The sequence below is a fragment of the Clostridium celatum genome (assembly GCF_021412605.1).
GTDB classification, from domain to species: Bacteria; Bacillota; Clostridia; order Clostridiales; family Clostridiaceae; genus Clostridium; species Clostridium celatum.
The window spans coordinates 1-57,671 of record NZ_JAJKGM010000011.1 but is presented as its reverse complement, the minus strand read 5'-3'; the positions used below and the strand labels follow the sequence as shown (position 1 = coordinate 57,671).

The window sequence follows — 57,671 nt, the reverse complement described above, 5'->3', positions numbered from 1 at the left end:
TATAGCGACATTTGGAGTATTAGGAGCTATTTGTGGTGCTTTTTTGGCTAACTATTTATCTTCAGAAATATTAAAAAAGGCTTTTGGTGGTTTCTTATTTTTAGTTGGGTGTTTTGAAATAAAAAAAGGGTTTTCTGAAAACAAAACTAAAAAATCATCTAAATTAAAAGAGTGATACTTAAAAGATATAACAAAGAATTATAGTTTTAAATATAGTAATATTATTAATTGGAATTCAAGTTATATTATTGAGTAACTATTATAATAGTTACTCAATAATAAACTCCATAGATTATCATTGATATTTATATAAATACTAATTTATGAAATTACTTTTATTATTAGTTTTTTCTAAATGAATAAAATAAAAAATAATAAATTGTTTCAAAATAGCCAAGGTATTATTAATGCCTTTTGGCAAAGAAATAAGATAAGTTATATTAAGAGTTTAAATATATACTGTATTTTAAAATAGTAAGATTTACTGTATTTAAAGAATATAAGAATATATTTTTGATAAAACTAAAGAAGAAATAACATTTAACAAAGGACGGGATATTTTTATGGCGATATTAAATAGTATCCTAGGAATAGTATTTATATTTCTAGTAGCTTTCTTGTTTTCAAATAACAAGAAGAAAATAAACTGGAGAACTATAATAATTGGATTTGTTATTCAATTTGCATTTGCATTTGCTGTATTAAAGTGGAGTGTAGGTAAATATGTACTAAGCAAGATAGCATTAGGAGTACAATCAGTAATTAGTTATGCAAATGAAGGAATAAAATTTTTATTTGGATCATTAACTAATGATGGAAGTATATTTGCTGTTAATGTTTTAGGAGTAATTATATTTATATCAGCAGTAGTATCGGTTTTGTATTACTTAGGTATTATGCAATTTATAATTAAAATAATAGGTGGAGCATTATCTAAACTTTTAGGAACATCTAAATTAGAAACTATATCAGCTTCAGCCAATATATTTTTAGGGCAAACAGAAGCACCACTTTTAATTAAGCCATATGTAGAAAAACTTACAGAATCAGAATTATTTACAGTTATGGTCGGTGGACTTGCTTCAGTTTCAGGTTCAATTTTAGTTGGATATTCACTATTAGGAATTCCAATAGAATATTTAGTATCTGCAAGTTTTATGTCAGCACCAGCAGGACTTATAATGTCTAAAATAATAATACCTGAAGTAAAACAAGCAAAAGTAAATGAAGAAATAGAAATGGTAAAAGATGATTCAGCTAACGTAGTTGATGCAGCGGCTAAAGGGGCTGTTGACGGTTTAGGATTAGTTTTAAATATAGCAGCGATTCTTTTAGCATTTGTAGCATTAATAGCACTTATTAATGGTATTATAGGATGGATTGGAGTTATATTTGGAATATCTAATTTAAGCTTACAATCTCTTTTGGGGTATATATTTGCACCAGTAGCAACAATTATTGGAGTTCCAATGAAAGAATCAGTTACAGTTGGATCATTAATAGGGCAAAAGCTTGTTTTAAATGAATTTGTTGCATTTACAAGTTTATCTCCAATTATGGGGACATTATCAGCTAAGGCTACAGCAATAGCAACATTTTCATTATGTGGTTTTGCTAATATTTCATCTATAGCAATTCTTATAGGTGGAATTGGTGGTATGGCACCAAGTAGAAAGAAGGATATTGCAAGATTAGGATGGAAGGCAATTATGGCTGGAACATTAGCAAATCTTTTAAGTGCAACAATTGCAGGATTATTATTAACAATATAAAATTTAAATAGTATTTTTATTTAGAGATAGCGGTTGTATCAAAGTAAGTTTATACTTAGTTTTGATACAACCTTTATTTTATTTAAAATCAATATGTAGTTAGCAAAAGGTTTCTTTTAAAAATATTTTATGTTTAAGAAATTTGTAATAAATATGTTAAAAGATTTGTAAGACTTTAACTTTATTATATTAAGTGTAAGGTATAGTTAGAATATAAATGAGTGAAACATTAACTGTCATGATATAATGAATAAATGATGAAAGGAGTGTCTTAAAAGATGATAAAAAATAACGTATTAGTAGTAGATGATGATAAAGAAATAGTTGATGCAATAGATATATATTTAAGAAATGAAGGGATTAATGTTATAAAAGCTTATGATGGGATAGAGGCAATAGAAGCTTTAATGGAAAAGGAAATTCATCTTATATTAATGGATGTAATGATGCCTAAGATGGACGGTCTTAGAACCACAATGAAAATAAGAGAAGAAAAGAATATTCCTATAATATTAATATCTGCTAAATCGGAAGATAGTGATAAGATATTAGGTCTTAATATGGGAGCGGATGATTATATAACTAAACCATTTAATCCATTGGAGCTAATTGCAAGAGTTAAATCACAACTTAGAAGATATACTATTTTTGGAGAGTACAATAAGAAGAAAGAAGAGGAAAGTAATAATGTAATAATTAATGGTGGATTATCTTTAAATAGTGAAACTAAAGAGGTATTGGTTGATGGACAGAGCATAAAGCTTACAGCTACAGAGTTAGGGATACTGGAGTTATTATTAAAAAATTCAGGTAGGGTATTTTCTATAGATGAAATTTATGAAAGAGTATGGAATGAGCCAAGTTATAATGCAGAAAATACGGTAGCTGTTCATATAAGAAGGATTAGAGAAAAAATTGAAATTAATCCTAAGGAACCAAAGTATTTAAAGGTGGTGTGGGGAATTGGATATAAAATTGAAAAATATCAAAATTAAAAGTTATGTTATTTATTTATTAATATTAATATTGTCTTCTACAATAATATTATCTTTTTTAGAAGTAAAAAATAATTTAATATATTTAATTCCAAGTTCTATTTATAGTAAAACAGAATTAAGTGGTACAATCTATGATTATATAAATTTAGCTATGGATTACTCCTTATATTATAAATCGGAAGAGTATGTTAAGAATAAAGATAATATAACTACAAATGATATAGAAATTTGTAAAGCTGAAATAAGAGATCAAATAGATCAGGAATATGAAGAATTCAGATACTCAAAATACAATAATGATACTAGCTTTAATAATTTATCCTATGAAGAGCAGGAAAAAATATTAAATGAAGAACGAGATAAAATAGAAGAGAAGTATACTTTAAGTGATGATAAATTAAATGACTATATCTTAGAAAGAAAAATAAATAGCTTTAATATATTAAGCAATAAATTGAAATCATATTTAAATTTACAATTTTCTGCCTATGACAAGTTAAATAATATGTGGATTGGTGAAGAACAGAGGGATATAACAAGTCTAAAAAAAAGTTCTAGATATCTAAGAGAAATAAATATAGATTTTAACGGCAACGTAATAGAAAAGATATTTATTAATGGTAAAGAAGTTAATGAAAATAGCTCAATTAATAAATATATAAATGGGAAATATAATTATTATGACCATGTTTATGCAGTTACTGAAAGTATTGGATATGAAAATTATAACATGGACAATCACAATATAATATTATATACATGGATGCCAGAGGATATTATACCAGGTGATATAGTATATGAAAGTTTACAAAGTGTACAAGAAAATGTAAATAAAATAGCTGTAAGTGCTAGCATTATGGCTATATCAATAATATTAGTAATAGTATTGATAAAAGCAATTAAAGATAAAAAGGAATTAAGAATTGATGAGGATAGATTAATTAATAAATTAAAAGATTATCCAATTGAATTTAAAATAGCACCATTAATAATACTTTATATTTTTTGGAGAATTAATATTTATAATGTGTATTATATTGGATATATGAAAGTGTTAAAAGTTAACTCAGTTATATGTCTTTCAATAATATTAGCTATTATGTATTTATTAATAAAAATATTAATTATTAATTATAAGGAAGGAACACTATTTAGTAATAATATTACTATTGGAATATATAAGGGGCTAAGTAAAATAGCAACTAAGGGATCTATAATAAACAGTATATTTATTATAATTATGTCATATATAGTGGTTGGAGGATTACTACTTGCAATAGCAATAGCAATACCAGAAATTTTTATAATATGTTTATTAATAGGACTTATAATTACAGCAATGTTAATTATATTAGTTGTTAGAAAGTTACTTTATTTAGATAAAATTATGATTGGTGCAAAGGATGGAGCTAGAGGACAATTAAACTATAAAATTGATGTAAAAGGTGAAGGCCATTTAGGAGAGCTTGCTAATAATATCAATAATATTAAAGAAGGTTTAAGAAAGTCTGTTGAAAATGAGATGAAGAGTGAAAATATGAAAACAGAACTTATAACTAATGTTTCTCATGATTTAAAAACACCGCTAACATCAATAATTAATTATATTGATTTATTAAAGAGAGAAAATATAGAACCTGAAAGTGCTAGAGATTATGTAAATATACTAGATAAAAAATCTCAAAGACTTAAGGTTTTAATAGAAGATTTATTTGAGGCATCTAAGGCTGCAAGTGGAGCAATGGAGCTTAATATTAGTAAGCTAGATATTGGTCAATTATTAAGACAGGCTTTAGGTGAAAATGATGAAAGATTTAATGAAAAGCAGTTAGAAGTTAAATTAAATATTCCAGATGAAAAAATATTTATAAATGGTGATGGAAAGAGATTATATAGAGTATTTGAAAATCTTATTTCTAATGCAGTAAAGTATTCTTTAAGTAATACAAGGGTATATATTGATATGAGTAAGAACGAAGAAAATGAAGTTACTATAGTTATGAAGAATATTTCAGCCTATGAGTTAAATTTTGATGTAAATGAAATAACTAATAGATTTAAACGTGGTGATTCATCTAGAAGTACAGATGGTTCTGGATTAGGACTTGCAATAGCAAAAAGTATAGTAGAGCTTCATGGTGGTAAATTTAATATAGAAATAGACGGAGATTTATTTAAATCAATAATAGTTTTAAAGTAATATTCTAATTTTGGTATAGAGGTAGGAAAATATTATGAAGAATAAGTTTTTAAATATAATTATATTTATTTTAAGTAGTATTTCTTTAATAATAACACTTAAATTATTTTATAATATTGGGATTTATGTTGATGAGTATAATACAACTCCAAGTTTAATATATGGAGGAGAGTTTTGGTTATATATGGACTGGCTAAGATTAGGTATTTCCATACTTATATGTGTTTTATCAGCAGTAGGTATATGTAAAAAAGAAAAAAAGAATTAAGGTATAAAAATATCTAGCACTAAATATAAGTAGTGCTAGATATTTTTTTGAGAATGAATATTGTTAGTCTGTTATTAAATAATAATTATTATTTAATAATTAGATAAAAAGAATTAAAGTAAGCCTTTATTATTTTATCAAATGATAATCAATATCTAATTGAATATTGAAGAGATTAGTTATATCAGTAATTGATATATATTATCAATTACGAAGAAAATAAAAAAAATTTTAAAAAATTTTCAAAAAAAGCTTGTAATTAATAATAATTATTATATAATAATAAATGTAAGGTGATTCAAAAGAAGCACTTAAATAAGACAAAATATTGAAATGACTTTAAGATAATTGAATATAAAGAATGTAATAGTTAAAATTTGGGAGGAATAAAATTATGAAGAAATTTGTATGTACAGTATGTGGGTATATTCATGAAGGAGAAACTGCACCAGCAGAATGTCCAGTATGTCACGTTGGAGCTGATAAATTTAAAGAACAAACAGAAGAAAAAGTTTGGGCAACTGAACATGAAATAGGAATAGCTCAAGGAGTATCAGAAGATATAATAGCTGATTTAAGAGCAAACTTTGAAGGAGAATGTTGTGAAGTAGGTATGTACTTAGCTATGGCTAGAGTAGCACATAGAGAGGGATATCCAGAAATTGGATTATACTGGGAAAAAGCAGCTTACGAAGAAGCAGAACATGCAGCTAAATTCGCTGAATTATTAGGAGAAGTAGTTACAAACTCAACTAAGAAGAACTTAGAATTAAGAGTTGCAGCAGAAAATGGAGCAACTGAAGGAAAGTTCGATTTAGCTAAGAGAGCTAAGGCTGCAAACTTAGATGCTATCCATGATACAGTTCATGAAATGGCTAAAGATGAAGCTAGACACGGAAAAGCATTTGAAGGATTATTAAACAGATACTTTGGATAAAATTAATTATTTTAAGTAAGAAATTTTAAATTTATGTAAAAATACTACAAAAGGGTGGGACAAAATCCTTTTATAGTATATAATGGAAAAGTAAAATTTAAATAATATAAATAAATTGGAGGAATAAAATTATGAAGAAATTTGTATGTACAGTATGTGGATATATTCATGAAGGAGAAACTGCACCAGCAGAATGTCCAGTATGTCACGTTGGAGCTGATAAATTTAAAGAACAAACAGAAGAAAAAGTTTGGGCAACTGAACATGAAATAGGAGTAGCTCAAGGAGTATCAGAAGATATAATAGCTGATTTAAGAGCAAACTTTGAAGGAGAATGTTGTGAAGTAGGTATGTACTTAGCTATGGCTAGAGTAGCACATAGAGAAGGATATCCAGAAATCGGATTATACTGGGAAAAAGCAGCTTACGAAGAAGCAGAACATGCAGCTAAATTCGCTGAATTATTAGGAGAAGTAGTTACAAACTCAACTAAGAAGAACTTAGAATTAAGAGTTGCAGCAGAAAATGGAGCAACTGAAGGAAAGTTCGATTTAGCTAAGAGAGCTAAAGCTGCAAACTTAGATGCTATCCATGATACAGTTCATGAAATGGCTAAAGATGAGGCTAGACACGGAAAAGCTTTCGAAGGATTATTAAACAGATACTTTGGTTAAGATATAGTTTAACTTAGAAAAGAACTGATGCAAATCAGTTCTTTTTTGCATCTTGTAATTAAATTACGGGCTAAATTTAATAAAAAAATTCATATAATATTTTTAAATTGATATAATTAATTAATAAGTTATATGCTTAATGAAGCTATAATAACATCTAAAGATAACATCATGAAAATTTCCACATCATGATTATTAGCAATATAATTCTATAGTGTTAATAATGAAGGATGTGATGTATAATAATATTAATAATTAGGATAACAAGGAGTTATAATTAAATGGCATATTTTATATTAGTTTTAATGATACTATTATTAAATATATTGTCAGCAGTATCTTTAATCTTTATAGAAAGAAAAGAACCTACGACAACATGGGCATGGCTTATAATACTTCTTATATTACCAGGCGTTGGTTTTATACTATATTTATTACTTGGACAAAATTTGAGCCGTCAAAAAATATTTAGAGAAAAAAAGATTACGGATAAAATTAAAGGTTATAAATTAAGAGCTAACTGTGAAACCTGTAGTGATTATAGTGGTATAAATGAAAATTATGAGGATTTAATATTAATGAATTATAATCATTCAGGGGCAACGTATACTACTGGAAACGATATAAAGACATATATAAATGGAGAAGATAAATTTAGAGACTTATTTAATGATATAAGAAGTGCAAAAAGCTTTATACATATAGAATACTATATATTTAGATTTGATGATTTAGGAAAGGCACTTATAAAAGAACTTGCAGAAAAGGCTAAAGATGGTGTTGAGGTAAGGTTATTAATAGATGGAATGGGCTCTAAAAGAATAGGGAAAAAAATAATTAGATATATAGAGTCACTAGGAATAAAGGTTTCGGTATTTTTCCCAGGAATATTACCACATATAAATACACGTATTAATTATAGAAATCATAGAAAGATAGTTGTAATAGACGGTAAAGTTGGATATGTTGGTGGATTTAATGTTGGTAATGAATATGTGAATAAAGGAAAGCAATTTAAATTTTGGAGAGATACTCATATAAGAATTAAGGGTGAAGCTGTTCAAGAGTTAAATAAAAGATTTATTCTAGATTGGGATTATGCATCTGATGAAAATATCGGAAATATGTCAATGTATTTCCCAGTTCCAAAGTGTGAAGGGGATATTGGAATTCAGATAGTATCTTCTGGTCCTGATCATATGGAGGAGTATATAAAAAATGGATATATGAAAATTATAAATAATGCTAAAAGCTATGTTTATATTCAAACTCCATATTTAGTTCCAGATAGTCCAATGCTTGAAGCGTTAAAAATATCAGCTTTATCAGGAGTAGATGTAAGACTTATAGTTCCAGGTGAACCGGATCATTTCTTCATGGAATGGATGCTAAGTGCTAATATAGGTATACTTATTGATTACGGAATAAAAATATATAGATATGGAAATGGATTTATTCACTCAAAGACTATTGTTGCTGATGGTGAAGTTTGTAGCATAGGAACTGCCAATTTAGATATAAGAAGTTTTAAATTAAATTTTGAAGTTAATGCATTCATCTATAATGAAAAATTTGCTAAGGAGCAAGAGAAAATTTTTTATGAGGATCAAAAAAAATCTAAATTGGTCATAAAAGAGGAGTATGAAAAGAGATCTAAAGCTTTAAAAGTTAAAGAATCTTTAATAAGATTATTATCACCAATATTATAAAGTGAATGATATTTTAAAAGTTAAAAATGTGAAAATAAAATAAATAATGTAAAAACATTGACAAATTAGAAAAAAATGGTTTAGAATTAAGAGAGAAATTTAACTATCAATTTTAAGTAGACAGAGAGGTAATTATTATGAAGGGATTAGAGAAGAATTTAATAGCAAAATTTAATAGATTTTTTTATTTTATATTCTGGGGCTTTTATTTTAGCGCTGGCTATTTCTTTTGCAAAAATAAAAATAATTCTTTTTTAATGAGTATTAATTAATCCTTTTATATGTTTTAATAGTGAAAGTATATTTAAAGAATGATTATATAATTGAGAACTCATTAAGGGTTCTCTTTTTTTTATATTCTAAAATTTTAAATAGTAAATAATATTAATCTATATATGTTATTTAAAAATAAATAAAAGACAGTTAAGAGCAAAAAAATTAAAGTATCTTAGCTGAAATTAAGGGGGCAAAAAATATGGTAGTAATTTTAAAACCAAAAACAAACAGTAACGAAATAGCAAAGTTAACACAAGAATTAGAAAGCTTAGGTGTTATAGTAAATCCAGTAATAGGAGCAGAACTTAGTATATTAGGATTAGTTGGAGATACAACAAAAATAGATCCATCATATATTGAAGCAAATCCTAATGTTGAGAGAGTAATGCATGTACAAGAACCTTTTAAGAAAGCAAATAGATTATTCCATCCAGAAGATACTGTAATAGATATTAATGGATATAAAATAGGTGGAAATAAGATTGCTATGATAGCAGGACCTTGTTCTGTTGAAAGTAAAGAACAAATAACTTTAGTTGCAGAAGAAGTTAAAAAATATGGGGCTACTTTCTTAAGAGGTGGAGCATTTAAACCAAGAACATCACCATATAGTTTCCAAGGGTTAAAATATGAAGGATTAGATCTTTTAAACATTGCGAAAGAAAAAACTGGACTTCCTATAGTTACAGAATTAATGTCACCATATGATATTGAAACTTTTGTAGAAAAAGCTGATATAATTCAAGTTGGGGCAAGAAATATGCAAAACTTCGATTTATTAAAGGAATTAGGAAAAATAGATAAACCAATACTATTAAAAAGAGGTTTATCTGCTACTATAGAAGAATTATTGATGAGTGCAGAATATATCATGGCTGGAGGAAATGAGAAAGTAATTCTTTGTGAAAGAGGAATAAGAACTTTTGAAACATATACAAGAAATACTTTAGACTTAAGTGCAGTACCAGCAATTAAAAAATTAAGTCACTTACCAGTAGTTGTAGACCCAAGTCATGCTACAGGAAAGTGGTGGATGGTAGAACCTCTTGCAAAGGCAGCAATTGCAGTAGGTGCAGATGGACTTATATTAGAAGTTCACAATGATCCACAAAAAGCATTATGCGATGGACAACAATCAATTAAGCCAGAAGTATTTGCGAAGTTAATGAAAGAGTTACAAGTTATTGCAAATGCAATTGGTCGTGAGATATAGTTATTATACGATTTTATAAAGTTTCACTTGGTGAAATTTAGAAAGGTGTTAGTATGGAGTTAATAGTTGATTTAAAGGAAAGAAGTTATCCTATAATAATTGAAAAAGGATTAATAGATAAAATTTCAGAGAAAGTAAAAAATGTTTATAAGGGAAAAAAGATATTTATACTTACTGATGAAAATGTAAATAAATATTATGGTAAAAAAGTTGTTTCTGCATTAAGTGAATATTTTGATGTTAAATTAGTATCACTTAAAGCTGGAGAGGAAACTAAGAATTTTAATACATTACCTATGGTTTATAATGAACTTCTAGACTTTAATTTAACTAGGAGTGATTTAATAATTACTTTAGGGGGAGGAGTTATTGGAGATCTTGGAGGATTTGTAGCTTCAAGTTATTTAAGAGGAATAGATTTTATTCAAGTTCCAACTTCACTTCTTGCACAAGTAGATAGTAGTGTTGGAGGAAAGGTTGCTGTAGATTTAGAAAGAGGAAAAAATCTTGTTGGTAGCTTTTATCATCCTAAAGCAGTATTAATAGATCCAGAAGTATTAAACACTTTAGATAATAGATTTTTTATTGATGGAATGGCAGAAGTTATTAAGTATGGTTGTATAAAAGATAAAATGTTCTTTGAATTTTTATATGAAATGGAAAATAATTCGGATGTCATAGATAATATGGAAAGAGTTATCCATAAATGTTGTGATATTAAAAGAATTGTTGTGGAAAGTGATGAAAAGGATAAAGGTGAAAGAATGCTTTTAAATTTTGGACACACTTTAGGTCATGCTATAGAGCAGTATTATAACTATACTAAATATACTCATGGGGAAGCTGTCGCTATTGGTATGTATGAAATAACTAAGATAAGTGAAGCCAAAGGATTAACAGTTAAAGGTACTGCGGAAAGAATTAAAGAAATTTTAATTAAATATAACCTTCCATATAAAATGGATGTAAATATAGAAGAGATTTTAGATACAATTAATTTAGATAAAAAGAAATTAGGGAAAAGTTTAAATCTCATAATTTTAAAAGAAATAGGAAATTCAGAAATTTATAAAACTACAACAGAGTTTTTTATATAATACCTCAGGGGTAAAACCAAATAATGTAAAGAGAGATTCTTTTTAGAAGAATAGCTATTTGCAACTGATTGTAAAATATTAGGTTTACCCCTGGGGCAGAATGGAGGAAGTATGGCAGATTTAAAAGTATATCCATCAATATTAGAGGGAGAGGTTAAAATACCTCCTTCAAAAAGTATGGCTCATAGGGCAATTATTTGTGCAGCTTTAAGTGATGGATTTTGCAAAATAGAAAATATAGATTATTCAGATGATATTATAGCAACTATCGATGCTATGAACTCTTTAGGAGCTAAAATAGTTAAATATAAGGATTATATTGAAGTAACAGGTGCATATGGGAACTCTGCTGATATAGAAGATATTAGAGTAATTGACTGTAATGAATCAGGATCAACTTTAAGATTCTTAGTTCCTATTTCATTATTATTTAAAGGTAAGAATAAATTTATAGGAAGAGGTAATTTAGGAAAAAGGCCATTGACTACTTATTATAATATTTTTGAAAAACAAGATATTACATATTCTTATGAAGAAGGTAAGCTTAATTTAATAGTAAGTGGTGAGCTGAAACCAGGGATTTTCGAAATAGAAGGAAATGTAAGTTCTCAATTTATAACTGGTATTTTATTTACTTTACCATTATTAAATGATGATTCTAAAATTATTATTACTACTGAAATGGAATCAAAGGGATATATTGATTTAACTTTAAGAGCAATGAGTGATTTTGGAATAGAGGTAATTAATAATGATTATAAAGAGTTTATAATCAAGGGAAATCAACGATATAAGGCTAGAAATTATAGAGTTGAGGGAGATTATTCTCAAGCAGCATTTTTCCTTTGTGCTGATAGATTAGGGAATAATGTTTTATGTAAGGATTTAGATTTAAATTCTCTTCAAGGTGATAAAGAAGTAATAGATATTTTAGAGAGAATGAATGTTATATTTAATGCAAGTGCTATAGGAGTAAAGGGTACTACTAGTGGCCAATTAGTTAGTACAATAATTGATGGAAGTCAATGTCCAGATATTATACCAGTGCTTACAGCTGTAGCTGCTTTAACTAAAGGAAAAACAGAAATAATAAATGCAGGAAGACTTAGAATAAAAGAATGTGACAGACTTGCTGCAGTAACATCTGAACTTAATAAGTTAGGTGCTAAGATAGTAGAACAAGAAGATGGATTAATAGTTACTGGTGTAGAAATTTTAAAAGGTAACGTAGAGGTTTGGAGTCATAAGGATCATAGAATTGCAATGACTTTAGCTATAGCTTCAACTAAGTGCGAAGAGCCAATAGTAATAAAGGATTATGAGTGTATAGCAAAATCTTATCCAAATTTCTTTGATGACTTTGTTAGCTTAGGTGGAAAAATAGAAAGGTTGGAGGAAAAGTAGATGAGTGGAATGTGGGGAAAGAATATAAGAATATCTATATTTGGAGAATCACATGGAAATGCAATAGGTATTAATATTGATGGATTACCTTCTGGATTTAATATTGATATGGATAAAGTAATGCTTGAAATGTCAAGAAGAGCACCAGGAAAAAGTCCATTATCAACTACTAGAAAAGAAGGAGATATTCCTGAAATATTAAGTGGATATTTTGAAGGAAAAACTACAGGCACTCCGCTTTGTGCAATAATACGTAACTCTAATACTAAATCTAAAGATTATTCTAAGTTGAAAGATGTAATGAGACCAGGTCATGCAGATTATACTGGAAATATCAGATATAATGGGTTTAACGACTATAGAGGTGGAGGTCATTTTTCAGGACGAATAACTGCACCACTTGTATTTGCAGGAGCTATTTGTAAGCAAATATTAGAGACTAAAGGGATAATTATTGCAGCTCATATAAATTCTATAGGAAATATTAAAGATAAGAGTTTTTTAGATGATGAAATAACATTAGATTTAATTAACTCATTTAAAGGTAAAGAATTACCATTAATAAATAAAGAATTAGAAGAAATTATGAGAAATGAAATAATAAGTGCAAGAAATAATTTAGATTCTATTGGTGGAACTATAGAGTGTGCAGTGTTTGGAATAAAACCAGGCATTGGTAATCCATTTTTTGATTCTGTGGAATCAACATTAGCTCATTTAATGTTTAGTGTTCCAGCCGTTAAAGGAGTTGAATTTGGAAAAGGCTTTGAAATTTCTAAAATGAAAGGTTCAGAGGCTAATGATGAATATTATTTAGATGGAAAAGATATTAAAACAAGTACTAATAATAATGGTGGAATTTTAGGTGGAATAACTAATGGAATGCCAATAGTATTTAATGTGGCAATAAAGCCAACAGCATCTATATTTAAAGAGCAAAAAACAGTAAACATAGCAACTATGGAAGAAACTATTTTAAGTATAGAAGGAAGACATGATCCATGCATAGTACAAAGAGCGCTTCCAGTTATAGAGGCAGTTACTGCAATAGGAATTTTAGAGTTATTAGGTTAGTAAATAATTATATTATATGGTGAAGTAAATTTAGAAGAGAGGTGAGATTATGAATCTTTCAGAATGTAGAAAAGAAATTGATAATATAGATAAAGAGTTAGTTGAACTATTTGAGAGAAGAATGAATGTTGCAATAAAGGTAGCAGAATATAAAATGAAAAATAATATTCCAATTCTTAATACTACTAGAGAAGCTGAAGTTATTGAAAAGAATGTTAATAGACTTAGCAATAAAGAGTATTCAGAATTGACAGAGAAGTTCTTTGTTAACTTAATGGAGCTTAGTAGAAGCCTTCAAGCTAAACTAATCAATAGTAATGAAGCTACTAATGGAGTATTAGCAGAGTATAAAATAAATAGTGAAGATAAAAAAAAACTAGATAATATTAAGATTGGATATCAAGGGGTTAAGGGTTCTTTTAGTGAAGAGGCCATGATTAAATATTTTGGTGAAAACCATATAACTAGTGATTATGAAGAGTTTGAAGATGTATTTTTAGCTTTAAAAAATAATAAAATTGATTATGGAATATTACCTATTGAAAACTCATGTACTGGAGCTATAACTACTGTTTATGACTTATTAGTTAAGTATGGACTTAATATTGTAGGTGAGGAATGTATAAAGATAGACCAAAATTTAATTGGGGTAAAAGGGACAAAGTTAGAGGATATAAAAGAAATATATTCACATCCACAAGGGTTTGAACAAAGTAGAAAGTTTTTAGATGAATTTAGTAATTTAAAGCTTATACCATTTCATAATACTGCAATTAGTGCAAAATATGTTTCAGAGATTAATGATAAATCAAAGGCTGCTATTGCAAGCTTAAGAGCAGCTGAACTTTATGGCTTAGATGTAATTAAAGAAGAAATAAATGATAAAAATGATAATCATACTAAGTTTATTATAATTGGAAAAGAGTTAGAGTGTAATGAAGAATGTAATAAGGTAACAGTAGTATTTTCATTAGATAATAAAGCTGGTACATTATATAAATTGCTAAGGCACTTTGCTGAAAATAATATTAATATGCTAAAAATAGAATCAAGACCAAGTAAGAATGAGCCGTGGCAATATCTTTTATATGTAGATTTTGAAGGAAATATTAAGAATGATGATGTTAAAAAGGCAATAAATTTAATTGATGATCAAAGTGAGTATTTTAAATTACTTGGATGTTATAAAAAGATAGAAGATTGAGGGAATGGTGTAATGGATTTTTACGGATTATTAGGTGAGAAGCTAAGCCATAGCCTATCTCCAACAATTAATAAAATGATATTTGAAAAGAATCATATTGATGGTGCATATAAGATATTTGAAGTTCAAAAAAGTAGGCTTGAAGATTTTGTAGAGGCCATTAAGTTATTAAAAGTAAAAGGATTTAATGTTACTATTCCATATAAAGAAAGTATAATGCAGCATTTAGATTATATATCAGACGAAGCAAAGAGAATAGGTGCAGTAAATACTGTAATGCTAAAAGAAGATAAACTTTATGGGTATAATACTGATTATTTTGGAATTAAAGTAATGCTTAATAGTAGAAATATAGATGTTAAGAATAAAACTGCAATTATTTTAGGATCAGGGGGAGCATGTAAGGCTGTTATTACTTATTTATTAGACAATGAAGTTAAAAATATTTATATTGTAAGTAGAAACCCTGAAGGGATTAATCTAAGAATTTTAGATAAGCGCGTATCAGTAATAAATTATGATGAATTATTAGATATAAAGGGAGAGTTAATAATTAACACAACGCCTCTTGGAATGTATCCTAATATTGACAGTTGTGCAGTTAATAGAGAAATAGTAAAAAAATTCGATATAGCTGTTGATCTAGTATATAATCCTACAGAAACTAAGTTTTTAAAAATGGCAAAAGAGGAAAGTAAAATTGCCATTGGAGGATTACATATGTTAGTGGGGCAAGCGGTTAAGAGTCAAGCTATATTTAATAATATGGAAATAAAGAAGGATTTAATAGATTATATATATAAAGAGTTGTCTAAAACATTTAATTAGGGGGTGAATTTATGAATGAAAAAAGTATAACCTTAATAGGATTACCTGGCTGTGGAAAAAGTACTATTGGAGATTTGCTTTCCAAAAAATTGAATTATGCATTCATAGATATGGATAATTATATTGAAGAAGAGCAAGGTAAAACTATCATCGAAATATTTAAAAATGGTGAAGATTATTTTAGAACCATAGAAACTGAAACTTGTAAGGTATTGGGGCAAAAAAGTAAGACTATTATATCTTCAGGTGGTGGAGTTATCAAAAAGGCAATAAATATAGATTTATTAAAAGAAAATTCAATTGTAGTTTTTATTGATAGACCAGTAGAAAATATTTTAAGTGATATTGAAGTTGAAAAGAGACCTTTACTAGCAAATGGTAAAGAAGTATTATATAAATTATATGATGAACGATATGAGTTATATAAAAAATATTGTGATTATAAAATTCCTAATGTAGGAACTTTAGATGATGTTGTAGATACTATAATATCAACTGTAATGTAAAAATTTTATATTTAATATAAAGAACTAAAGAGGAAATTTGAAATGTATAATAAATTTAAAATCAGTAGTATGGAGGTATGGTAGATATGGTTATTGTAATGAATCCTAAAAGTAGTGAAAAAGAAGTATCAGAAGTAAAAAATGAATTAAGTAGGTTAGGGCTAGGAATACATCTATCACAAGGAGAAACATTCTGTATAATAGGTGTAGTAGGTGAAACGAGAGCTTTAGATCCAAACAAACTTTTGACTTTCGATGGAGTAGACAAAATATTAAAAGTTGAAGAACCGTTTAAGAAAGCAAATAGGTTATTTAAACCAGATGATACTATAGTTAATGTTAATGGAACTTTAGTTGGAGGAAATAATCTTGGAATTATGGCAGGACCATGTTCTGTTGAGAGTGAAGAACAAATAATAAAGATTGCAAAATCTGTTAAAGCATCAGGAGCAAACTTTTTAAGAGGGGGAGCTTTTAAGCCAAGAACTTCACCTTATAGCTTCCAAGGATTAGAGCTTGAAGGATTAAAATTACTGAAAGCAGCAAAGGAAGCAACAGGATTATCAATAGTTACTGAAATAATGTCAACTGATTATATAGATGAATTTGTTAGAGATGTAGATGTAATTCAAGTTGGTGCAAGAAACATGCAAAACTTTGATTTATTGAAACAATTAGGTAAAACTAATAAGCCAATTTTATTAAAGAGAGGTTTATCAGCTACAATAGAAGAATGGCTTATGAGTGCAGAATATATAATGGCTGGAGGAAATGAAAATGTTATTCTTTGTGAAAGAGGTATAAGAACTTACGAAGGATATACTAGAAATACTTTAGATTTAAGTGCAATTCCAGTAATTAAAAAATTATCTCATTTACCAATAATAGTGGATCCAAGCCATGCAGCAGGATATTGGTATTTAGTTGAACCATTAGCTAAGGCTGCTATAGCAGCAGGTGCAGATGGGCTTATGATAGAAGTTCATAACAATCCACAATGCGCATTAAGTGATGGTCAACAATCAGTTAAACCTGAACTTTTCGATGAAATAATGAAAAAAGTAAAAATATTAGCTGAAATGGAAGGGAAAAAAATAGTTAGAAGCTAGAAGGTAAAAATTAGAAATTTATGAATAAATTAATGAACTTCTAATTAAATACTACTAGTTTATAGCTGTAAATGGGGGATATTATGAGAATAGTTATTGTAGGTCTTGGTGTTATTGGTGGTTCCTATGCAATGGCACTTAAAGAAGCAGGTTATAATGAGGTTTATGGTATAGATAAAAATATTGACACATTAAATAAAGCTAAGGCTTTAGGAATTATTAAAGAAGGATATGAAGATGGGAAGGAAATAGTTTCTGAAGCAGATTTAATTGTATTAGCTGTTTATCCAGATTTAGTTAAAAGTTTTATAAGTAATAATAAAGAAAATTTTAAAGACAATGCTATAATTACAGATGTAACAGGAATAAAACAGTTATTTATTAATGAAGTATTGGATATACTACCAGATAATATAGATTTTGTTTTTGCTCATCCAATGGCTGGTAGAGAAAAAAAAGGGATAGATTATGCTACAAATACTGTATTTAAGGATGCTAATTTCTTAATAACAGTAACAGATAAAAATAAGATTGAAAGCTTAGAGTTAATTGAAGAGTTAGCATATAAAATGGGATTTAAGCATGTGAAAAGAATATGTCCTAAATACCATGATGAAATGATAGCATTTACTAGCCAATTACCTCATGCTTTAGCAGTAGCACTTATTAATAGTGATATTGAAGGAAGAAATACTGGAGAATTTATAGGAGATAGTTATAGGGATTTAACTAGAATTGCAAATATAAATGAAACTTTATGGAGTCAATTATTTTTAGGAAATAAAGAAAACTTATTACAAGCAATTTATAATTTTGAAGAGGAATTAGATAAAATAAAAAGTTGTTTGGAGAATGAAGATAAAGAGGCTTTGCGAGAGTTATTTATTAAATCTTCTGTAAGAAGAGAAAAATTATAATAGATTAATTTAAAAAGATGGCTGATATAGTTAATATCAGCCATCTTTTTAGCATTTATAAGTAAAAATACTAATAATTTTACAGATACAAGATAATAATATAAGTGAAATCGTTTATTGATTAGAAAATAGGATTAATACAAGAAAATACTGGTAAAAATTAAAGTTGATACAAGGTGAAATTTAGAGTAGAATTGTTTCTTGTATATTTATCTGGAAAAGGAGTGGTTATCTTGGCAGGGAAAACAAAAATAACTAAGCAATTTATTATATCACAGACTGTTTTATATGTTTTTATAATGGCATTTGTAATAGCATTTAAATCTATTTTTGGAGATAAAAACACACTAGTTGGAGTAATGGGTATAACAGCAATATTAATGCTTACACAAATTAATCTTACTATTTCTCCAGGAAAAAATTTATTAAAGTTGATTATAATAAATTTAGGAATAGGCATATTTACATATTTAGCAAATCTTAATATATGGTTAGCTATACCTATAAATTTCATAGGTATATTTATAATAGCGTATACCTTTTATTATAATTTAAAGTCACCAGTATATTTACCATTTTCATTACAATATTTATTTTTACTATCTACTCCTATTACTGCAGCTGAATTGCCAATGAGATTGCTCTCACTTTTAGTGGCACCAGTTGGAATTATGATAGTACAATTTATTATTAATAAAAATAAAACCACTAAGGTTGGAAATAAGTTAATAGGTAGTATTTGCGATAATCTTATAAAAAAGATAAATAGTAATGAGAATAAAGACGATATAAATAAATCAATAAAAAGTAATGCTAATGAATTTAGAAAGATTGTTTATGATAATAGAAAAGATAATTTCTATGTAACAGAAGAAGGAAGAATAAAATTAAATATTGTTATAATTTTAGAAAAGTTATCAAATTTATTAGATGAAAAGATCAATAATAAAGTAATATTAAATGATTTAATAATTTGTTTACAAGAATTAAAACTTAGTTTAGGAAAAGAAGATAATTTAAAAGATATTAATAATAAAATAAATAATTTAATAAAAAAATATAAAAAAGAGGATATTAAGGATTTAGTTACTTTAAGAATACTAAATACTATTAATATGTTAAGTATATCTTTAGAAGAATTAAAATCATTAGGTAAAGAGAATTATAATACTATAAAAGCCAGTGAAGATATACCAGAAAAGTATAAAATGGTTAATATTCATAAGAAGGAATTTTATAAAAAATCAGTAAAGTTTTCTTATGCTATTAGAGTATCACTAGGAATAACTATTTCTGCTTTTATTGCAGATTATTTCAAATTTGCAGAAGGAAGATGGATTTACTTTACAACATTTGCAATAATAATTCCTATATATGAATTATCAAAGAAAAAGCTAAAAGATAGAATGTTTGCCACTTTAGTTGGTGGAGTTATAATAGTTTTATTATTTACTATATTTAAAAATGTTTTAGTTAGAATGTTAATAATAATGGCTGCAGGTTATTTAAGAGCATATACTTCAACATACAGATATGGAACTATTTACACTACAATATGTGCAATTGGTGCAGTAGCTATGTCTGGCGGAGCAGTAGTTTTAACTATCAATAGAATACTATTTGTTATATTAGGAACTATAATAGCTATTATTATTAATAGATTTGTATTACCTGTAAGAATGAAAGATGCAAATGAAGAACTTTTAGGAACCTATAGAGATGTACTTTATGGAATGTTAAATGAAGTATATGAAGAAGCAATTAACCAAAATGACAATACTCATAAAATGGATACATTATTGCTTGTAACTACTATGATAGAGGAAAGGCTAGCTGTTAATAATAGTGATTTTATTACAGAAGAAGATAATGGTTACTTTGATAAAGTAAGAATTTTAATAATTGATATTTATCAGTTATATACATTAGTAAAAAGAAGCGAAATTAAACAAAATAATGAATATATGATTGAAGATTTAAAAAAGTTATCAAATGTATCAAATATAAATATAGACAATACGATAAAAGATGTAGAAGAACATATAAATATAGCAAAAGGAATTGATAATAAGATAATTTTTGCAAGTATAAGGGGAGTCTTATCAGGAATAAAGGAATTAAAAGACAGTAATAAAGCCTTACCTGAATAGTTTATAGAATAAAAAGCTAATAATTTAATATACAAGTAAACAAAAAACCTAAGTAATAAATCTTAGGTTTTTTTGTTGTTATATTAGTAAGCACATTTTTTACAATAAGTATCAATAATAGAATATATATTAAACAAAGAAGATATATAAATTAATAAAGAATTATCTTCCTTTAATCTTACCTTCAATACCTCTTTCAGCTAATATTTCATAAATAGTTTTAGATGTTGTATCAGCTAATGTATATCCAATTAATTTTAATATTTCTTCAAGTTTTTCTTCAGAAGTAGTTTCAATTTCTAAGTATGGGAACGGACAAAAGCTTTTATCGTTTATATCAATTTCAATTAAAGAATCATCAATTTTATAGCTTTCTCTATATTTAGATATAGATTCTTGAAGAACAAGACCTAATGACTTAAATATTCTTCTTGCCATCTCTGCATCTTCAACTATAGTTTCATTTTCTTCCATAACTTTAAAAGTACCTTGACTTAACATTTTTTTTGTAGTCATAAATACAGTTTCTTTACCTGTTATTCTATCAATAGTAGTTCTAACTCTAGCATACCCTTTAGAAGCTAAAAGTCTACCATCTTCAAAATCGTATATTTCATTAACCTGATCTTCAGCTTTTACTTTAGTAGCACCTAAAGTAGTCATTTTATATCTAATATCATCAACATCAATATCAATTACTCTAGTTTCTAATTCTTTCATCAATAATAACTCCCTTCAGTTTTTAAAATAATAATAGTTATATTATACAATAAAATATGTTAATTTATCTTATCAAATAATTTTTTTGAAATTATGAAACCTTTTTAAAAAATTTAAGTCTAAAATTATAGATGATAAAAAGGGGGACAATTTTAATGAAGGTAATAAAAATAAAAGTTAAAACAATTATAGTAACAGTATTAATTTTATTTTGTACTATTCCATATATATTTTATTTTATTGGGGTATTAGGATTTCAATCAGATGGTATAGTAAATGGAAGAGGTATTAAGATATATACAGCAGGTTTTTTAAAGTTATATGAACATTATCCCACATTCAAGATAGACATGGGTAGGACCTATTATATTCTTGGAATGAGTAACTACGATTATATTCATGAAGTATTATATTATTACTCAAGTGGAACTATGGTTAACTCAACCCAAAATGGAAATATGGAACAGGCACTAATAGCAAAAGAGTATTTTGAAAAAGGTGTATCATTAGGACAAAATGATAATTATTATATAAATAATTTGAATGCTTTAATAAATTTAGAGATGGTTTTAGGAAATACAGATAGGGCTTTTGAACTTATAATGAATGCTAAAGATAGTGAAAAAGAAGTGATTTATCAAACTGCATTAGTAAATGAAATTGTATATTACGGAAAACAAGGTGAATATGATAAGGCTTTAAAATTATGTGAAGATAATGAAGAGTATTTACCACTTCTAAAGAGATATAAAAATTCTATAAATTATCTTAAAGGTGATATTGATAAAATAGAAGTAAATGATATGTATGAAGGAATAGATGATATTGATAAATATAATGAAGAGTTAAGTATTGAAAGTAGAAAAAATAGATTTTTAGTTTCTGCTAATATATTAAAGGACATAGATTTTATTAGACCTATAGAGATATATGATAAAGTTGAAATTGATGATGATATAAATTTTGGAGAAATAACTGGAAGAGTTACAGTCAAAGGGAAGCCTATAGCTAACACTGCAGTATTTTTAAATAAACAATATGGAGGTATAGGCTTTAATCCGGAGAATGGTAGAATAGATTTTACATTTCGTGATTTTAAAGAAAGCCAAACTGTATATACAAATGAAAATGGAGAATTCATATTTAAACATGCTTTTCCAGGTGTAGATTATGAAATAATAGCTTCTATACCTTCAGTTTTTGGAGATAAAGTTTCAAGGAGAGAAAATGTTACTCCTATAATTTTAAAGGATGGAGAAAAAGTTAATGTAGATATAACTTTAAATGATGAAGTTAAGGTAAATGAAGTAAAAACTGATTATGAAAATGACGAAATAATTATTAAATATAATGAGTATCCTGAGGCATATTCTTATGGGTTAGTTATAAGAGTTGGAGCTGTAGGAATGAGTGTTAATGAGCTTACAGACAAAAATGAAATTAAAATTCCATTAACTAAGGGTTCTTTTCAAAGCTTTGCTATTAGGGGTGCTACAGAGGATGAAAATGGTGAATTAATACCAACAGCAGAATCGTACTTAGGAAGTATAGATGTAAATAAATTATATATTAATGTTGTTGCTTACGATAAGGAAGGAATGATATTATCAAGTTCTTCTACGCCTATTGAAGTTAAGATTAAAAAGAAGAAATTAAATCGTGGTGAAAAGCTTATATTAGATTATAAAATAGATGAAGGTTATGATTGGTTATGTGAAAAGTTAAAAAGTGAGCCTATGAATAAAGAGTATATTTATCCTGTAATGAGAATTGCTTATGAAAGAGGAGATATCCAGTTTGGTGATGAATTAATAAATAGATTAGAAGAAATTAATAAAACAGGTTTTGATAAAAAATTGAGAGAATGGTATGTGAGTGAATGATGATGGATAACTTAAGGGGGACGAAGTTATTAAGTAAAATAAGTAGTGATAGAGAAGCTGTAGTGGAAGAAATAATAGATGTTTATGGAGATAAAATATTAAGGCTTTGTTTTATTCAGTTAGGAAATGTAGAAGAAGCAGAAGATGCAACGCAAGAAGTATTCCTAAAGGTGTTTAAAAATATAAAAAAATATAATGGAGATTCTTCAATATATACTTGGATTTATAAAATAACTATAAATACATGCTTTGATATTTTAAAGAAAAGAAATAAGTTAAGGTATGATGATATATCCTTATATATAAATTTTATTAAGGATGAAAAAGATACAGAGATGATTATTTTGAAAAATTTAACTTCAAAAAGTATAAGAGTAGCTTTAATGAAAATTCCAGAAAAGTATAGAGTTTTATTATATATGTTTTATTTTGAAGAGCTAAAAATATCAGAAATATCAACTATTCTTAATGAAAAAGAAAATACTATAAAAACTAGGCTTAAACGAGGAAAAGCAGCATTAAGAAGAGTTATTGAAAAGGAGGAAATAAATTATGTACAATGACGATAGTGATTTATTTTTTGATAATGAAGTAAAAATCAAAATAAAACATAGTTTTGATGATATAAAACTTAGTAATGAAATAAAGAATAAAATAAAAGAAGAAATTATGATAGATGAACTGAAAGAAGTGAAAAATAAGGGCTTTAAAGAAAAAATTAATGATTTCCTAAATTATGAAGTAGAAATTCCTATAGGAAGGATAGGTGTTATAGCAGCGATATTAGCTATTATACCTACAACATTTACTATATATGAAGGAAAAAAGATAATGGATAATAATATAGAGTATCAAAAGGATATTACAAGTTATAATAATTTTAAAAAATAAATATATGAATTTTTTTATTATTAGTTAATAAAAAGGCTGTGAAAACACAGCCTTTTTAATATTAAATAAATAGTAAAAATATTTTTAGCTATTATAAGTTTCTTTATCTAAAGAGTTTTCAGAATTAGCAACAACTACAGCTGTAGCAGAATCTCCAATTACATTTAAGCAAGTAATTAACATGTCTATAGGTCTATTTATAGCAATTATAAGTGAATAAGCTATAAGAGTAGCTTCGTTGTTGTATCCCATTCCTGTTAAAACTGTAAATAGAATTATTGAAGAAGAACCAGGAGCAGATGGAGTACCTATAGAAGCTATTAAAGCTAATATTGCAATTAAAATTACATTTTGAATAGTAAGATTATATCCAGAGCTTGCTGCTATAAAAATAGCTGCTATTACTTGCATTATTGCGGTACCATTCATGTTTATTGTCATTCCCAAAGGTAAAACAAAAGATGCAATATCTTTATCAACGCCAAGTTCATCAACAGTTGTTTTTTCATTTAAGGATAAAGCTGCAGATGAAGCGGCAGCTGAAAATCCTAAAAGAGCAACTTTAGCAATTTTTTTCATGAAAATAATAGGGTTTAACTTTGTATTTAAATAAACAAATAGTGGATAAGCAATCACTAAAAATATTATTGAAGCTATTGCGACTACAAGCATATAAGCTAATGCTGGTTTTAAATGATCTATGCCATATACAGCAAATGTTCTTGTAATTAACACAAAAACTGCAATTGGACTAAATTTAGTTATTATAAATCCTAAAAATACGCTGATTATATTATTTATATCAATAAGTAAGTTCTTTAACACTAAAATCTTTTCATCTAGAGCATTAATACATAAACCAATAACTACAGCTAAAAATACTATAGATAATACCATTGAGTTATTTGACATAACACTAGTTATGTTGTTTGGAACAGCATTAAGTATTACAAGTAGTGGATTACTTCCACTAGATACAGTTACAGATGTAGTAGTATTAGTAGAAAGGTGGACATTAAAAAATCCAAGTTTATAAGCAGTAAATCCAAAAACACATGCTGTTGCTAACGCAAATATAGATGTAGTTAAAAATCCTAAAAGTGTTTTTGATGATATTCGTCCAAGTTTTTTTGTATCGCTAATATGACACATAGCTAAGGCTATAGATGAAAACACCATTGGAATTATAATTAATTGAAGACAATTAATGAATAATTGTCCTAATATATAAAAAATACCAAAAGCATTTTTCCCTTCTTCAGTAGTTATATCTTGAAATAAAATATTATTAATAATATTCCAAAGTGAAGATTTATCATTAGCTATTAATGATTCTCTTAATAATATAAAAAGTGTACCGACAATTAAAGCTAGCACCAGAGATAATCCCATTCTTATAGCTAGCTGAGCAGAGTTATTTTTTCCTTTTGTAAAATTAAATTTCATAAAATTATCTCCCAAATAAAATATATAAATAAGTTTATATTATAGTTTCATAAGCCAAATTACATATTTATAGTATTAACAGTTTATCAATAAAAAAGTTATGTAAAGGTTGTAAATTAGCATATTAAAAATTAAGTGTTGAATATTTTATTAATGGAATATAATTATTTAACGCTATGATAAATATATATTAGAAAAAATAATATGTCAATAATTTAACTATGTAAATATAGTATTGAGATGAATGATTTAAGAAAATAAATTTATAGATAAAAACTATAATATTTATAGAAAATATCTATAAAAAGCATTACTTATTAAGATGGAAAGGTGATAAAATATATATAATATAGAATTTATAAGGGGGCATATAAAAATGAAATTTAATAAATTAAATATGGGGCAATACAATATGATGAAGGTAAAAGCAACTCTTAAATGTAGTGTTTGCAACGAGGATTGCAATTATATAGACTATTGGAATGGTAATAAGTTTTGTTCTACAGAATGCCAAGAAAAATATTATAATTGGATAAAGAAAAACAAAGAATCAATAGCATAATATATAATGATGAATTAAGATAATATATTATCTATAATTCATCATTTTTTTATATTCATAAAAGATAATTATGTAAATTAATTAATATATAGTTTTTATCTATAGATAATGTTGCTAAAATCAATTGGATTAGTAGAGAATACTAGAATATAATAAAAGTAAATTAAGTGTTAAATATTTAACGTTCATTATTTTGTTAAAAATACTAAGCGAATTAAATGGATTAGGAATGGCTTAAGATTTAAGTAAGCTATTTAATATAAAGGAGAGAATACAATGGAAAGACGTATTTCAGGATATACTACATTAATAGGATTATTAGCAACACCAATTAAACATACAAGTTCACCAAAGATGCATAATGAAGCATTTAGATATTTAGGTTTAGATTATGCTTATCTTGCATTTGAAGTTGGAAATGAAGGATTAGAAGATGCAGTAAAAGGATTAAAAGCAATGCAAGCTAGAGGTTGCAATGTATCAATGCCAAATAAAACTGTTATTCATAAATATTTAGATAAATTAACTCCAGCAGCAGAACTTGCAGGAGCTGTAAATACAGTTATAAATGATGATGGTGTTTTAACTGGACACATTACTGATGGTGTTGGTTACATGAGATCATTAAGCGATGCTGGATTTGATATTATTGGTAAGAAAATGACTATAGTTGGAGCTGGTGGAGCAGCTACAGCAATTTGTATCCAAGCAGCATTAGATGGAGTAGCTGAACTTTCAATATTCAATCAAGACGATGAATTTTTTGCAAGAGCAGAAGAAACAGTTAAGAAGATAAATGAAAAAACTAACTGTAAGGCTAAGTTATTTAGATTAGAAGATAAAGATGCATTAAGAGCAGAAATTGCTGACTCTGCAATATTCACAAATGGTACAGGAATGGGTATGAAGCCATACGTTGGTCAAACATACATAGAAAAGGATATGCTAAGGCCAGATCTTATAGTAAGTGACGTTGTATATCAACCAGCAAAAACTAGATTATTAGAATTAGCAGAAGAAGTTGGATGTCCAACAATCAATGGATTAGGAATGATGTTATTCCAAGGTGCAGAAGCATTTAAATGCTGGACTGGACAAGAAATGCCAATAGAACACATGAAAGAATTCTTATTTGGAGATAAGTAAGCTTCCAAATTTAAATTTTGAAAAGTGAACGTATGCCTATGATTAGCAGGCGTAGGTATTTCATTAAAAAAATAATACGAAAAAATATAGTGGTGCACAGTTGCATCTAGGAGGAAATAAAAATGAAATTCATGGTAATAAATGGACCAAACATAAACATGATAGGTGTTAGAGAAAAAGGAATATATGGATCAAAGAGCTTTACTGAGATTTGTGAATATATAAAAGAAGAAGGCGAAAAGAGAGGACACGAAGTTACTCTACTTCAAAGCAACTGTGAAGGAACTATGATAGATTTCTTACAAAGAGCATACTTTGAAAAGTTTGATGGGGTTATAATAAATCCAGGAGCATATACTCACTATAGCATAGCTTTACATGATGCAATTAAAGGAAATACAGGAATTCCAACAGTTGAAGTTCATATTTCTAATGTACATGCTAGAGAAGAATTCAGAAAAGAGTCTAAAACAGCTCCAGCTTGTATCGGACAAATGTGTGGATTCGGTGAAAAAGGTTATGTTTTAGCTATGGAGGCTCTAGAAGATTATATTACTAGAAATAAGTAAGAATTTAGCAAAAATGGCTGTTGCAATATGCGCAGCCTTTTTTATTTGATTTAAATTGATAGATTAAATCTATAGAAAAAGCTAAAAACATTCATTAGATTTATAGCTTTTGTGGGGTTATACTTATTTAAGTAATAGTATGAAAGCAAAAGTTAAAACTTTATCAATATATAATTTATTAGGAGAATGTAGGATGAATAAGTATAAAAACATATTTACACCATTAACAATAAAGAATATGACTATTAGAAATAGAGTTGCTATGCCTCCAATGGGAACAAATTACGGCGGAGCTATGGGTGATTTCACTGAAGAACATGTTCAATATTATGAAAAGAGAGCTAAAGGTGGCATTGGTTTAATAATAGTAGAAAATGCTTGCGTTGATTTCCCAGTTGGTTCAAATGGAACAACTCAAATTAGATTAGATCATGATAGATATATGCCAAACCTATTTAGATTAACAGAAAGATTACATAGACATGGTGCTTGTGTTGCAATTCAAATAAATCACTCTGGAGCATCAGCAGTACCAGGAAGAATTGAAGGAAATACTCCAGTATCTTCTTCAAATATACCATCAAAAACAGGTGGAGCTATTCCAAGACCATTAACAGTAGAAGAAATATATGCAATTGCTGATAAGTATGCAGATGCGGCAAGAAGAGCTCAAATGGCTGGATTTGATGCAGTTGAAATTCATGGAGGACACTCTTACTTATTATGTCAATTCTTATCACCTTTATATAATAAGAGAACTGATGAGTTTGGTGGAAGTTTAGAAAACAGAGTAAGATTCCCTAAATTAGTATTAGAAAAAGTTAGAGCTGCAGTAGGACCAATGTTCCCAATAAGCTTTAGATTTAGTGCTGATGAATTTATGGAAGGTGGAAATACATTAGAAGATACATTAGAAATGATGGAGTACCTTGTTGATGAAATTGATATATTAAATGTATCAGCCGCAGTTAACGATACACTTCAATATCAAATAGATGCTAACTATTTAAAAGATGGATGGCGTTCATACATGGCAAAAGCTTTCAAAGAAAAGTTTAACAAGCCAGTTATAACATCAGGAAACATTAGAAATCCTGAAGTTGCTGAAAGAATATTATCAGAAGGACATGCTGATTTATTAGCAATGGGACGTGGACTTATAGCTGATCCAGAATGGGTTAACAAAGTTAGAAGTGGAAGAGAAGATGAATTAAGAAAATGTATATCTTGTAACATTGGATGTGCTGGTCATAGAATTGGAATAAATAGACCAGTAAGATGTACAATAAATCCAGAAGTTATCTTAGGAGAAGAAGCTCATACTTCTATGAAAGTAAACAAGCCAGTTAATGTTGTTGTTATTGGTGGAGGAACTGCAGGATTAGAAGCTGCTTGTACAGCTGCTGAAGTAGGATGTACAACATTCTTATTTGAAGCTAAACCTTACTTAGGTGGATTAGCTAGAGAAATAGCTAAATTACCAGCTAAAGATAGAATTAATGATTTCCCAAATTACTTAATTAACAGAGCTAAGAAGTTAAGAAATCTTTATATATTTACAAATACTACTGCTACAATTGAAGCAATAGAAAACTTAAAACCAGATGTAGTTGTTAATGCTACAGGATCAACTCCATTATTACCTCCAATTACAGGATTACATGATAGAGTTGATAAAGAAGATTCAAAAGTATTATCAATCTTTGGATTAATAAATAATATTGAAAAGTTCAATGAAATGGACTTAGAAGGAAAGAAAATAGGAGTTATCGGTGGAGGAGCTGTTGGACTAGATGTAGTTGAATACTTCGCTCACAAAGGTGCTCACGTTACTATAGTTGAAAGAATGCCAGCTGTAGGAAATGGAATGGATATAATAACTAAGCTTGATTTTATGACTATGCTTAAGAAGAAAGAAGTAGATGTAAGAATTGAAACTTCATTATTAGAAATTAAAGATAGTAGCTTTATAGTTAATAAAGATGGGCAAGATGAAGAAATCAACTTTGATTATGGATTTGTATGTTTAGGAATGAGAGCATACTCACCATTAATGACTTCTCTTCAAGAAAACTTTGCTGGAACTAATGTTGAAGTTGTTAATATTGGTGATAGTGTTAGAGCTAGAAGAATTATTGAAGGTGTTGAAGAAGGTAGACATATCACTGATACACTTAAGAGAATTGGAGCTTTATAATATAGAGTTAATATAATATAAATATAAATACACCCAACCCAGTTGAGAAATCATCTGGGTTATTTTTTATTAAAATATGTTGAAATACTAATAAAACTTAAAGAATAATAGCGTAAACAAGAGATTAATAATTTAGAAGCATAGATATCATGAAGCTTTAAATGATCTTATATTTTAGATTGCTTTTTGAAGGATCTTATATATTTACAAGGATTAGGTGTGAAAAGTCTAATATATTTAAGAATAATAAGGTTTTATTGAAAGCATAGTTCATGAGAAATTAAATTTTTGAATAAATTAAATATAATTTTAGATATATAAAAAAGATACCATAAAATTAACAGTATAATAAAAAAATGTATATATTGTTGAAAAATAATGTATTTACTATATAATATAACAGGGTATATTTTAACATATAATAGGGATATAAGAATGAGGTAGTAAAGAAATGAAATCAAAATCGATAATAATTATAGTGTTAATATGTATTTTAATGAATATTTTAACTTTTAAAAATGTATCAGCAAGTATATTATTAGCAGAGCAGTTTGAAAAGTTATCTATTTATGAAGGAATTTCCAATGAATATATAACATCAATTTTTCAAGATAGTAAAGGATATATGTGGATAGGAACAGCAGATGGGCTCAATAGATATGATGGTAAAAATGTGAAGACATATAATGCAGATGTTAATAGAAAAGATTCTTTAAGTTCAACATACATAAATGCCATAGAAGAAGATGATAGGGGAAACATATGGATTGGAACGAACTATGGTTTAGATATTTTAATAAATAATACTTTTGAAGTGATAAGATTGAAAGATTATACTATCGAGAATTATAGTTTAGGTGAATTAGAAATTACAGATATATTAAAGAGCAACTATGAAGAAAATATTATGTGGGTTGGTACTTCAAATGGATTAATAAAAATAAATATTGAAACTTATGAAGTAGAAGAGTTTTTTTATGATAAAAATGATAGTGACTCATTAACTAATTCATATATAACTTGCTTAAAAGAAGATAAATATAAGAGACTATGGGTGGGAACAAAAAATGGTATAAATATTTTAGATGAAAATTCTAAAGTTATATATACTCAAACTCAAATAGACAACAATAAATTATTTGTTCATGATATAGAAAGTGATAGTTTTGATTATATGTGGGTTTCCACTAAAGAGGGAATTATTATATATGATATTAATAGTACTGAATCAAAACAGATACTAATTTTATCAAATGAAGGTTTAAAAACATATAATTTAAATGAAGATGGGATGGACAAGATTTTAGATGAGAAAAATAAAGATATAAAAATATATAATAATAATTTTATTATGAGTGATAGTAAAGATAATATATGGATATCTAGCAGTGAGGGAATAAAGGTATACATTAAGGGTACATCAAAGATAACAGAGATTAAGAGAGATGAAAATAATCTTAATTCTATTTCAAGTAATATTATAACGTGTTTTTATGAAGATAATAATGGAGTAATATGGGTTGGAACTGATAGAGGGATAAATATATTAAATGAAAATAGACAATTTAATTCTTCAATGACTAGTATAGGAAGTGATAAAGCGATATATGATAAGGATATAGTATCTATTGTCCAACATAATGAGTATGTTTGGATAGCTACTAAATTTGATGGAGTATATATATATAATGAAGATGGAATATTAATTAGGCATTTAAATACATATGATAATGAACTGGGTTTTAGTAACAGGTATGTAAAAAAGATGTTTAGTATAAATAATCAATTTATTATTATTACAACTAATAAAAATTTAGTAGCAATTGATACAAAGAATTATACATATACCAATGATGTATATGAACAAGCTTATTACTCAGAATTAAATTATTTATATAATGATGGGAAAGAAATATGGACAGCTACAGAAGATAACTTTTATTCCTATAATTTAAGTTCTGGAGAAGAAACATATTATAGTTATAAACTAAAAGAATTTAATATAAATCCAGGTCATATAAAGTATATTATAGAAGATTATAGAGATGAAAATATACTTTGGTTAGGGGGAAGTGATACCGGGATAGTTAAATATAGTAAAAAACATGGCGTTATTAAGCAATATCTTAATGATTCTTCAGATGAAAAATCATTAATTAGTAATAAGGTTAATTGTATTACTTTTGATAACTTTGGAGATTTATGGGTAGGTACTAATATGGGCTTAAGTAAATTGGATATAGAATCAGATGAATTTACTTCATATACCATAGTAGAAGGTTTAACTAATAATTTTGTAAATTCAATATTATTAGATGAAGGCGGTAACCTTTGGATAAGTACAAATAATGGATTAAATAAGTTTAATATAGAAACGAAAGATATAGTAAATTTTACAGAGACAGATGGAGTGTATGGAAGCCAATTTAATGTAAACTCTAGTCTTATTTGTAGAGATGGAACTATGATGTTTGGAAACACAAAAGGTGTTGTATACTTTAAGCCAAATGAAATAGTCGAACCGGAAAAAGCTGATGATAAGGTTGTAATTGGTGATATTTTAATTGGAAAAGAAAAAGCCATTTATGATGGTAATGAGTTAATTTTAGAGTATGATGATAAAGATTTATCTATTGATTATTTTTTACCTAATTATAGGACTTTAGATAATATAACTTATGAATATATGATTGAAGGTATTGATTCAGATTGGGTATATGTAGACGATAATAATAATTTATCTATTAAGATTTTAAAGCCAGGTAAATATACGCTAAAAATAAGAGCTAGAGATGGACATGGTAATTTAACAGATGAAGCACATATGAATATAAGGGTTAAAAATCCAATTTGGAAGAGCCCTTTAGCTTGTATAATATATGTTTTAATAATATGTGCAATAGTACTATATATATTAAATTATGTTAAGATATTAAGAAAGTTAGTAAATCAAAAAACAATGAAATTAAATGCCCAATTAGAAGAGAATAAAAGATTAAGTGAAGAAATAATAAATAAAGAAAAATTTAAAAATAATTATTTTGTAAATTTATCACATGAGCTTAGAACACCAATAAATGTTATATCATCAACAATACAACTAGAAAGAGCTTTGAGCAAGGAAGGAAGTATAAGTAAAGAAAAATCAAATAGATATATGAATATTATAAGTAAAAACTGTGATAGTTTATTAAAAATAATAAATGATATTATAGATAGCTCAAAGATAGAAACAGGTCATTATAAAATTAATAAGCAAAACAATGATATAGTTTATATAGTGGAAGAGGCTGCTCTTAGTATGAGTAAATATATTGAAGAAAAGGGGTTAACCCTTATAATTGATCCGGATATAGAAGAAAAGATAATTTCTTGTGATGCAACTGAAGTTGAAAGATGTGTAATTAACTTGATAGGAAATGCAGTTAAGTTTACTCCGGAAGGTGGAGAAATTCATGTATATATTAAGGTGATTAATGAAAAGGTTGAGATTACTGTAGAGGATACAGGTATAGGAATATCAAAGGAAGATCAAGAATTTATATTTAAAAGGTTCTCACAAGTAGAAGGAACTAATGCTACAAAGGTAAGTAGTAGTGGAATTGGACTTACACTTGTTAAGCATATAGTAGAGCTTCATAATGGATATGTTAAGCTGGAAAGTGAAATTAATAAAGGAAGTAAATTTACAATAGTGTTATCAGGCGGATTAGTAAATTAAGAATAGAAGATTATATTAAATAACGGAAAATTTTACAATAATATTGTAATTTAAACTTTATAGCCATGTAGAAGATATTTCTACATGGTTTTTTTATAAAAACTATTACGGAATATGGTGTTTATAAAATTCTAACAATGGAATACTAATATTGAGGTGAGTTTATGAAATCAATATGGAGTGAAAATTGTAACTTCAAAAAAAGAGAAGCTTTAAATAAAGATATAGAAACAGATGTTTTAGTTATTGGGGGTGGAATAGCAGGAATATTAATAGCATTTATGTTAAAGGAAAATGAAAAAAATGTAGTTGTAATTGATTCAGGTGAAACTGCAAGTGGAAATACTAAAAATACTACTGCAAAAATAACATCTCAACATAATTTAATTTATCATAAGCTAATATCAGAGTTCGGAGAGCAAAAAGCTAAACAATATGCAAGAGCTAATGAACTTGCTATAGGAAAATATAAAGAAATAATTGAACAGAGAAAAATAGAGTGTGATTTCCAAAAACAATCTGCATATGTTTATTCTTTAAATGAAATAGAGAGTATAAAAAAAGAGGTGGAGGCTGCTAATAAGCTTGGTATTAATGCAGAGTTTGTAGATAAGATTAATCTTCCTTTTAAAATTAATGGAGCTGTTAAGTTTAATAATCAAGCACAATTTAATCCACTTAAATTTTTAAAAGATATCTCAGAGGATTTAATTATTTATGAAAATACTAGGGCAGTAAAAATTGATGAAGATTCAGTAACTACAAATAATGGTACTATAAAGGCAAAGCAAATAGTTATAGCAACGCATTATCCAATAATGAATACACCGGGATATTATTTCATGAAAATGCATCAAGAAAGATCATATGTTATAGCTTTAGAAGGAGTACCTGATATTAATGGTATGTATATAGATGTTGATACAGAGGGATATTCATTTAGAATGTATAAGAATTTAGTATTATTAGGTGGCATAAGTCAAAGAACTGGAGAAAATGAAAGTGGTGGAAGTTACGAAAAGCTAAGGGATGTGGCAAAATCATTATACCCAAATTCAAAAGAAAAGTATTATTGGTCAGCGCAAGATTGTATGACTATAGATGGGATACCATATATAGGTAGATATTCTGATGAAACTCCTAATATATATGTTGCTACAGGCTTTAACAAATGGGGAATGACAAGTGCTATGATATCTGCAATGATAATATCAGATATGATATTGGGAAGAGAAAATGATTTTTCAGAAATTTTTTCACCAAAAAGATTTGATTTATCGTTATCAATAAGTAATATTGCTAATGATATAAGTGAAACAGCTAAGAACTTTATTGCACAGAAAATATATATTCCAAGTAGTAATATAGAACATATTAGAAATGGGCATGGCGGAATTGTAGAATACAATGGAGAAAAAGTTGGTGTTTATAAAAATGATGAAGGTGAATCATTTATTGTATCAACAAAGTGTGCGCATTTAGGATGTCAGCTTAAATGGAATGCAGATGAATTAACATGGGATTGCCCATGCCATGGTTCAAGATTTGATTATAAAGGACGATTAATAGAAGGTCCAGCTACTAAGGATATTATAGATAGTTAATAAATAATAAATTCAGAAAATATGGGTGAAAGTTAAATTTTAATCTAATTTTAATCTTTCTTATATTTTAGATTAATTTTCTAGAAGTATTATATAACCATGATGAACGAAGAAGTTAAATTCATGGAGGTAATATAAATGGAAAGAAATGAAATGATTAAAAAATTAATGGAAAAGGCTCATGTAACTTATGAAGAAGCACAGGAAGTATTAGAAAAATGTAATTGGGATCTTTTAGATTCAATAATATATTTAGAGAGAAGTGGAAAAGTAGAAAATAATGATACTACTGTTATTATTGAAGTAAAAGAAGAGGATCAAAAGAAAGAGGATAACACTAAAAAAAAGGACGAAAGATATGGTGGAATTGGAGAAGTTATTGGGAGAATATTTAAATGTTTAGGAAAATTTATAGCTAAAGGAAATAAGAATTATTTTGAAGTTAAAAAAGATAATGAAAAGCCAATAAGAATATCATTAACAATTTCAATACTTTTATTAGTATTCTTTTTGCCACCAACTGCAATATTATTAGTAATAGGTTTATTCTGTGGATATAAGTATTCAGTTTCAGGTCCTAATATGAAATGTGATGGAGTTAATGATGTTTTTGAAAAAGTATCAGAATCAGCAGATACTATAAAAAAAGATTTTAAAAAAGGATATGAAGGAAACTAAGATATTATAAAGGAAGTCCTGAAGGTTATTCAGGGCTTTTTTTCTTTTTAAGAAATGTTTAGAAATAATTCTTAAAATGGTATAATTTAATAAATTAGGATAGAATTTAAATGAGATATTATTAAATAAAAAACTGGAGGAACATTTGTGGATAAGCTTAATCTTGTGGAGAAGTTAAAAGATAAAACAGGTATAACCTATGAGGAAGCAAAAAATGTTTTGGAAATAAATAATTGGGATATGCTTGATTCTATTTTATATTTGGAGAGAAATAAAAAAATAAAAGGACCTTCTGTTAGTATATTTTACACCAATGAATATAATGAAGGTTATGAAGAAGCAAGAAGTCAATTGGATTTTGATGAAGTTAAAAAGGATAGTGATTATAAATCACATAATAACTTTGAAGGGATTTTTGAATCTATATGTAAGGTTATAGATACATGCAATAATATTTTTGTAGAAATAAAAGGTGAAAATAATTTCTATTTAAAGCTTCCATTAACAGTAGTTATTGTTCTTTTAATATTTGGATTCTGGATGTTAATACCTCTTGTTGTTATTGGACTGTTTTTAAATGTAGAATTTTCTATGTTATCTAAAGAAGTTAAAGTGGATAAGGTTAACAATATATTAAATAAAATATCAAAAGAGGTAAAGAACATTAAAGAAAAAGGTAAAGTTGGGGGAAAGAAATGATTAAGATTTTAATTGTTGAAGATGAAGAAAAAATAGCAAGATTTATAGAACTAGAATTAGTTCATGAAGGTTATAAGGTGCTTAAAGTTAATAATGGTAGAGAAGGTCTTGAAATAGCTGAAAAAGGTGAAGTAGATTTAGTTCTTCTTGATGTTATGCTTCCAGAGCTTAATGGACTTGAAGTATTAAGAAGGCTTAGAAAAATTTCTGATATACCTGTAATTATGCTTACTGCAAGAGATGCTGTTATGGATAAAGTATCTGGATTAGATGCTGGCGCAGATGATTATATAACAAAGCCTTTTGCAATTGAAGAATTGCTTGCAAGGGTTAGAAATGCTTTGAAAAAGAGAATTATTACTATAAAAAAGGATGAAAATATACTAAACTGTGGCTTACTATATTTAGATAAATTAAAACATAAAGTACTTTATGATAATACACAAATTGAACTAACTAATAGAGAATTTAACTTGCTTCAAATATTGATGGAAAATAAAAATATAGTATTAACTAGAGATATACTTATGGAGAAGGTATGTGGGTATGATTATGTTGGGGAAACAAATGTAATAGATGTTTATATACGATATTTAAGAACAAAAATTGATGATAAATTTAATGTTAAAATAATTAGCACAGTTCGTGGAGTAGGATACGTAATAAAAGATGAATAGAAAGAAAAAAACAAAAAATGTTACATCTATTGCAATAAAACTTAATTCACTACAAGTAAGAGATTTATTTTTTAAATTTCTTATAATTGATGTAATTTTATTGAGTATTTTAATAGGATTATGGTGTATTGATGCTGAAAAAAACTTTTATGGGGAATTAGTACAAAATGCACAAAGATCAATTAATTTTTACCCAATAGAAACATCAAATTATACAGTAATATGGGATAATGGAAAGATAATGATTAAAGATGCTAGTGCGTTTTTATATAATTTAAGAAGAATAGGTATAGTAATAGGAATTATAGAACTAATATTTTTATTAGAAGAAATAATATTCGGTACAGCAAAGGTTAGAAAAACTTTAAAACCACTTAATGAAATAGCAGAAACTGCGGAAAGACTTAGCAATATGGTATTTGATGAAGAAAAGTTCCACACTTTAGAAGATGCTATATCAAAAATTAGTCCAGTAGCCTCCAATGAAAGGATTCATATTCAAGATAATGAATTTAAGGGGTTAGAGGATGCCATTAATAAATTATTAGATAGAATGAGAGACTCATATAGGCAGCAAGCAAGATTTGTATCAGATGCTTCACATGAACTTAGAACACCTATTTCAGTAATTCAAGGCTATGCAAATATGTTAGACCGTTGGGGAAAAAGTGATGAAAGTGTATTAGATGAATCTATTGCAGCAATAAAATCTGAATCTGAAAATATGAAAAATTTAGTTGAGCAGCTATTATTTTTAGCTAGAGGAATTAATGGAAAAACACAGCTTACTATTACAGAGTTTTCATTAAATAATATGATGAGTGAGGTTCTCGAAGAATCTAAAATGATAGATGACAAACATATATATAGCTATATTAATTCAGAAGAAATTAATGTTTATGGTGATATTGGACTTCTTAAACAAACTGCTAGAATATTGGTTGAAAATGCAGCAAAATATACAGAAGCTGGGGAAGATATAATACTTAGAATAGGAAAAAATGATAAAAATGAGGTTTATTTTTCTGTACAAGATAATGGAATAGGAATGGATGCGGAAGATGTACCACATATATTTGAACGCTTTTTTAGAGCTGATACAGCCAGAGTTAGAAAAAATGGAGGTACAGGGCTTGGTCTTTCTATAGCAAAATGGATTATTGATAATCATAAAGGCTATTTTAGTGTACTAAGTAGAAAAGGAATAGGAACAAGAATAACAGTTTATTTACCAGAAAATTAATATATGAAATTATAGAATATTAACAAAAGAGAGAGTATGATATGGGAAAAATATATATATCACAGCTTTTTCCAGAAGATAAAGTTAGTGAAATACTAAAAGATTATGATATTGGCATTGAAATAATTGAATTTGGAATAGGATATACTTTAGATAAGGATGACAATGGTATATCAGAATATTGTGAAAAGATGGGTGATTTAATAAAAAATAAATCATTATCCATACATGGACCATTTTTAGATTTAAATACAGCAAGTTTTGATAATATGATTAAAAAAGCCACATTAACTAGATATAATCAAGCATATTTTGTAGCAAAAAAATTAGGCGCAGATAGAATAGTTTTTCATTCGTGTTATTATGAAGATATATATTTTAAAGATGTATATATAAACAACTCTTTAGACTTTTGGAGAGAGTTTTTAAGTGATAAGGATGAAAGTATAAAGATACATATTGAAAATATATATGAGAAAGATTTATTAGTTTTAAAAGAGCTTGTTGATAAAGTTAATAGTAATATTTTTTCTATATGTTTAGATATAGGTCATGCTAATTGCTACTCTAATGAATCATTAGAAGAGATAATTAAATCATTAAATAATAGAATAGGACATTTACATTTAAGTAATAATGATGGTAAAAGGGATAGTCATTGTGGATTTAACAATGGAAATGTTGATATTTTAATGACTTTAGATTTAATAGATAAATATTGTAATGATCCATCAATGACAATTGAAGTAAATAACTTTAATGAAGCAGTAGAATCACTTTCAATTATGATGAATAGAAACAGTAAGTAACTGTAATTTATATATAATACTATGAAAAGTGATAGTATCAAATAAAAAAAGTAATGACTTGTATATAAAATATATAGGTTATTCTATGGGTTTATCCAGTTATAAGATGAAAGTTAACACAATACAATAAATACTAAGAATAAAAGGAGGATATTATGAGAGAAATAAAACATGAATTATTTGAAGAAAATGCTTTTAATATGATAGGAAAGGATTGGCTTTTATTTACGGCTGAAAAAGATGGAAAAGCTAACACTATGACAGCATCATGGGGTGGCTTAGGAATTATGTGGAATAAAAAGGTAGCATATATATTTATTAGGCCACAAAGATATACAAAAGAGTTTGTAGATTCAGCAGAGAAGCTTTCAATTTCTGTCTTGCCAAATACCTATAGAAAAGAGTTAGGGTATTTAGGTACAGTATCAGGAAGAGATGAAGATAAGATTTCTAAAGCTAATTTAACATTAAAACATTATGATGATGTACCTTATTTTGAAGAAGCTAGGTTAACTTTAATTTGCAGAAAACTTTATGCTCAAGAATTAAAAGAAGAGTGTTTTATAGAAAAAGGTATTAGTGAACAATGGTATCCAGAAAAAGATTATCATACTATGTATGTAGTGGAAATAGAAAAAATATTAGAAAATGAAGTAGATAAAAAATAATAAATATAAATTCGAATAAATCATTATTTAAACTTATGAAGAAGTGCTTATGCCAACAATAAATTATTGGAATGTTAATAATGTGACAACTCCAAGTGAGGTATTTGAAGATGAAGAAAGTATGTAAATAATATACAAAAATAGTTAGTGATTAAAATATTACTAACTATTTTTTCATATTCTTCAGTAACTCCTGTATATTTCCTTATTAACTATAGGGGATGTATTTTCATATTATTGACAAAAATAATGTATAAGAATATACTTACTATTAGTAATTACTTTTGGTAAGTACAAGAATAAAGGAATAAAAGTTTATATGGAGAAACATGCAGATTTTTCAAAGGGAAAGTTATTTCCACTAATTTTAAAGTTTTCAATACCAGCATCAATATCATTATTAATAACTGCTATTTATAATATAGTTGATAGAATATTTGTTGGGAATTTTGTTGGTAATACAGCATTGGCAGCATTATCAATATGTTTTCCACTTTCATTTATAATGATAGCATTTGGTTTAATGTGTAGTGCGGGTGGATCAACATTATTTACACTATTTAGAGGAAAAAATGATGAAGTAAGTGCTAATTTATCTTTTGGGAATGCATTTACTATGACTGTGATTTTTGAAGTTTTATTAACTTTGGTATTATTATTTTTTTCAAATACATTTTTAAAGATATTTGGAGTAACCGAAACGACTTATGATTTATCATTGAAATACTATTTAATAGTATCATTTGGATGTGTTTTTCAAGGTTTAACATTAGTACTTTGTGATTTTGTGAGAGTTTCAGGCAATCCTATTTTAGGTATGGCTGTAACAGGTATTGGAGCGATTACTAATATAATACTAGATGCTATTTTTGTAGTTGCTTTAGGATGGGGAGTTGAAGGTGCTGCTTTAGCAACGGTTATAGGACAAGTAGTATCAATGGTTTTTGGATTATATCTTGTATTTACAAATAGAACTCTTGTTAAAGTTAATAAAAATATATTTAAAATCAATAAAGGTATTTCTAATAGAGTGTTATCTTGTGGATTTGCATTTTGGATAGCTCAAATTGCAATGGGCTTTATAGCTTTAGTGTATAATAGTCAACTTGGAAAGTATGGTGGTGATATAGCTATAAGTGTATATGCAGTAATTTCAAGTATAATGACATTTGTAATTATGCCTGCTAGTGGAATAAGCCAAGGAATTCAACCTATAATAGGATTTAATTATAGTGCTGGTTATGGTAATAGAGTTAAAGAAACATTTATTAAAGCTTCTTTATTATCAGTTGGAGTTACAACTGTAATTTGGGTAATAGTTGAGAGCATGCCTGCTTTAATAATAAATACTTTTGGTGGAGGAAGTGAACTTTTAGATATTGGAGTTATAGCATTAAGGTTGAATTTCATTATTACACCTGTTCTTGGATTTGTTATGTTAGCTACTACTTTCTTTCAATCTATTGGAAAGCCTACAGCTTCAAGTATTATTACACTAATAAGACAAGTAGTTGCTTTAATACCATTTATATTTATATTACCTAGATTATTTGATATAAATGGAATATTTGTTGCTCAACCAATAAGTGATTTTATTGCTTTAATTTTATCTATTATTTTAATAAAAGTTGAATTTAGTAATTTATCTATAAATGTTTCTAATAGTGAATTAAAAGAGGCTTAGAGAATTTAAATAATAGTTTATAAAGAAAATTTTATACTTTTGAATTGTTTAAAAAGTTTGTTTTAAGAAATTTAAAGTTGGACACTTACTTATAGTAAGTTTTACTGTATAATTAGTATAAAAGGATTTTTGATAGTTAAGATATAAGGAGATATTTATATGAATATAGATAAATTTAAAGAATTAATTGATTCCTGCTTTGTTGCAAAAAAAATAACTGAAACTATGGAAGAGCTTCCAAAGGGTTTTAAGCCGAGGCATATACATGTAATAGATTCTATATATCAATTATCAAAGGAAAAGTCAGATGTTAGAATAAGTGATGTAAGCAGTAAATTAAACGTTACAACTCCAAGTATAACTAAATTAATAAATGAATTAGAGGAAAAAGCTGTTGTAGAAAAGTATACAATTAGTGATGATAAGAGAGTTATATTAGTTAAGTTAACAGAACTTGGAATGAAATATCATCAATATTATGTTACTGATTATCATACTTTATGGGCAGATAAGCTAGAGGATATAAGTGATGAAGATGCAGATAAAGTTGTATATATAATAAATAGAATAATGGATACTATACCTAAGATGAGATAACATGGATAGTATATTAGAAAGAGAAAGCTTTATGCATAAAAATTATAAATTCATAATAGCTTTCTATTTTTTTGATTATACTAAGCCTTAATTGTGAAATTAATAGAGTAGAAAGACATTAAATAAGATGTGTCAATAAAAATTAAGTTAATGAAAAATACATGAAATAAATATATCAATAGAAAAATCAATAATTAAAGAAGCATATGTCATGGAAAATTATATAAGATAAATTATTTCCATGACATATAATATATACTATGTAATTAAATTTTAAGTTTTCTAAAAGCTAAAGGGGTCTTCCCATGAGTCTTTTTGAACATTTTAATGAAATTGCCACTATAATTATATCCAAGCTGTTTAGATATTTCATCAATACCTAACTCTGTTGTAGATAATAGATTTTCTGCTAGTGTCATTCTAATTGAATTAGTATACTGACTAATAGACATATGATATTTTGCTGAAAAACCTGCTTTTAATTTTTGCTCATTTAAAAATACCATTTTACTTAAGGCTTTAATAGTAGGTGGATTGCATGCTTCTTTTGTTAATATATCATGAGCTTTTTGTATTGCGTGTGCATCAGATGCAGTTAATGTAATATATCTATTTTTGCCTATTTTGATTTCACCATAATTTAATTGATTAGTAAAAACATTTTCAGGTGAAGAATTCAATTCATTAGAAAGTAAGGCAATAGATTCTAAAATTTTACTTTCTAAATATAAGGAAGTAAGCTTATCAACTTCAGACATACTTCGTAATCCTTGAATAATTTTAGATATTTCTAGAGGAAGATATCTATAAGTATAATTACTAATAAAGTTATTAAAATCTATAGTGTTAGGAAAGTTTGGTTTAATTATTTCATCAAAGTACCGTTTATGAATAGTTATTTCCGCACCATGAAAATGTTGACCTTTTTTCCAAAATTGTTTTCCTTGAATTGTCTTTTCTACTACAAAAAATGAAGATGGACTAAAAGAAGAAATGGGATTATCTTCAATTTCAAAAGATGTTTCACCGGTATAGACAGTACCAAATCTCATTATTTCTTCTGAGTGTTCAAAAGATATAGAAAAGTCTGTAGGTATAGTGTAATCTCCTATTCCAAAATCATAATATCCTTCTCTCGTATACTTAATGAAATATCCTAATTCAGGTTTAACTTCATTTTTATATACAGTATAATTTGGAGTTTTATATGGTTTAAAAGTCATTTTATTTAATACTGCATTTTGAAAATCTTTTGTTGTTCTAGCAATCATAATATCCCTCAATGTTCATAACTATCAAATTTAAATAAATATATTATAATTATAAATATTTATAAGAAAAAATAAACATTTATATTATGAATATTTATATTATAATTAAATTTAAGTAAAAGGAAATTCAAAAAGTTAAGGTAACAGGAGCATCTAAATAATAGATGCTCCTTTTTTATCAAAATAAGAAATTATTTATAAAAGGTGTGGGTATAATAATTTTAATTAGAATATTAGGATTAAATTATTGTTATAGATGATAAAATTATTAAATTAGTTGCAACAGTTGAAATGAGAATGACTCTCATATACAATTAACTCAAGTCAAACGAGAAAAAGAAAAGTTAATTAATAAATAAATTTATGGAGGTACATAATGAAGAATAAAGTGTTAAAAACAATAGTGGCAGCTTGTATGACAGCTATGATGTTTGTTGGATGTGCTAGCAATGGTACAACAAATGAGGATAAAACTGCTGAAAATACTGTAACAGTTACAGATGTAAGAGGAGAAGTTGAAATACCTGCAGAGCCTCAAAGAATAGTAGATTTAAGTGGAAATAGTGATATTTTGTCAATTTTAGGATATGACGTTGTAGGGACTGCAAATAGTGATGCTTATGACTATACTAAATTCCCTTCATATTTAGAAGAAACATTAAAAGGTGCAGAGATTTTAGGATATAGCATGCAAGATACTATGGATGTAGAAGCTGTTATGAACTTAAATCCAGATTTAATAGTTATATCAACAGTTCAAGAAAAAATGTATGATGCATTAAGTGAAATTGCTCCAACAGTTATGATTCAATTAGAAGCTTTAAACTGGAAAGATGACGTTAGAGCTTTAGGAAAAGTATTTGATAAAGAAGATGTTGCTAATGAATGGATAGCTAATTATGAAGCTAAAGCGAAAGAAGCTGGAGATAAAATCAAAGCTGAATACGGTGAAGATACAACATATCTTTCATTCTTAGCAAGTGGTGGACAATTCTTTATTTTTGATGGTGCAGGATTTGGTGATGTATTATATAACGATATGGGATTAGCTAAGCCAGAAGGAATGCCGGAACAAACTGATATTAGTTTACCAGTTGTAACTTATGAAGGATTAGCAGCAATTAAAGCAGATTATATATTTGCAATAGCAACAGATGAAGATTTAGCTCAATTAGAAGCAAATAGTATTTGGAATAACTTGCCTGCAGTTAAAGAGGGTAATGTAGTAATATTAGAATCATCACCATACTTTAACCAAGGATATAGCCCAATCGGAAGAGAAATATTAGTAGATGAAATAGGTGAAATGTTAAATGAAACAAAGTAATAAACGTACAATAATATTTATAATTTGTAGTTTGTTACTCTTAGCAGGAGGATTGACTTTAGCCATTAGGCTAGGGTCAGTCCATATTACATTTTCGGATATTTGGGATAGTATTTTTAACTATAGTGAAACTTTAGAACTTATGTTAGTTAGAGATGTACGTATTCCAAGAGCTCTTGCTGTATTATTTACAGGTGGAGTATTAGGAGTAACAGGTGCAATGATTCAAGGTGTTACTAGAAATCCAATAGCTGAACCATCTATATTAGGTATAAGCCAAGGAGCAACTTTAGTAATAGCTATTTTTTATGCAGCAGGAATAGGAATAACTACTAAAAATGTAATGATAGCTACTTTTATAGGAGCATTAATAACTGGAATAATAGTTTTAGGATTTATATCAAAAAAAGCAAATAATAACTCAATTGCAAAGATACTTTTAGCAGGAACAGCTATGAGTACATTTTTTATTTCTTTAACTACGGTAATTGGCCTTTTATCAAATCAGTCTCAAATGATAGGATTCTGGGTGTCTGGAGGTTTTAGAAATGCAAGTTGGGCAGATTTTAAATTAATCTTTATAGTAGGAATTGTAGGACTTATTATAGCAATATTTTTATCACCAAAGATAAATATATTAAATTTAGGTGATGATGTTGCAATTGGACTTGGAGAAAATCCAGAAAAAATAAGATTTATTACTCTTATGGTTATGATACCAATGTGTGCAGCAGCAGTTGCAGTTGGTAAAAATATAGCTTTTGTAGGGCTTATAGTGCCTCAAATAGTTAGAAAATTATTAGGAGAAGATTATAGAAGAAATATTCCATGTTCATTTTTACTTGGAGCAGTTCTTTTAACATTTGCAGATATTGCAGCAAGGATGATATTTAATCCTTATGAAACACCAATTGGAGTGTTTACGGCATTAATAGGAATACCATTCTTTATATCAGTAGCTAGAAAGGAGAGAGGATAATGAATAAGAAAAAATTTAAACTAGTTATAGCAGTTTTAATTATTTTATTAGTAGTCTCTTTTATGGTTACATTATGTTGGGGTACATATAAAGTTTCACCTTTAGAAGTTATTAATACTCTTTTGGGAAATGGGACTAAACTTCAAAATACAGCAATATTAACTATTAGACTTCCAAGAATGTTAGTTGGTATCTTTGTGGCAATTGCATTATCAACAGCAGGAGCAATTCTTCAAACTGTAACTAAAAATGATTTAGCAGATACAGGAATAATAGGTATAAATGCTGGGGCAGCTGTAGCAGCAGTATTATTTATTACATATTCAACTGGAGCATACTATAGTGAACTAGGGCAATTATCAATATTTGTATTACCTGCCATGGCTATAATAGGGGCTGCAGTTACGGCATTTATAATATATATGATGTCTAGTAGAAAAGGAATAAAGCCTAAAAGACTTTTGTTAATTGGAATTGGATTAAATGCAGGACTTAATGCATTTATAACATTCTTTACCTTTAGAGGTGGTGTTGGAGACTACAATAGAGTATTAGTTTGGACATCAGGAAGTCTTTGGGGATCAGGATGGAGCTATGCAAAGGTAATAATTCCAATAGTAGCAGTAATGTTTATGGTAGTTTTATTAAATCATAAAAAACTAGATGTTTTAAATCTTTCAGATGAGTTAGCAATATCATTAGGCTTAAATTTAGAAAAGGAAAGAAAAAAGTTCTTAACTTTTGCAGTTATTTTAGCGGGAACAGCAACAGCTTTTGCAGGTAATATAGGATTTTTAGGACTTATATCTCCTCATATTGCAAGAAAGTTAGTTGGTCCTTATCACAAGAAATTTATTACAGTTTCAGCAATGATAAGTATTATTATAGTTATTCTTGCAGATGCAGTTTCAAGAAACTTATTCTCTCCAATTGAGATTCCAGTAGGAATAACAGTATCAATATTTGGAGTACCATATTTTATTTATTTAATGATGAAGGAGAAATAATTATGGAAGCTATTAGTGTAAAGAACTTAAGTGTGGCATATGAAAATAATACTATAATTGAAGATATGAGTTTATCTATACCAAAAGGGAAAATAAGCATAATAATTGGAGCAAATGGATGTGGTAAATCAACTTTACTTAAAACTATAGCGAGAATTAATAAGCCTAAAAGCGGTGATATCTTCATTAATAATAAAAATATAAAAAAAGTAAAAGAAAAAAATATAGCAAAAGAAGTTGCATTTTTACCACAAGGACCAGTTTGTCCAGATGGGCTTACAGTAAGAGAACTTGTTGCTTTTGGTAGATTTCCTCATCAAAAAATGATTGGTGGTCTTACTAGTCATGATAAGGAACTTATTGATTGGGCAATAGAAGAAACAGGACTTAGTGAATTTGCTGATAGAGGAGTTGAAAACTTATCAGGTGGGCAAAGACAAAGAGCTTGGATTGCTATGACATTAGCTCAAGAAACTGAAATAATAATGCTTGATGAACCAACAACTTATTTAGATATGTCTTACCAATTAGAAGTGTTAGAGGTACTTCAAAAGCTTAATAAAGAAAAAAATATTACAGTAGTTATAGTTCTTCATGAACTTAACAATGCTTGTAGATTTGCAGATAATATTATTGGGCTTAAAAAGGGAAAGATTATTTGTCAAGGAAGACCATTGGATGTAATTAATAAAGAAAATTTAAATACTATATATGGAATAGATGCGAACCTTACAATAAGTGAAGATGGACAATATCCAATATGTATGGAATATGACTTATTTAGGGGGACAGATGAAAAATAAAAACTTTATAATAATAGTTATAGGACAGATTATTTCTCTTTTTGGAAATGCAATTCAAAGATTTAGTATGTCTCTATATTTATTAGAATTTACAGGGAGTACTGCTACCTTTGCTAACATATTAGCAATATCAACAATACCGTATATTTTATTTGCACCAATTGCAGGTAGACTTTCTGATAATATAAATAGAAAAAAAATAATGGTTTATTTAGATTTATTTTGTTCACTACTAATTGGAGCATATGCTTTTGTGTTACTTAAAGGAAATGATAGTGCATTAATAGTTGGAACTGTTATGTTTATATTGTCTATATGTGCTACATTATATGGACCAGCAGTAACATCCTCAATTCCACAAATAGTAAGTGAGGATAAGCTTACTTCTGCAAATGGAATAATAAATCAAGTAGGATCAATTGTTAATTTTGTAGGTCCCATACTGGCAGGTCTTCTTTATGGAATATTAGGAATAAAAATAATAGTAATAATAAATGCAGTAAGCTTTTTAATTTCTGCAATAATGGAAATGTTCTTAGATATTCCTGATGTAGTGAAAAGTAAGGATATTAACAATAATGAAATAGCTATTGATAATGAAAAAGAAAAATTACTGTCAATAAGCTTTATTAAAAAATCATTTTTAGATATGAAAGATAGCTTTATTTATTTAAAAAGGGAAAAGAAAGTTGTGCTTGGAATTATAGCTTCTTATGCATTTTGTAATATTTTCTTAGTACCAATATTATCAATAGTTGCACCATACTTTATAAATATATTTTTAGGACTTTCATCAGAGATTTATGGAATAGTAGAAGGTATATGTGTTTTAGGAATGATATTAGGCGGATTTGTGATAAGTATAAAACCTAATATGTTTTCAATGAAAAAAGTTCATTATACATATTTTCCTATGATAGCAGGAGTTATCTTAATGTCTACGCTAGGGTTTATAAAGTTAAATAATTATGCGTTAGCAGGGCTTTTTGCCTTTGGAGGTTTAGCAATAATGCTATCTTTAGCATTATCGAATATATTAACATTAACATTCATACAAAAACAAGTACCAAGTGAAATGTTAGGTCGTGTATCAGCATTTTCAACAGCAGTAGCAACTGTAAGTGTGGCACCAGGTCAATTGTTGTTTGGACAGGTTATTGATATGGGAATACCAATCGGAATAATACTTATAGTAACTGCTATATTTAATATTGGACTTATGTTATTTATTAAGTGGAATGTAAGAGAAATACAAAATGGTTAATAGTTTAACATTTTATTGAAATTATTTTAAAACCATGTGGGTATATGCCTACATGGTTTTTTTATAAAAAACTTACTATATATTTATATAAAAAAACAATAAATTTTGGTAAACTTGTGTAAACTAATGATTATACATGAATTTGAAAGGTGGAAATAATATGAATAATAAAATATGGGATTATATATCAACAATATTAATAATTATAAATGGTGTTATTTGTACTATCTATCATCAAGAAATATATGTATGGTTGCCTAGTATATGTGCGATAGTGCTTTTAATAAAGGGAACAATAAAGATGGTTGAAGGCATTAAGGAAAAGGATTATGCAAGTTTAGAGAAGAAAAAATTAGAGAGATCAATTGTAATAATAGCAGTTGCTATTGCTATGTTACTTCAACTAGATAATGCTTTAGTTGTAGTTTGTATATTTTGGGGGTTATCTGGTTTAAATAAATCAGCAAATTATTTAAATGAAGCATTATATTATTTTTATAAAGGGAAAAATGGATTTTTATCATTAATAAAAGCAATAATAGAATTCACATTATCAATTTTATTAATTTTTGATCCATTAGGAAAGGTTACAGAGCATATATTAATATTAGGATTTGAACTTATTTTTGAAGGAATATTTGAATTAATAAGTATTCATAATGGAAAAGAAGAGCTTATAGATTAGATTATTAAATAAAAGATATTTTTGAGTGAGTTATATCAGCTTGAAAATATCTTTTTTGTTTAAATAAGAAATGATATTTAAGAATTTAAAAAGAATAAAATAAATTTTTCAAAACTATTGCAAAACGTTTACATAAGGTGTATTATAAAGTTAACCGATTTAGTAAACCGATTCAGTAGGTAAATAGAGTTATAAATATAGAGGTGATGAATTTATGAATAAGGTATGTGTACTTGGAAGTATGAATATGGACTTAGTTGTAAAGGTTAATGATATACCAAGAGTAGGAGAAACTATTCTATCAAAATCATTTGAAAAGATAGCTGGAGGAAAAGGTGCAAATCAAGCAGTTGCAGCTAAAAGATGTGGTGCAGAAGTAGCCATGATAGCTAAAATAGGAAAAGATGAAAATGGACAAATTCTTAAAGATAAATTAATAGAAGATAATATAGATGTAAAATATGTTTTTGAGGATAAAAGAGAAGCAACGGGAATGGCAATTATTATGGTTAATGAAAATGGCAATAATTCAATAATAGTTGTAGCAGGTTCAAATATGACAATAGATGAATATGAAATTGAAGCTTCAGTAGAAAAGATTAAAGAATATGATATATTGATATCTCAATTTGAAACATCTGAAGAAATGACTTTAAAAGCATTTTTAAAAGCAAAGGAGCTTGGAAAGATAACAATATTAAATCCAGCTCCTGCAAAGAAAATAAATGAAGAACTTTTGAAAGTAACAGATATTATAGTGCCAAATGAAACAGAGGCAGAGGTATTAACAGGAATAAAAGTTGAAACTTTAGAAGATGCAAATAAAGCTGGACAAGCATTTTTGGAAAAGGGAGTTAACTTTGTAATAATAACTTTAGGTTCTAAAGGAGCAGCTGTAATAGGAAAAGATTTTTGTGAATTAGTACCAGCATATAAGGTTAATGCAATAGATACAACAGCAGCTGGTGATAGCTTTATTGGGGGGTTAAGCTCTAAGTTAGATTTTAAAAATATAAATAAAGAAAGTTTAATAAAGGCTGTAAACTTTGGAAATAAAGTATCATCAATATCAGTTCAAAGAAAAGGTGCACAGCCATCAATTCCATATTTAAAGGAAATAGAAGAGATTTATGCGGAGGATTAGTTATGAGAAAGACATCATTATTAAATAGTAATTTAAGTACAGTAATTTCAAAGATGGGACATACAGATAAGTTAGCTATAGGAGATTGTGGATTACCTATACCAAATGAAACTGAAAGAATAGATTTAGCCTTAATTGCAGGAGTACCAACATTTTTAGAAACACTGAAAGTAACCTTAATGGAATTAGAAATTGAAGAAGTACTTATAGCAAATGAAACTAAAGAGATAAATCCAGAAACATTTGAGGAAATAAAAAAACTTATAGGTGATGTAAAAATAACATTTATATCTCATGAAGAATTAAAGAATAATTTAAAGGAATGTAAAGCTGTAGTTAGAACTGGTGAACAAACACCATATGCAAATATAATTTTAAAATCAGGAGTTGTATTTTAGTTATTAGGTAAAGGGAGGTATTTAGAATGAGTAAAAAAATACCAATGTTAAAAATGGAGGGAGTATCTAAAATATTCCCAGGTGTTAAAGCGTTAGATAATGTTCATATTGAAGCTTACGGTGGTGAAGTTACAGCACTAATGGGTGAAAATGGAGCAGGTAAATCAACATTAATGAAAATATTAAGTGGGGTTTACCAAAAAGATGAGGGGAAGATATTTATTGATGGTGAAGAAGCTAAAATAAAGGGGATAAAATCAGCAGAGGAGTATGGTGTAACAATAATACATCAAGAAATGAGTGTTATTAATAATTTAACAGTGGCTGAAAATATATTTTTAGGAAATGAAAAGTTTAATAAATTTACTGGAAAGATTAATAAGAAATTATTAGTTGAGAGAAGCAAGCTTTTTCTAGAACAAATAGGATGTAATATAGATCCAAATAGGCTAGTAGGTAGCATTAATGTTGGTGAAAAACAAATGATTGAAATAGCAAAAGCTTTAACTAAAAATGCAAGGGTAATAATAATGGATGAGCCTACTACTGCATTAACAGAAGTAGAAACAAAAAATTTATTTAAAGTTATAGATAATTTAAAGAGAAAGGGTATAGCAATTATTTATATATCCCACAGAATGGAAGAAATATTTGCAATATGTGATAGAGTAGAAGTTTTAAGGGATGGTAAGTATGCAGGAAATGCATTAATTAAGGATATTGATAATGATAAGTTAATTGCAATGATGGTTGGAAGAACTATAGAAGATCAATTTCCATATAGAGAAACTAAAAAGGGAAGTAAAATACTGGAGGTTTCAAATTTAACTTCAAAAGCTGGAGTTAATAATGCGAACTTTAATGTAAAAGAAGGAGAAATATTAGGGGTTGCAGGTCTTATGGGTTCAGGAAGAACAGAACTTGCAAAAACTATATTTGGAGAATACAAAAAGGATTCAGGAACGATTAAATTAAATGGTAAAGAAGTAAATATTAAGAGTGTTCAGGAAGCCATAGATTATGGAATTTGTTATTTATCAGAAGATAGAAAAAAGGAAGGCTGCGTTCTTAGTTTATCAGTGGCAGAAAATATGATACTGTCAAACCTTAAAAAGTACGAGAACTCTTTTAAAGTAATAAATAAGAATAAGGCAAAAGAAGATGTAGATTATTACATAAAAAAAATGAAGATTAAGACTCCAAATAGAGATCAATTAATAAAAAACCTTAGCGGAGGAAATCAACAAAAAGTAATTTTAGCAAAATGGTTAATGTTATCACCAGAAGTTCTTATAATAGATGAGCCAACTAGGGGGATAGATGTAGGTGCTAAAAAAGAAATATATGAATTATTAAATGAACTTAAAGCTCAAGGTAAAGCGATAATAATGATATCATCAGATTTACCAGAGGTTTTAGGAATTAGTGATAGAATTATGGTAATGAGTGAAGGGAAAATATCTGGCGAGCTAAGTAGAAGTGAAGCATCACAAGAAAGTATTATGAAATTAGCAGTTGGAATGAATTAATGGTTAGGGAGGAATTTAATATGAACGGTAAATTTAAAGAAAACTTAGATAAATACAAATCTCTTATAGGGTTAGTAATATTATGTGCAGTAATAACTTTTGTATCACCAGCTTTTATGACTTTATCAAATATAACCAATGTTTTTACTCAAGTTTCTACTAATGCAATAATTGCTGTAGGTATGACTTTTGTTATCTTAACAGGAGGAATAGATTTATCAGTAGGTTCAACAGTAGCTATAAGTGGAGCATTAGCAGCATCTATAATTAAATCAACGAACAATGTACTTTTAGCAGTTTTAGCAGCAGGAGCAGTTGGAATAGTAATAGGATTAATTAATGGGTTACTAATAGCAAAAGGAAAGTTACAAGCATTTATAGCAACACTTGCAACTATGACAATATTTAGGGGTGCAACATTAGTATTTACAAATGGAACTCCGATATCTAAATTACCAGAAAAGTTCGTAAACATAGGAAACGGAAAAATAGGATTTATGCCAATTCCAGTCATTATTACTGTAATCGTTTTAATAATAGCTATATATGTTTTATCACAAACAAGATTTGGTAGATATTTATATGCTTTAGGTGGAAATGAAGATTCAGCAAGATTATCAGGTATAAATACAACTAAAGTAAAGACACTTGTATATGTTATTTCAGGTTTTGCATCATCAATTGCAGGGGTTATCATAGCAAGTAGAATAGGTTCAGCTTCACCAAATGCAGGTACAGGCTTTGAATTAGATGCAATAGCAGCAGTTGTTATTGGAGGAACATCATTAGCTGGAGGAGAAGGTAGAATTACAGGAACTATAATTGGTGCACTTATTATAGGTGTATTAAATAATGGATTAAATTTAATGAATGTATCACCATTCTATCAATCAATAGTAAAAGGGTTAGTTATATTAATAGCTGTATTATTAGATAAGAAAAGCAGAAAAAAAGCATAATTACAAATAAGGGAGGATATACCATGAAAAGTTTAAAAAGAATATTGGCATTAGGGTTAGTAACTATTATGGCAATGGGTTCATTTATGGGATGCTCAAAAAATGAAGATAGTAAAAAGATAGGTATAGTATTATCAACTTTAAATAATCCCTTCTTTGTAACTATGAAAAATGGAGCAGAGGAGGAAGCTAAAAAATTAGGATATGAACTAATAGTATTAGATTCACAAGATGATCCTGTAAAAGAAAGATCAAATGTAGAAGATTTGATACAACTAGGTGTTGTAGCATTACTAATAAATCCAACAGATAGTGATGCTGTTGTTAAGGCTGTAGAAGTTGCAAATGAAAGTAATATTCCAGTAATAACTCTAGATAGACAAGCAAATGGTGGAGAAGTAACAAGTCATATAGCTTCCGACAATGTTAAAGGCGGAGCTATGGCAGCTGAATTTGCATTAGAACAATTAGGAGATTCAGAAAAGATAAATGTAGTTGAGCTGCAAGGTATTCCTGGAGCTTCAGCTACAAGAGATAGAGGAGCGGGTTTCCACAGCATTTTAGATTATAATTCAAATGTAAGTTTTGTATCTAGTCAAGCAGCTGATTTTGATAGACAAAAAGGACTTTCAGTTATGGAAAATGTAATACAAGGTAATAAGGATATACAGGTAGTATTTGCTCATAATGATGAAATGGCACTAGGAGCAGCAAAAGCTATTAAAGCTAGTAATATAAATGCAATTATTATAGGTTTTGATGGTGGAGATGATGCTTTAGATGCAATAGAAAAGGGAGAAATGACAGCAACAGTAGCTCAACAACCAGATCTAATTGGAGCATTAGGAGTTCAACTTGCAGAAAAAATATATAATGGTGAAAAGGTTGATAAGGAGATTGCAGCCGACTTAAAAATTGTAAGTCAATAAGTAAAAGTTAGGAGTGAAGAGGGAATGAATAAATTCAGCCATGCTGAATTTAAAAAATAGATTTTAGAAAATTATTAAGAGGTTTAAACATTAATTTTTCACTTTTATTTCTTTACTCTTAACCTTTCGCTAACTCTAGACCCTTACCTAAATAAATTGCTTCGCAATTTATTAAAATGGTGTAATATATAGCTTAGGGGAAATAAAGTTATTAAGCTTTATAGCCTACTAAAACTAAATTTATGATTTAGGGCATTAGTTTATGAGGTGTAGATTATGAGCAAAACAACACTATTAGATATTGCAAAAGAAGTAAATTTATCAAAAACAACAGTATCTATGGTATTAAATAAAAAAGATATAAATGTATCTGAAGAAACTAGAAATAAAATATTAGAGGCCGCAAAAAGATTGAATTATATACCCAATTCTTTGGCAAGAAGTCTTAGTACTAAGAAGACTTACACTATTGGTTTTATAATTCCAGATATAGAAAATCCATTCTTTTCAGAAATGGCAAAGGCTATTGAATCTGAAGCAGAAAAGTATGGATATAGTATGATTCTTTGTAACACTTTTAATAATGGAAGTAAGGAAGAGGAATATGTAAGGCTACTTATAAGCAAGCTTATAGATGGGGTAGTAATTGCATCAAGTGGGGAAAAAAATAATTCTACAGAATTATTAAAGAGTAATGAAATTCCCTTTGTTATATTAGATAGGCATATTGATGAGCAAGAAAATATTAATGGAGTATTTTGTGATAACAAAAGTGGAATAAAACTTGGAATAGAGTATTTAATTAAAAAAGGATATAAAAATATAGCTTTTGTTGGAGGAAATAATAAAGGAGTATTAGCTAATTCGAGATTAGAATATTTTTGTGAAACAGCGAAAGAGTATAAAATATTTGATGAAGAACTTATATTAGAAGAGGAATTTTCATTAGAAGGTGGAATAAGAGCAACAGAAAATTTAATAAAGAAAAATAAATTAATTGATGCAATATTCTACAGCAGTGATGTTATGGCAATTGGAGGCATGAAATGTTTGCTTAGAAAAGGGTACTCTATACCTAATGATATAGGAATACTAGGATATGATAATATAGGGATTTGTTCTTTTATTGAGCCTGAATTAACTACAATAGCTCAACCTATATACAAGATGGGAGAAGAATCTTGTAAGTTATTGATGAATGAAATAAATAAGAAAAATAAATCAAAACATATAATAAATTTGAGTCCGTATTTAGTAGAGAGAAAGACAATAAGATAGATTGGTTGGTGGATAAAATGAATAAGGAAATGTTAATTTCTAAATCAAAAGATATTAGAACAAATATTATAGAAATGTTATATGAATCAAAGTCTGGTCATCCAGGGGGATCATTATCTTGTGCAGATATACTTACATATCTTTATTATGAAAAGATGAATGTTGATGTAAATAATCCAAAAGATGAAAATAGAGATAGATTTGTATTAAGTAAGGGACATGCAGCTCCAGCACTTTATTCAGTACTGGCTGAAAAAGGATTTTTCGATAAAGAAGAATTAAAAAACTTAAGAAAACTTGGAGCAATGCTTCAAGGACATCCAGATGCTAAAAAGATACCAGGAGTTGATGTATCTACAGGATCATTAGGACAAGGTGTATCAAATGCTGTAGGTATGGCATTAGGGCTTAAGTATAAGAAAAGTACAGCGAAGGTATATACAGTTTTAGGTGATGGAGAACTACAGGAAGGATTAGTATGGGAAGCTACAATGGCAGCATCTCATTATAAACTAGATAATTTAGTAGTTATTATAGATAATAATGGATTACAAATTGATGGTAATAATGAGGATGTAATGGGAGTAAGTCCATTAGATGAAAAGTTTAAAAGCTTTGGATTTAATGTAGTTACTTGTAATGGTCATGATTTTGATGAAATACATGAAGCTATGAATATAACAGATAGAATAGAAGGAAAGCCAAGTATAATAATTGCGCAGACTATAAAAGGTAAGGGTGTTTCATTTATGGAAAATGAAGCAGGTTGGCATGGACAAGCACCTAATAAGGAACAAACTGAAAAAGCGTTAATTGATATAAATAATTAGGAGGATCTAAAGATGGGAAAAGCAACAAGAGAATCATATGGAATGGCACTAGTTGAATTAGGAAAAGAGAATAAAAATGTTGTAGTGTTAGATGCGGATCTTTCTAAATCAACAAAAACAGCAGATTTTAAGAAAGAGTTTAGTAATAGATTTTTTAATGTTGGAATAGCTGAACAAAACTTAATGGGAATGGCAGCAGGATTAGCTAATGTAGGATGTGTACCTTTTGCAAGTACATTTGCAGTTTTTGCAACTGGAAGAGCCTTTGAAATAATAAGAAATTCAATATGTTATCCTAAAGTTAATGTTAAAATAGCAGCAACTCATGCAGGTATAACAGTAGGTGAGGATGGTGGTTCACATCAATCTATTGAAGATATAGCTTTAATGAATTCGCTTCCTAATATGACTGTTATAGTGCCAGCAGATCATAGAGAAGCAATGCAAGCTACAAAGGCAGCTGCAGAAATATATGGTCCAGTCTATTTAAGATTTGGAAGATGCAATACTGAAGATATATTTGGTGATGATTATAACTTTGAAATAGGAAAAGGAACAGAACTTAGAGCTGGTAATGATGTAACAGTAATTGCAACTGGTATGATGGTTCAAAAGGCTATAGAAGCCTCAAAAGCTTTAGAGGCAGAAGGTATTAATGTAAGAGTTATTAATATGTCAACAATTAAGCCAATAGATAGAGAAATAATAATAAAGGCAGCAAAGGAAACTAAGGGAATAGTAACTGCAGAAGAACATTCTATAATTGGTGGGCTTGGTGCTATTGTTTCGCAAGTTGTATGTAGTGAGTATCCAACTAAAGTTAAAATGGTAGGTATTCAAGATACCTTTGGTGAATCTGGAACTCCTAATGAATTAATGAATAAGTATGGATTGACAGCTGAAAAAATTATTGAAGAAGTAAGAAGTATATTATGCTAGATAATTAATTTATTAAAAAGCAGATACAAGTCTATTAGCGTAGGATTGTATCTCTGGTAATGATAAATTAAGTGAAATCATAATTTATTTGAAGCCATGTGGGATATATGACTACATGGCTTTTTTTTGTGTGTGCCCAGCATGGGCAACAACTTGACGGTGAAAGTCCGTTGTGGGCTTGGTAGTGGGAACCACTAGC

General features: G+C 27.7%; 52 protein-coding genes (1 of these 52 running past the window's edge). 49 read left to right on the top strand and 3 right to left on the bottom strand.

Annotation, left to right across the window (positions count from 1 at the left end; all coding sequences use genetic code 11):
• The 18 genes from LPC13_RS06930 to LPC13_RS06845 all read left to right on the top strand — a co-directional run.
• Positions 1 to 175, top strand: the 3' end of a protein-coding gene (locus tag LPC13_RS06930) for a sulfite exporter TauE/SafE family protein (protein ID WP_005214758.1). Its footprint begins 212 nt before the window's first position; 175 of the gene's 387 nt are visible here — the last part of the coding sequence; the start codon falls outside the window, past its left edge; its stop codon occupies positions 173 to 175.
• Between the two features lie 388 nt (positions 176 to 563).
• Positions 564 to 1,772 carry a NupC/NupG family nucleoside CNT transporter gene (locus tag LPC13_RS06925; protein ID WP_005214755.1) on the top strand — a complete coding sequence of 403 codons (1,209 nt, stop codon included), beginning with the start codon at positions 564 to 566 and terminating at the stop codon, positions 1,770 to 1,772.
• Between the two features lie 278 nt (positions 1,773 to 2,050).
• Positions 2,051 to 2,767 (top strand): response regulator transcription factor, encoded by a 717-nt coding sequence (locus LPC13_RS06920; protein ID WP_005214753.1) that lies wholly within the window; start codon positions 2,051 to 2,053, stop codon positions 2,765 to 2,767.
• Positions 2,736 to 4,970 (top strand): HAMP domain-containing sensor histidine kinase, encoded by a 2,235-nt coding sequence (locus LPC13_RS06915; protein WP_195244941.1) that lies wholly within the window; start codon positions 2,736 to 2,738, stop codon positions 4,968 to 4,970. Before LPC13_RS06920 ends, LPC13_RS06915 begins: the two co-directional genes overlap by 32 nt.
• Positions 4,971 to 5,004: 34 nt before the next feature.
• Positions 5,005 to 5,238, top strand: a complete 234-nt coding sequence (locus LPC13_RS06910; RefSeq protein WP_005214747.1) for a hypothetical protein — start codon at positions 5,005 to 5,007, stop codon at positions 5,236 to 5,238.
• Positions 5,239 to 5,632: 394 nt separating this feature from the next.
• Positions 5,633 to 6,175, top strand: coding sequence for an NADH peroxidase (locus LPC13_RS06905; protein ID WP_234088714.1), 543 nt, complete (start codon positions 5,633 to 5,635; stop codon positions 6,173 to 6,175).
• Between the two features lie 131 nt (positions 6,176 to 6,306).
• A complete protein-coding gene (locus LPC13_RS06900) occupies positions 6,307 to 6,849 on the top strand; it encodes an NADH peroxidase (protein WP_195244939.1) in 543 nt (180 codons plus the stop codon).
• A 281-nt stretch (positions 6,850 to 7,130) separates the two neighbouring features.
• Positions 7,131 to 8,558: a cardiolipin synthase gene (gene cls, locus LPC13_RS06895; RefSeq protein ID WP_005213670.1), complete on the top strand. Its 1,428-nt coding sequence runs from the start codon at positions 7,131 to 7,133 to the stop codon at positions 8,556 to 8,558.
• A gap of 475 nt (positions 8,559 to 9,033) precedes the next feature.
• A complete protein-coding gene (aroF, locus tag LPC13_RS06890; protein ID WP_195244938.1) occupies positions 9,034 to 10,047 on the top strand; it encodes a 3-deoxy-7-phosphoheptulonate synthase in 1,014 nt (337 codons plus the stop codon).
• A 53-nt stretch (positions 10,048 to 10,100) separates the two neighbouring features.
• Positions 10,101 to 11,144 carry a 3-dehydroquinate synthase gene (gene aroB / locus LPC13_RS06885; protein WP_195244937.1) on the top strand — a complete coding sequence of 348 codons (1,044 nt, stop codon included), beginning with the start codon at positions 10,101 to 10,103 and terminating at the stop codon, positions 11,142 to 11,144.
• Positions 11,145 to 11,255: 111 nt separating this feature from the next.
• Complete coding sequence (aroA, locus tag LPC13_RS06880; protein ID WP_234088713.1) at positions 11,256 to 12,548, top strand: 3-phosphoshikimate 1-carboxyvinyltransferase; 1,293 nt, start codon at positions 11,256 to 11,258, stop codon at positions 12,546 to 12,548.
• Positions 12,549 to 13,622, top strand: coding sequence for a chorismate synthase (aroC, locus tag LPC13_RS06875; protein WP_234088712.1), 1,074 nt, complete (start codon positions 12,549 to 12,551; stop codon positions 13,620 to 13,622).
• A 46-nt stretch (positions 13,623 to 13,668) separates the two neighbouring features.
• The gene (gene pheA, locus LPC13_RS06870) at positions 13,669 to 14,826 is read left to right on the top strand and encodes a prephenate dehydratase (protein ID WP_407080853.1); all 1,158 of its coding nucleotides are present in this window, start codon (positions 13,669 to 13,671) and stop codon (positions 14,824 to 14,826) included.
• A gap of 12 nt (positions 14,827 to 14,838) precedes the next feature.
• Positions 14,839 to 15,654: a shikimate dehydrogenase gene (aroE, locus tag LPC13_RS06865; RefSeq protein ID WP_005213680.1), complete on the top strand. Its 816-nt coding sequence runs from the start codon at positions 14,839 to 14,841 to the stop codon at positions 15,652 to 15,654.
• 11 nt (positions 15,655 to 15,665) lie between these two features.
• On the top strand, positions 15,666 to 16,160 hold the full coding sequence (locus tag LPC13_RS06860; protein WP_195244933.1) for a shikimate kinase: 495 nt from the start codon (positions 15,666 to 15,668) through the stop codon (positions 16,158 to 16,160).
• A gap of 86 nt (positions 16,161 to 16,246) precedes the next feature.
• Complete coding sequence (gene aroF, locus LPC13_RS06855) at positions 16,247 to 17,269, top strand: 3-deoxy-7-phosphoheptulonate synthase (RefSeq protein ID WP_040419517.1); 1,023 nt, start codon at positions 16,247 to 16,249, stop codon at positions 17,267 to 17,269.
• Between the two features lie 83 nt (positions 17,270 to 17,352).
• Positions 17,353 to 18,186, top strand: a complete 834-nt coding sequence (locus LPC13_RS06850) for a prephenate dehydrogenase (RefSeq protein WP_040419520.1) — start codon at positions 17,353 to 17,355, stop codon at positions 18,184 to 18,186.
• Between the two features lie 233 nt (positions 18,187 to 18,419).
• Positions 18,420 to 20,336 carry an FUSC family protein gene (locus LPC13_RS06845; protein ID WP_195244932.1) on the top strand — a complete coding sequence of 639 codons (1,917 nt, stop codon included), beginning with the start codon at positions 18,420 to 18,422 and terminating at the stop codon, positions 20,334 to 20,336.
• A gap of 162 nt (positions 20,337 to 20,498) precedes the next feature.
• Here the strand turns inward: LPC13_RS06845 and LPC13_RS06840 are convergent, their stop codons facing one another.
• Complete coding sequence (locus tag LPC13_RS06840) at positions 20,499 to 21,056, bottom strand: class IV adenylate cyclase (RefSeq protein ID WP_005213685.1); 558 nt, start codon at positions 21,054 to 21,056, stop codon at positions 20,499 to 20,501.
• Between the two features lie 155 nt (positions 21,057 to 21,211).
• Between LPC13_RS06840 and LPC13_RS06835 the strand changes: the two genes are divergently transcribed.
• Genes LPC13_RS06835 through LPC13_RS06825 form a run of 3 tightly spaced genes read left to right on the top strand, consistent with a single transcriptional unit; the run spans position 21,212 to position 23,830 of the window.
• Positions 21,212 to 22,939: a carboxypeptidase-like regulatory domain-containing protein gene (locus tag LPC13_RS06835; RefSeq protein WP_040419523.1), complete on the top strand. Its 1,728-nt coding sequence runs from the start codon at positions 21,212 to 21,214 to the stop codon at positions 22,937 to 22,939.
• A 2-nt stretch (positions 22,940 to 22,941) separates the two neighbouring features.
• Entirely contained in the window at positions 22,942 to 23,502 is a 561-nt protein-coding gene (locus tag LPC13_RS06830) for an RNA polymerase sigma factor (protein ID WP_169317574.1), read from the top strand.
• Positions 23,492 to 23,830 carry a hypothetical protein gene (locus LPC13_RS06825; RefSeq protein WP_005213688.1) on the top strand — a complete coding sequence of 113 codons (339 nt, stop codon included), beginning with the start codon at positions 23,492 to 23,494 and terminating at the stop codon, positions 23,828 to 23,830. Before LPC13_RS06830 ends, LPC13_RS06825 begins: the two co-directional genes overlap by 11 nt.
• A gap of 84 nt (positions 23,831 to 23,914) precedes the next feature.
• On the opposite strand, the gene LPC13_RS06820 is transcribed toward LPC13_RS06825, so the two are convergent.
• A complete protein-coding gene (locus LPC13_RS06820; RefSeq protein ID WP_005213689.1) occupies positions 23,915 to 25,276 on the bottom strand; it encodes a dicarboxylate/amino acid:cation symporter in 1,362 nt (453 codons plus the stop codon).
• Positions 25,277 to 25,652: 376 nt separating this feature from the next.
• Between LPC13_RS06820 and LPC13_RS06815 the strand changes: the two genes are divergently transcribed.
• The 14 genes from LPC13_RS06815 to LPC13_RS06750 all read left to right on the top strand — a co-directional run bounded on the left by LPC13_RS06815 (position 25,653) and on the right by LPC13_RS06750 (position 42,130).
• Positions 25,653 to 25,838, top strand: coding sequence for a hypothetical protein (locus LPC13_RS06815; protein ID WP_005213690.1), 186 nt, complete (start codon positions 25,653 to 25,655; stop codon positions 25,836 to 25,838).
• A 276-nt stretch (positions 25,839 to 26,114) separates the two neighbouring features.
• Complete coding sequence (locus LPC13_RS06810) at positions 26,115 to 26,984, top strand: shikimate dehydrogenase (RefSeq protein ID WP_195244928.1); 870 nt, start codon at positions 26,115 to 26,117, stop codon at positions 26,982 to 26,984.
• Positions 26,985 to 27,106: 122 nt separating this feature from the next.
• A complete protein-coding gene (aroQ, locus tag LPC13_RS06805) occupies positions 27,107 to 27,553 on the top strand; it encodes a type II 3-dehydroquinate dehydratase (protein ID WP_005213693.1) in 447 nt (148 codons plus the stop codon).
• Between the two features lie 193 nt (positions 27,554 to 27,746).
• The gene (locus tag LPC13_RS06800; RefSeq protein WP_040419530.1) at positions 27,747 to 29,750 is read left to right on the top strand and encodes an oxidoreductase; all 2,004 of its coding nucleotides are present in this window, start codon (positions 27,747 to 27,749) and stop codon (positions 29,748 to 29,750) included.
• 451 nt (positions 29,751 to 30,201) lie between these two features.
• Entirely contained in the window at positions 30,202 to 33,471 is a 3,270-nt protein-coding gene (locus LPC13_RS06795; protein ID WP_234088711.1) for a sensor histidine kinase, read from the top strand.
• 164 nt (positions 33,472 to 33,635) lie between these two features.
• Positions 33,636 to 35,075 (top strand): FAD-dependent oxidoreductase, encoded by a 1,440-nt coding sequence (locus LPC13_RS06790; protein WP_005213697.1) that lies wholly within the window; start codon positions 33,636 to 33,638, stop codon positions 35,073 to 35,075.
• 138 nt (positions 35,076 to 35,213) lie between these two features.
• Complete coding sequence (locus LPC13_RS06785) at positions 35,214 to 35,753, top strand: UBA domain-containing protein (RefSeq protein ID WP_005213698.1); 540 nt, start codon at positions 35,214 to 35,216, stop codon at positions 35,751 to 35,753.
• A 147-nt stretch (positions 35,754 to 35,900) separates the two neighbouring features.
• Entirely contained in the window at positions 35,901 to 36,452 is a 552-nt protein-coding gene (locus LPC13_RS06780; protein WP_005213699.1) for a UBA domain-containing protein, read from the top strand.
• The gene (locus tag LPC13_RS06775) at positions 36,449 to 37,129 is read left to right on the top strand and encodes a response regulator transcription factor (RefSeq protein ID WP_005213700.1); all 681 of its coding nucleotides are present in this window, start codon (positions 36,449 to 36,451) and stop codon (positions 37,127 to 37,129) included. Before LPC13_RS06780 ends, LPC13_RS06775 begins: the two co-directional genes overlap by 4 nt.
• Positions 37,122 to 38,372 (top strand): sensor histidine kinase, encoded by a 1,251-nt coding sequence (locus tag LPC13_RS06770; protein ID WP_005213701.1) that lies wholly within the window; start codon positions 37,122 to 37,124, stop codon positions 38,370 to 38,372. The genes LPC13_RS06775 and LPC13_RS06770 overlap by 8 nt, the downstream gene beginning before the upstream one ends.
• A 41-nt stretch (positions 38,373 to 38,413) precedes the next feature.
• The gene (locus LPC13_RS06765) at positions 38,414 to 39,181 is read left to right on the top strand and encodes a sugar phosphate isomerase/epimerase family protein (protein WP_005213702.1); all 768 of its coding nucleotides are present in this window, start codon (positions 38,414 to 38,416) and stop codon (positions 39,179 to 39,181) included.
• Positions 39,182 to 39,336: 155 nt separating this feature from the next.
• Positions 39,337 to 39,849: a flavin reductase gene (locus tag LPC13_RS06760; RefSeq protein ID WP_005213703.1), complete on the top strand. Its 513-nt coding sequence runs from the start codon at positions 39,337 to 39,339 to the stop codon at positions 39,847 to 39,849.
• 319 nt (positions 39,850 to 40,168) lie between these two features.
• A complete protein-coding gene (locus LPC13_RS06755; RefSeq protein ID WP_195244927.1) occupies positions 40,169 to 41,533 on the top strand; it encodes an MATE family efflux transporter in 1,365 nt (454 codons plus the stop codon).
• A gap of 159 nt (positions 41,534 to 41,692) precedes the next feature.
• A complete protein-coding gene (locus LPC13_RS06750; RefSeq protein WP_005213706.1) occupies positions 41,693 to 42,130 on the top strand; it encodes a MarR family winged helix-turn-helix transcriptional regulator in 438 nt (145 codons plus the stop codon).
• A gap of 266 nt (positions 42,131 to 42,396) precedes the next feature.
• Here LPC13_RS06750 and LPC13_RS06745 read toward each other — a convergent pair whose 3' ends face one another.
• The gene (locus tag LPC13_RS06745; protein ID WP_005213707.1) at positions 42,397 to 43,401 is read right to left on the bottom strand and encodes a helix-turn-helix domain-containing protein; all 1,005 of its coding nucleotides are present in this window, start codon (positions 43,399 to 43,401) and stop codon (positions 42,397 to 42,399) included.
• Positions 43,402 to 43,777: 376 nt separating this feature from the next.
• On the opposite strand from LPC13_RS06745, the gene LPC13_RS06740 reads away from it, so the two are divergent.
• The 14 genes from LPC13_RS06740 to LPC13_RS06675 all read left to right on the top strand — a co-directional run bounded on the left by LPC13_RS06740 (position 43,778) and on the right by LPC13_RS06675 (position 57,472).
• Positions 43,778 to 44,728 (top strand): iron-hydroxamate ABC transporter substrate-binding protein, encoded by a 951-nt coding sequence (locus LPC13_RS06740; protein WP_005213708.1) that lies wholly within the window; start codon positions 43,778 to 43,780, stop codon positions 44,726 to 44,728.
• The gene (locus tag LPC13_RS06735) at positions 44,715 to 45,707 is read left to right on the top strand and encodes a FecCD family ABC transporter permease (RefSeq protein ID WP_005213709.1); all 993 of its coding nucleotides are present in this window, start codon (positions 44,715 to 44,717) and stop codon (positions 45,705 to 45,707) included. The genes LPC13_RS06740 and LPC13_RS06735 overlap by 14 nt, the downstream gene beginning before the upstream one ends.
• Positions 45,707 to 46,714, top strand: coding sequence for a FecCD family ABC transporter permease (locus LPC13_RS06730; protein ID WP_005213710.1), 1,008 nt, complete (start codon positions 45,707 to 45,709; stop codon positions 46,712 to 46,714). The genes LPC13_RS06735 and LPC13_RS06730 overlap by 1 nt, the downstream gene beginning before the upstream one ends.
• 2 nt (positions 46,715 to 46,716) lie before the next feature.
• Positions 46,717 to 47,517: an ABC transporter ATP-binding protein gene (locus LPC13_RS06725; protein WP_005213711.1), complete on the top strand. Its 801-nt coding sequence runs from the start codon at positions 46,717 to 46,719 to the stop codon at positions 47,515 to 47,517.
• Entirely contained in the window at positions 47,507 to 48,781 is a 1,275-nt protein-coding gene (locus LPC13_RS06720) for an MFS transporter (protein WP_005213712.1), read from the top strand. The genes LPC13_RS06725 and LPC13_RS06720 overlap by 11 nt, the downstream gene beginning before the upstream one ends.
• A 160-nt stretch (positions 48,782 to 48,941) precedes the next feature.
• Positions 48,942 to 49,466 carry a DUF308 domain-containing protein gene (locus LPC13_RS06715; RefSeq protein ID WP_040419533.1) on the top strand — a complete coding sequence of 175 codons (525 nt, stop codon included), beginning with the start codon at positions 48,942 to 48,944 and terminating at the stop codon, positions 49,464 to 49,466.
• A 214-nt stretch (positions 49,467 to 49,680) separates the two neighbouring features.
• A complete protein-coding gene (rbsK, locus tag LPC13_RS06710; protein ID WP_234088710.1) occupies positions 49,681 to 50,610 on the top strand; it encodes a ribokinase in 930 nt (309 codons plus the stop codon).
• A 2-nt stretch (positions 50,611 to 50,612) separates the two neighbouring features.
• Positions 50,613 to 51,008 carry a D-ribose pyranase gene (gene rbsD / locus LPC13_RS06705; RefSeq protein WP_005213716.1) on the top strand — a complete coding sequence of 132 codons (396 nt, stop codon included), beginning with the start codon at positions 50,613 to 50,615 and terminating at the stop codon, positions 51,006 to 51,008.
• Positions 51,009 to 51,034: 26 nt separating this feature from the next.
• Positions 51,035 to 52,537, top strand: coding sequence for a sugar ABC transporter ATP-binding protein (locus LPC13_RS06700; RefSeq protein ID WP_005213717.1), 1,503 nt, complete (start codon positions 51,035 to 51,037; stop codon positions 52,535 to 52,537).
• A gap of 20 nt (positions 52,538 to 52,557) precedes the next feature.
• Positions 52,558 to 53,496 (top strand): ABC transporter permease, encoded by a 939-nt coding sequence (locus tag LPC13_RS06695; protein WP_040419535.1) that lies wholly within the window; start codon positions 52,558 to 52,560, stop codon positions 53,494 to 53,496.
• Between the two features lie 23 nt (positions 53,497 to 53,519).
• On the top strand, positions 53,520 to 54,425 hold the full coding sequence (gene rbsB, locus LPC13_RS06690; RefSeq protein WP_005213719.1) for a ribose ABC transporter substrate-binding protein RbsB: 906 nt from the start codon (positions 53,520 to 53,522) through the stop codon (positions 54,423 to 54,425).
• Between the two features lie 276 nt (positions 54,426 to 54,701).
• A complete protein-coding gene (locus LPC13_RS06685) occupies positions 54,702 to 55,703 on the top strand; it encodes a LacI family DNA-binding transcriptional regulator (protein WP_005213720.1) in 1,002 nt (333 codons plus the stop codon).
• A gap of 17 nt (positions 55,704 to 55,720) precedes the next feature.
• Positions 55,721 to 56,533 carry a transketolase gene (locus LPC13_RS06680; RefSeq protein ID WP_040419537.1) on the top strand — a complete coding sequence of 271 codons (813 nt, stop codon included), beginning with the start codon at positions 55,721 to 55,723 and terminating at the stop codon, positions 56,531 to 56,533.
• A 12-nt stretch (positions 56,534 to 56,545) separates the two neighbouring features.
• Positions 56,546 to 57,472, top strand: coding sequence for a transketolase family protein (locus LPC13_RS06675; RefSeq protein ID WP_005213722.1), 927 nt, complete (start codon positions 56,546 to 56,548; stop codon positions 57,470 to 57,472).
• Positions 57,473 to 57,671 lie beyond the last annotated feature (199 nt).

Coding starts and splice junctions, on each gene's coding strand:
- LPC13_RS06925 (WP_005214755.1), top strand. CDS start 564: ATGGCGATATTAAATAGTATCCTAGGAATAGTATTTATATTTCTAGTA.
- LPC13_RS06920 (WP_005214753.1), top strand. CDS start 2,051: ATGATAAAAAATAACGTATTAGTAGTAGATGATGATAAAGAAATAGTT.
- LPC13_RS06910 (WP_005214747.1), top strand. CDS start 5,005: ATGAAGAATAAGTTTTTAAATATAATTATATTTATTTTAAGTAGTATT.
- LPC13_RS06905 (WP_234088714.1), top strand. CDS start 5,633: ATGAAGAAATTTGTATGTACAGTATGTGGGTATATTCATGAAGGAGAA.
- LPC13_RS06900 (WP_195244939.1), top strand. CDS start 6,307: ATGAAGAAATTTGTATGTACAGTATGTGGATATATTCATGAAGGAGAA.
- cls (WP_005213670.1), top strand. CDS start 7,131: ATGGCATATTTTATATTAGTTTTAATGATACTATTATTAAATATATTG.
- aroF (WP_195244938.1), top strand. CDS start 9,034: ATGGTAGTAATTTTAAAACCAAAAACAAACAGTAACGAAATAGCAAAG.
- aroB (WP_195244937.1), top strand. CDS start 10,101: ATGGAGTTAATAGTTGATTTAAAGGAAAGAAGTTATCCTATAATAATT.
- aroA (WP_234088713.1), top strand. CDS start 11,256: ATGGCAGATTTAAAAGTATATCCATCAATATTAGAGGGAGAGGTTAAA.
- aroC (WP_234088712.1), top strand. CDS start 12,549: ATGAGTGGAATGTGGGGAAAGAATATAAGAATATCTATATTTGGAGAA.
- aroE (WP_005213680.1), top strand. CDS start 14,839: ATGGATTTTTACGGATTATTAGGTGAGAAGCTAAGCCATAGCCTATCT.
- LPC13_RS06860 (WP_195244933.1), top strand. CDS start 15,666: ATGAATGAAAAAAGTATAACCTTAATAGGATTACCTGGCTGTGGAAAA.
- aroF (WP_040419517.1), top strand. CDS start 16,247: ATGGTTATTGTAATGAATCCTAAAAGTAGTGAAAAAGAAGTATCAGAA.
- LPC13_RS06850 (WP_040419520.1), top strand. CDS start 17,353: ATGAGAATAGTTATTGTAGGTCTTGGTGTTATTGGTGGTTCCTATGCA.
- LPC13_RS06840 (WP_005213685.1), bottom strand. CDS start 21,056: ATGAAAGAATTAGAAACTAGAGTAATTGATATTGATGTTGATGATATT.
- LPC13_RS06835 (WP_040419523.1), top strand. CDS start 21,212: ATGAAGGTAATAAAAATAAAAGTTAAAACAATTATAGTAACAGTATTA.
- LPC13_RS06830 (WP_169317574.1), top strand. CDS start 22,942: ATGGATAACTTAAGGGGGACGAAGTTATTAAGTAAAATAAGTAGTGAT.
- LPC13_RS06825 (WP_005213688.1), top strand. CDS start 23,492: ATGTACAATGACGATAGTGATTTATTTTTTGATAATGAAGTAAAAATC.
- LPC13_RS06820 (WP_005213689.1), bottom strand. CDS start 25,276: ATGAAATTTAATTTTACAAAAGGAAAAAATAACTCTGCTCAGCTAGCT.
- LPC13_RS06815 (WP_005213690.1), top strand. CDS start 25,653: ATGAAATTTAATAAATTAAATATGGGGCAATACAATATGATGAAGGTA.
- LPC13_RS06810 (WP_195244928.1), top strand. CDS start 26,115: ATGGAAAGACGTATTTCAGGATATACTACATTAATAGGATTATTAGCA.
- aroQ (WP_005213693.1), top strand. CDS start 27,107: ATGAAATTCATGGTAATAAATGGACCAAACATAAACATGATAGGTGTT.
- LPC13_RS06800 (WP_040419530.1), top strand. CDS start 27,747: ATGAATAAGTATAAAAACATATTTACACCATTAACAATAAAGAATATG.
- LPC13_RS06795 (WP_234088711.1), top strand. CDS start 30,202: ATGAAATCAAAATCGATAATAATTATAGTGTTAATATGTATTTTAATG.
- LPC13_RS06790 (WP_005213697.1), top strand. CDS start 33,636: ATGAAATCAATATGGAGTGAAAATTGTAACTTCAAAAAAAGAGAAGCT.
- LPC13_RS06785 (WP_005213698.1), top strand. CDS start 35,214: ATGGAAAGAAATGAAATGATTAAAAAATTAATGGAAAAGGCTCATGTA.
- LPC13_RS06775 (WP_005213700.1), top strand. CDS start 36,449: ATGATTAAGATTTTAATTGTTGAAGATGAAGAAAAAATAGCAAGATTT.
- LPC13_RS06770 (WP_005213701.1), top strand. CDS start 37,122: ATGAATAGAAAGAAAAAAACAAAAAATGTTACATCTATTGCAATAAAA.
- LPC13_RS06765 (WP_005213702.1), top strand. CDS start 38,414: ATGGGAAAAATATATATATCACAGCTTTTTCCAGAAGATAAAGTTAGT.
- LPC13_RS06760 (WP_005213703.1), top strand. CDS start 39,337: ATGAGAGAAATAAAACATGAATTATTTGAAGAAAATGCTTTTAATATG.
- LPC13_RS06755 (WP_195244927.1), top strand. CDS start 40,169: ATGGAGAAACATGCAGATTTTTCAAAGGGAAAGTTATTTCCACTAATT.
- LPC13_RS06750 (WP_005213706.1), top strand. CDS start 41,693: ATGAATATAGATAAATTTAAAGAATTAATTGATTCCTGCTTTGTTGCA.
- LPC13_RS06745 (WP_005213707.1), bottom strand. CDS start 43,401: ATGATTGCTAGAACAACAAAAGATTTTCAAAATGCAGTATTAAATAAA.
- LPC13_RS06740 (WP_005213708.1), top strand. CDS start 43,778: ATGAAGAATAAAGTGTTAAAAACAATAGTGGCAGCTTGTATGACAGCT.
- LPC13_RS06735 (WP_005213709.1), top strand. CDS start 44,715: ATGAAACAAAGTAATAAACGTACAATAATATTTATAATTTGTAGTTTG.
- LPC13_RS06730 (WP_005213710.1), top strand. CDS start 45,707: ATGAATAAGAAAAAATTTAAACTAGTTATAGCAGTTTTAATTATTTTA.
- LPC13_RS06725 (WP_005213711.1), top strand. CDS start 46,717: ATGGAAGCTATTAGTGTAAAGAACTTAAGTGTGGCATATGAAAATAAT.
- LPC13_RS06720 (WP_005213712.1), top strand. CDS start 47,507: ATGAAAAATAAAAACTTTATAATAATAGTTATAGGACAGATTATTTCT.
- LPC13_RS06715 (WP_040419533.1), top strand. CDS start 48,942: ATGAATAATAAAATATGGGATTATATATCAACAATATTAATAATTATA.
- rbsK (WP_234088710.1), top strand. CDS start 49,681: ATGAATAAGGTATGTGTACTTGGAAGTATGAATATGGACTTAGTTGTA.
- rbsD (WP_005213716.1), top strand. CDS start 50,613: ATGAGAAAGACATCATTATTAAATAGTAATTTAAGTACAGTAATTTCA.
- LPC13_RS06700 (WP_005213717.1), top strand. CDS start 51,035: ATGAGTAAAAAAATACCAATGTTAAAAATGGAGGGAGTATCTAAAATA.
- LPC13_RS06695 (WP_040419535.1), top strand. CDS start 52,558: ATGAACGGTAAATTTAAAGAAAACTTAGATAAATACAAATCTCTTATA.
- rbsB (WP_005213719.1), top strand. CDS start 53,520: ATGAAAAGTTTAAAAAGAATATTGGCATTAGGGTTAGTAACTATTATG.
- LPC13_RS06685 (WP_005213720.1), top strand. CDS start 54,702: ATGAGCAAAACAACACTATTAGATATTGCAAAAGAAGTAAATTTATCA.
- LPC13_RS06680 (WP_040419537.1), top strand. CDS start 55,721: ATGAATAAGGAAATGTTAATTTCTAAATCAAAAGATATTAGAACAAAT.
- LPC13_RS06675 (WP_005213722.1), top strand. CDS start 56,546: ATGGGAAAAGCAACAAGAGAATCATATGGAATGGCACTAGTTGAATTA.